This is a genomic window from Enterococcus dongliensis (assembly GCF_031927985.1).
Lineage (GTDB): Bacteria > Bacillota > Bacilli > Lactobacillales > Enterococcaceae > Enterococcus_A > Enterococcus_A dongliensis.
Window position 1 is genome coordinate 173,015 of record NZ_JARPZC010000002.1, and the last position, 57,671, is coordinate 230,685.

Here is a 57,671-nt window from a genome sequence, read left to right on the forward strand (position 1 = left end):
GAATGAAGCAAAAAGTAATGGTGTTGTGTGCCTTTTTGATTCAGCCTAGTTTGTATATCATCGACGAACCTTTTTTAGGATTGGACCCATTAGCCATCAATGCTTTATTGGAATTAATGGTAACTATGAAAAAACAAGGAGCTGCGATTTTGATGTCGACACATATTCTGGCAACTGCGGAGAAATATTGTGATCGTTTTGTTGTACTCCATGAAGGCATCGTGCGGGCCCAGGGAACGTTGCAAGAATTACAAGACGAATTTCATTTGCCGGGAGCCTCTTTAGATGAGATCTATATCGCATTGACAAAGGAGAAGGACCATGCTTGATTTTTTTCTATTAAGACGCCAACGTCATCAGAAAAAAATGATGAAGTACATGCGTTATGTGTTAAATGATCATTTTGTTTTAGTCTGTCTATTCTTAGCCGGCGGTCTGGCCTTTTATTATTCGAATCTGTTAAACCAGTTATCGCCGGATTTTCCTTGGAGTTTACCAATCGTAGGAATCATTTGGTGGGTAATTTTACCATTGGGGAAATTAGCGACACTAGTCGAACCAGCTGATATGGCCTTCTTGTTACCAAAGGAAAAAGAAATGGGCGGCTATTTATCTCGCGGATTGCGCCACTCATTAGCTTGGCCGTTTAGCATTGAATTGTTTGTCTGCGGTGCGTTGCTTCCATTGATCGTTTTGGCTAAACAAATAAGTTTTATGAATTTTTTCTTTTTCGTAGTGATGCTCTGGAGTTTGAAATTAGCAAATCTGCGTATTCAGCGTTTCGCTTGCTATCAGACTACGCAAAAGCAAACACAGCGTTTGATGATCCTATGGTTTATCATTAGTGGTGGAATTATTTTTTCTAGTTTGTATAGTTTTGCGTGGCTGGGGACAATTTTAGCATTCGTGACTGCTTTTGGGTTTGTTTTTCTGACACAAGAACAAGAGCGGTTATTAGATTGGAGCAAGATGATTGATCAAGAAAATACACGCTTGCATCGAATCTATCAATTCATCAATTTATTTACTGATGTTCCTGAGATTGAAGCCAAAGTCCATCGACGAAAATATTTAGATGGCCTATTAGCAAAAATCTCTTTTAGACAGGAAAATACATTTTTATATTTGTTTGCTCGAGGGGCTTTAAGAGGAGCAGTTTTTGGCGGCTTGTTTTTCCGTTTGTTGATTGTTGGGGCAATCTTAGTGCTTTCATTAACAGATAGCCGCTTTATTGCAGGTGTCAGTGCCTTGTTTATTTATTTGATCGGGTTTCAAATGATTCCTTTATATAGTCAATTTGATTACATTGGCGCGGCTCAGCTATATCCAGTGCTGAAAAAACATAAAAAAGCGGCATTGCAACGATTGATGACCCTTTTATTGTTTTCAGCGGCACTTATTTTCAGTTTGTGTAGTTTGCTTCATTTATCAATTTTTGAGAGTTTGGGTTTGTTTGGCTTGCTTCTAGTTGAAATTGGCTTGTTTGCATGGTTCTACCTCCCAGCTAGAATAAAGAAGATGGAGGATTAATAGATGAAAGTATTATGGAATGAACAAATAATCGATGAATCCAAAGTAAAAATAGACTTGGAAGATCGTGGTTATCAATTCGGGGATGGAATTTACGAGGTGATTCGCATTTATGATGGTTGTATGTATATGGAAAAGGAACACTTGGACCGCTTTTGGGAAAGTGCACAGAAGATTCGTATGACTTTGCCATTTACCCAAGTTGAACTGAGTCAACGTTTGCATCGCTTGGCAAATGAAGTAGGAATAGAAAATGGACGTATCTATTTTCAAGTGACACGTGGTGTAGCTAAACCGCGGCTGCATGATTTTCCTGATTCAGCAGTAGTCCAGCCAGTTTTATTGGCAGATATCCAACCAGTATCACGCCCAAGTGTTAAACAAAATCTTGGGATTCGTGCAGGATTTGTAGAAGATAGACGTTGGTTACATTGTGACATCAAGTCTATTAGTTTGTTAGGAAATCTCCTGGCTTTAGATGAGGCTAAACAAAAAGGGTTTGAAGAGGCTGTTCTATTACGTGAAGGTTTTGTGACCGAAGCATCTGCTTCTAATCTATGGATGGTAAAAGATGGCATTCTTTATACTCATCCAGATGGCCAGTTGATTTTACCAGGGATCACAAAGATGAAGATTCGGGAATTGACCAAGGCTCTAGGAATCGAAGTAAAAGAAGTCGCATTTACTAAAAAAGAATTGCTAGCTGCTGATGAATGTTTTAAGACTAGTTCAGTAGCTGAGATCGTCCCAATCATTGAAATCGATAAACAAAAAATTGGTGATGGGATGCCTGGTAAAGTAACAAAAAGAATTTTGAAAGCTTATATTGAAGCCATAAATCTATCTGTCCAAGCACATCGTAATGAAAAATAATCAAAGAAGAACATACATGCTCTTGACGAAGCCTCCTTGCGCGACTAAAATAGTAAATACGTTTAAAATGCTAGGGGAGGGCCTTGGGAATGGAATTTCAGTTGGATAGTGACTGGCGCGTGCAGCCGATTAAAGGCGATACGGGAAAAACATATATCGGCTATCGTGATGAAGATCGCGTGTTCATTAAACGAAATACCACCCCGATGTTGGCGGCTTTATCGCGTGAAGGGATCGCGCCAAAACTTGTTTGGATTAAGCGAACAGGAAATGGTGATACATTGACTGCACAAGAATGGCTAGATGGTCGTCTATTGGAGCCGGAAGAAATCTCGCGGCGTAATGATGTGATAGATGTATTGTATCATTTGCATCACTCGCCTTCGTTAAAAATGATGTTAAAAAAAATGGGTGGTCGTCACGTTTCACCGCAGCAGTTACTAGCTGACTACGAAGCGAATCTGCCGACAATGATTGAACAACCTGCTTTTATTAAATTAGTTTATGATTATTTGAAAAAGAATGTTCCAAATTATGCTAAAAAAAATTATACTGTAGTACACGGAGATGTAAATCATAGAAATTGGTTGGTGTCTTCAAATTATTTATATTTAGTTGACTGGGATTCAGTGATGTTTGCTGATCCGGCACTGGACATCGGAACAATCTTAGGCAGTTATGTACCCCTGTCGAGCTGGAGTAAGTGGCTTGTTCGTTATGGTATCCGCCCAACGGATGAAAACATGGAACGAATCTATTGGTATGGTTTAATGAGTTTATTATTAGAAATTGCTCGCCAATACAAACGTGATGAATTTGATCATATGAATCAAGCAATTTTACAATTAAAACGAATCTTTGCCGGAAGCTGAACATTTCGTTCAGCTTCTAGTTTTGTCAAGAAAGATAAGGAAATGTAGGAGGAAAACAATGCGAGTAAGAAATCGCCCGGGTGCTGCAGAGATGCTAGCCGCTCGACCAGAATATGTCGTACAAGAACCTGAAGCGTGGAAAGGACGTTGGTCTGAGCGTTTTGGTAATGACCATCCGATTCATATTGAGATTGGCATGGGAAAAGGCCAATTTATTATTGGAATGGCTGCAGCGCATCCTGAGATTAATTATATTGGGGTAGAGATGCAAGTTAGTGTAATTTCGATTGCTTTGGATAAATTAGTTGCAACTGAGCTGCCTAATTTACAACTATTGCATGTCGATGGCTCTGAATTGACTAATTATTTTGCGGATAGTGAAGTCGATCAAATTTATTTGAATTTCTCTGATCCATGGCCGAAGAAAAAACATACAAAACGTCGATTGACTTCTCCAAGTTTTTTAGCAGTGGATGAAGAGATTTTAAAGCCTGCAGGACAGATTCATTTTAAAACAGATAACCAAGGATTATTTGAATATTCATTAAGTAGTTTTTCAAAATATGGTATGACACTTGAACAAGTGTGGTTGGATTTACATGAAAGTTCCTATGAAGGAAATATCATGACTGAGTACGAAGAAAAATTTTCAAATAAAGGTCAACGAATCTATCGCGTCGAAGCCCGTTTTCAAGATAAAACAAAAAAATAAAGATGAGCCGATTTTTTTGGCTCATCTTTATTTTTTTACGTACCTTATCTATGAGGTGAAAAAATGGAGATTGAACAACTTTCAGACGAATTAATCCAATATGGTTTTGAACAACAAATGCAGGATTTATATTTCTTGCCTCAAAAAGAGAATTATCACTGTTTTTTTCGACGAGGTCCCTTTTATGAATCCCCCATGATCAATGGTTTATCTGCGACTATCGCTTCACAGTTGATCAATCGCTTCAAATACTTAGGCCAAATGGACGTGAGTGAAAAGCGCAAAGTTCAACTTGGTGCAATCTCTTATCCTTTGTCACACGGAGAACAACGGTTGCGTCTTTCTACAGTAGGAGATTATTTGCAACAAGAAAGTTTAGTTATTCGTTTTTTGCACCAGTTTGGGAATAGTCCAGAAGTCTATCATCTGCCTGAACAATTAGAATTACTTCAAAACAATAGTAAGAAACGTGGTCTTTATTTGTTTTGCGGCCCAGTCGGATCAGGAAAAACGACCTTGATGTATAAACTGGCAAGAGAAAATAAAGGTCAAGTCATTACAATCGAAGATCCTGTAGAAATCGAGGAGCCTGATTTTTTACAATTACAAGTAAATGAAAAGATTCAGCAAAGTTACGATGAATTGATTAAACTTTCATTGCGGCATCACCCAGATGTTTTAATCATCGGCGAAATTCGCGATCCAAAAACTATCCAAGGAGCGATTCGAGCAGCATTGACCGGTCATTGTGTCTATGCAACGCTCCATGCAGCTAGTTTAGAATCTGCTCAGGCCAGAATCTTTGAATTAGGCGGGGAAGCCGCGTTACTCAAAGAGTGTCTGAGAGGAATCATCTACCAAGAACTATTAGCAGTAAATGGAACAATCGGATTGTTGGCCAGTTATCGTTTTTATCAAGAAAAGCTGCATTTTACTTGGAAAGAAGGGTTGTCGTGTGTGGAACAAAAATAAATTGACGAGAAAACAGAAAATTGATTTTATTCAACTGCTTGGCGATCTACTGGTAAATGGTTTCAGTTTACAGCAAGCACTCGCATTTTTTATCAATGCAAATCTTTTTTCCCTCGTCATTTTAGAAGTTCTCCAGCAAGATCTTCAACAAGGAAAAAGTTTAGCAAAAAGTTTTAGCGTACTCCAGTATTCAAATGACCAGATTTTGCAAATCGAATTGGCCGAGTCACATGGAGACCTAGCCCAAACCTTATTAGGAATCGCACAACAAATGCGTTTGGTCCAACGGCAACAAGAAAATTTTATTAAAGCAATCTCTTATCCATTGTTGTTATTAGTTTTTTTGATTGTACTATTACTTGGTATGCGTTTCTTTTTATTGCCTCAGCTTTTAGCTAGCGGTATGCTCCAAGCTGATTCTTTTTCTGTTCAATTGATTCATGCCGTACCTGTAATTGGACTGATTCTGATTATTTTATTGCTTGTATTGATGATGGCTTGGCGTTCGTGGGGGAAAAGTCAAAATTATCTCATGCGTTTTAGTCTCCTTACTAGGATTCCTTTTGTTGGTCGGTTGTTTAGTAATTACTATTCTGCTTATTTTGCGTTGGAATGGGGAAAACTTTTTCAACAAGGATTAGAGTTGCAACAAATCATCGAGTGTCTTCTTGTCATTGAAGGCCGATCTTTAATGCAGGAATTAGCGGCCGATTTGAAAAATCGTTTGGCTCAAGGAAAGACTTTGGCAGAAGAGTTGAATCGTTATCCTTTTTTAACCAAAGAATTCAGTCGGATCGTGTTTCAAGGAGAAGCACGGGGAAACTTAGGCAAGGAATTACTGACTTATAGTCAATTTGTTTGGCAACGCTTTTTTAATCAATTGGAGTTTCTCTGTTCTTGGTTGCAGCCGTTGATTTTTTTATTGGTGGCACTTTTGATTGTCAGTTTATATTTAACGATGCTTCTGCCATTGACCAATTTGGAGGGAATCTTATGAAAAAGCAAAGCTCTGCATTCACTTTGCTGGAAATGCTCGTTGTACTATTCGTTATCAGTTTGCTTTTATTATTATTTGTACCTAAGTTAGTCAGTCAAAAAGAAAGCGCAAGCAAGCAAAGTGACACAGCTATTGCTAAAGTAGTCGAAACGCAGATTGAAGTTTTTGAGTTGGATAACGAAAGAAAGCCGAGTAAGCAGGAGTTGATCGAACAAGGCTATGTGAAGGAGTCGCAATATGAAGCATACGAACGCGTTCAAAAAGCTAAATAACGCTGGCTTTACTTTGATTGAGACATTGATCGTGTGGATGCTCGTCTGCAGTTTCGTCCTATTGCCGACAATTGCTTTTAAGCATTGGCAGACCAGTCTAGAAAAAGTATTTTTTTACTACCGGTTTGAAAAATCGATTCTACACTTGCAGCAAGTTGCAATTGCTGATCACCGAGGTACTCGGATTGATCTTTACAACAATTCGCAATTAATCATTTTTTTTACGAACCATACAACTTTACCATGGAAAAGTTTGAAAATTCCCCCAGCGATTAAATTAGAAAGTAGTCATGCCATTTTATTCAAAGCCGGGACTGGCAACAGTTCGACTACTCAACCTGGAAATGGAAGTATTCCAAAAATTGTTTTTACTGATGCAGGAAAAAGAATTACGTATCAATTTCAATTAGGAAGTGGTCGTTTTGAGAAAAAGTAATGGTTATATTTTGTTGGAAAGTTTGATCAGTCTGGCGATCTTATTAATAATCGTCTCAAGTTATTTAGAAGTGACAAATAAGATGCAGCAAGAAAGTCAGCAGCGACTGATGACATTGAAACATTATCGCGATCTTTATACTGAAACGCGTCGCTGTCGCTTGCATTCAGTAAAGTCCAGCTATTCGCAGATTGATATTTCACTCGAGGAAGGAAAAGCATTTAATCAGCAAGGAGTGATTACAATTGTTAAAAAATAATGGCTTTACTTTGATGGAATGCTTAGTTGCACTGCTGATGCTTAGTGGTCTTCTTTTGCTTTTATCTAGTTTGATTACGCATATCCATAAAATAGAACAAGGCTTGAGCGGCTATCATCAATTGGAGTGGGAGATTTTCTTGCTGCAGCTGGATAATGAAATGGCAACTCTTCAGTATGAACAAACGACTTCACGAGAAATTTGGACAAAAACAGCTGATAAAAAATCAGTGGTTATCAAGAAGCAGCAAGACAAAATAATCAAAAGCCAATCTAATGGCTATCAACCATTATTGACAGGAGTGAAACAATTTGTTTGTCAAGAGAACAATCATGGCGTGGATTTTAGCGTTACTTTTACTGACGGAAAACAAAAAAAGGGAACGTGGATTTTTGAATAGCCAAGGCGGAGTATTGCTTTCCGTCTTAATGGCTATTTTTTTATTTAGTTTTTTACTGTTAAATGCGACGACTAGTTATCATCAAACCGTTGACTTAGCGATACGTACCGAGCAATTGTATCAGGCAAAAATTGCGAAAGAACTTTTTTTAGCGGAATATCCTAAATTACATAAGAATAACGGCATCTGGAAGTTTAACAAAGGGGAATTGGCTTATGAAACCGAAGCGACACAGTTAAAGATAATTGTGAAAATTAAAAAGAAAACATATCATTTTTATGAAAAAACTAGCACATCAACTTCACTTGACTGATATAGCTTGGGGCTTGAGGGAATGAAGGGAAATAGATTGAAAAAAAGACTTTTTGGTTGAATTAGGAAAACAATGATAAAAAAAAGAAAGCGATTGATTAATTGGAATATGTTCGCTAAAATAGAACAGGTATCGTGAGTGTTATATTAGTTTGTGAGGTGCAAGATGAATCCAGAAAAAATTGAGACAGCGTTTTCTTTGATGAGAGAAGCAATCAGTACATTGCAACAATCATTAGGAACTTCTTTTTTTGATGCGTACATCGAAAATACAGAGAATTTAGTTGATAATGCGAAGGTGCGTGTGCTTGATCAACAGCCAGATGAAGCCACTGTCGCAAAAGTTGAAGCCATTTATCAAGAGTTATTATCTTTGGAATTAGGCAAAGAAGATTGGCGAAAATTAACACAATTGTTGTTGCTTAAAGGATCGAAAGATGAAAATTTACAACCCAATCATCAACTGACACCAGATAGTATCGGCTTTTTGTTTGTCTTTTTGATTGAGCAGCTGACGCTGAAAAAAGAACAACCTTTGGAAATTTTAGATATTACTGTTGGTATGGGAAATCTATTATTGACCATCTTGATTAATTTACAAGCAGCCAATTATTCGGTCAATGGAGTCGGTGTAGATAATGATGAAACCTTACTTGCGATTGCGGCGTCTGATAGTTTATTAATGGGCGAGATGGTCAAATTATTCCATCAAGATAGTTTACAAGATCTATTAGTAGATCCTGTTGATTATGTAATCGGTGATTTGCCGGTTGGTTATTATCCGAATGATCAGCAAGCCAAGAAATTTACGACACATTCTGAAAAGGAACACAGTTTTGCGCATCATTTATTGTTAGAGCAAGCTATGAATTATGTCAAACCAGCAGGATTTGGTTTATTTTTGGTTCCAAGTAATTTTCTTGAGACAGAGCAAGGTCCTTTATTACAGAAATGGTTGAAAAAGGATGTGCTATTGCAAGGAATCATTCAATTGCCAGATGAGTTATTCAAATCAGAACATTCACGAAAAAGTATTTTACTGTTGCAAAAAACAGGTGAAACAGCAGAGCAAGCGGAAAAAGTTTTACTGGTTCATTTACCTTCGTTAAAAGATCCAAGCCAAGTAACAGAATTTTTCAAAAAATTCGAAGACTGGAAGTCTTCTAATTTATAAGCCGCTCTAATGAGCGACCAGCAATTTAATTATAGAGGAGAGTTAACATGTCAAAAACAATTGCAATCAATGCCGGTAGTTCAAGTCTAAAATGGCAACTTTATCAAATGCCTGAAGAATCAGTCATCGCAAAGGGAATCGTTGAACGAATCGGTTTAAATGATTCGATCTTTACGATCAAATATGGAGATGGACAAAAATTTGAACAAATTTTAGATATAAAAGACCATGAAGTTGCGGTTCAAATGTTATTGGATCAATTGATCGATCTAAAAATCATTGCGTCATTTGATGAAATTACAGGTGTCGGTCACCGTGTAGTAGCTGGGGGCGAATACTTCAAAGATTCTGTTTTGATTGATGACGATGTATTAGCAAAAATCGAAGAACTAAGCGAATTCGCACCACTGCACAATCCAGCTAATGCAATGGGAATCAAAGCCTTCCGTCATATTTTACCGAATATCGTCAGCGTGGCAGTTTTTGATACTTCTTTCCATGCGTCAATGCCAGCAACGAATTATTTGTATAGTATTCCAAAAGAATATTACGACAAATATGCTGCTCGCAAATACGGTTTCCATGGAACAAGCCATCGCTATGTTTCAGAACGTGCAGCAGAACTATTAGGCAAACCTATCGAAGAAACAAAAATCATCACAGCCCACATCGGAAATGGTGGTTCAATCACCGCTGTTGAAGGCGGAAAATCTGTGGATACATCAATGGGCTTCACTCCATTAGCAGGACTTACTATGGGAACACGTTCAGGAGATATTGATGCATCGTTATTGCCATACTTGATGGAAAAAACAGGGATCACAAATATCAATGAAATGATTGATGTTTTAAATAAAAAATCAGGCGTTCTTGGTTTAACTGGAATCTCAAGTGATATGCGTGATATCGAAAGTGGTGCAGAAGAAGGCAATGAAGATGCTGCGCTAGCTTTAGATATTTATTGTGATCGAATCCGTAAATATATCGCTCAATACATTTCTGTAATGGATGGCGTCGATGCGATTGTCTTCACAGCTGGTGTTGGTGAAAACGCAGATCCTGTCCGTCAAATGGTCTTAGAACGCATGACTTGGTTTGGTATTGAAATTGATGAAGAAATCAATAAAAATACTCACGGAAAAGAAGCAGAGCTTTCCACTGAAAACTCACGGGTCAAAGTATATGTTATCCCAACAGATGAAGAAGTAATGATTGCTCGTGACGTAGAACGTTTGGGTAAATAAGTGAAATTTTGTTTGATTAATGAATTGATTTAGTATGGGAGTGTTGAACTTTAGATAAGTTTGACACTCTTTTTTTACTATAAATTTTATGTTTTAGAAAGATTATTAGTCTCATTTTTCTTGCTGGGTTCTTTAATTGTTAGTATTGTGATTGGCTGAGATTTCTAATGAAAAATGCAATGTTATCTTGTTCTTAGTTTGTTTGAAATCAAACTGACATCTAATTGCAATGATGTTGTGCTATTTTTAACAAAAAAGGGTAAGGGGAAGTTGAAATGACAACAACATTGATTATCGATCATCCGTGGAAGGAAAGCTTTAATCACGAGGTGTTGAATCGGTTGATTGCTGGTCTGGAACAGGATCAGAAAATTTATCAAGTGATTGACTTGAATAAAGATGGGTTCAATCCAGTTATGAAGGCAGAAGAATTAGCGGTTTATCAGCAAGGATCTGTTTTGGATCCGTTAGTTTTGCATTATATGAGTTTATTGCGGGAAACAACGCAATTGGTTTTGATTTTTCCTGTTTGGTGGTATAGTTCGCCGGCGAGTTTAAAAGGTTTTCTGGACAAAGTGTTGTTGAATGAATTTGCTTTTTTTGATGGCGGCAATGGGATCCAGCCGTTGTTGACGATTGATTCAGTTGTTATTTTTACTACATCAGATCAATCGACGGAAAGTCTTGAGCAACATTGTACGCGTAGTTATAAGCATCAGCTGATTACGACATTAACAGATATCGGGATGCGTAATATTTCTTGGCATCATTTAGGTTCAGTAAAGAAATTAAGTATAGAGGAACGTCAATCATATTTAGCAACAGTCTATGAAAAACTGTAATCGGTTGCATTGATGGTTTTACAATGGCTAAAGAATGCTTATTTCTAAGTGAATTAGTTGTTATCTATAAAAGTCATTTGGCAAAATATCAAAAGTTTCTTTAAATTTTCGGTGTATCGTCCTTAGTGGGTCTTGCGTCGACTTCTTTTTATCGGTACACTTGCTAAGATATAAAAGAAAGACGAGGATTATTTTTTATGGAAAACGAAAAAGTTACGCAGCCGAGTAGAAGCGACTGGATTTTACGTTTCGTCAAAGGAATGTTCATCGGCTCTGGGTTTATTTTACCAGGGGTCAGTGGAGGAGCTTTAGCTGCAGTATTTGGTATTTATGAGCGAATCATTTCATTTTTGGCTCATATTACGAAAAATTTCAAAGAAAATGTATTATTTTTTATTCCAGTAGGCTTGGGTGGATTGACCGGAGTTTTTGTTCTTTCGTTCGCTGTGAGTTTTTTACTAGGACAATTTGAAACGATTATTTTATGGTTCTTTGTTGGCTGTATTATCGGAACGGTACCTGCGTTATGGAAAGAAGCTGGGAAAAAAGGTCGAGAAACAAAAGACTTTGTTATTTTGCTCATCAGTTTTGTCGTAGGTTTTTGGTTCTTGTGGCAAGGTTCGAGTCTATTTGGTCACGTTGATCAAAACTTCTTTACTTGGATGATTGCCGGAGCGTTGATTGGGTTAGGATTGATTGTACCCGGTCTTAGTCCTTCGAATTTCTTAGTTTATATGGGAATGTACAAAGCGATGGCTGATGGATTTAAAACAATCGATATGGGAGTGATCATCCCAATCGGCATTGGCGGCTTGGTGACGGTCTTAAGTTTGTCAAAAGTAATGGACTGGGTCTTTGGTCGTTTTTATGCATCGATGTATCATTTTATTTTAGGAATTGTTTTTGCTTCAACAGTCATGATTATCCCAACTAATTACAGTGGTATCGGCTTTTTAGGATTTCTTGGCTGTGCGGTTTTATGTGTTTTAGGAGCGGCGCTAGGTTGGTGGATGAGCCGCTTAGAAGAACGCTATGTTCCAGAAGATTAGAAAAAATTGAAATTTACGCTTGCAATTTTGATGAGAAGTCTTTAATATGGTGATAAGCATTTGGAATAGTAATAAATTTTATTGGCAGCAGAGAGTTGATTCACCGGCTGAAAGATCAACATGCCCACTGAGATTTATGAACCTACCAAACAAGATTGTTGTGAAAACAACACGCGACTCTAGCGTTATTTGGAGCTGAAAGTTGGGTCAACAATGTTTGGCCAAGCAAGGTGGTACCGCGAAATTATCCGTTTCGTCCTTACAATTGTAGGGATGGAACGGTTTTTTTATTTTTATTTTTAGGAGGATGCATGAATGACAAACTTACAAAAAGAAGATTTTTCAAAATGGTATCTACAAACGATTCAAAAAGCTGACCTAATGGATTATTCCCCTGTTCGTGGCTGTATCATTTTTAAAGCAGATGGTTGGGAATTGTGGGAACACATCCAAGAAGACTTCAATAAATACCTAAAGACTCAAGATATCCGTAATGTCTACTTCCCAATGCTGATCCCTAAACATTTTCTAGAAAAAGAAGAAGAACACGTTGAAGGATTTGCACCAGAACTACCTTGGTTAACAAAAGTCGGCGATGAAGAATTAGAAGAACCATATGCATTGCGTCCAACTTCAGAAACATTGATTGGAGATGCATTTTCAAACTGGATCAATTCTTATCGAGATCTTCCTTATGAAATCAATCAATGGGCCAATGTTTTCCGTTGGGAGAAAAAAACCATGCCGTTCTTACGGACTTCTGAATTCTTATGGCAAGAAGGACATACTGCACATGAATCCGAAGAAAGTGCTCGCGAACGTACTATGTCAATCTTGGAAGCTTATGCTACTTTGATTGAAGATACATTAGCAATTCCCGTTTATCGTGGACAAAAAACCCCTTCTGAGCGATTTGCTGGTGCAGTTGATACCTATTCAGTCGAGGCAATGATGCGTGACGGAAAAGCCGTCCAAGCAGGAACGTCTCATTACCTTGGTCAAAATTTTGCAGAAGCTTTTGATATCAAATTCTTGAATCGGAACAATGAACATGAATATGCTTATACTACTTCTTGGGGAATCTCAACACGGTTGATTGGTTCATTAATCATGGTTCACGGAGACGAGCAAGGCTTGGTATTGCCGCCAAAAGTTGCACCGACTCAAGTTGTTTTAATCCCAGTTGGTCCTTGGCAAAAACAACCAGAAATCCTTGATAAACTTCATGAATTGAAAGCATCTTTAGCAGAACAAGGGTTGCGTGTTCGAATCGATGAAACGGATAACACACCTGGGTTCAAATTTAATGAATGGGAATTAAAAGGAGCACCATTGCGTGTTGAATTTGGTCCTCGTGATTTGAAAAATAATCAAGTGGTCATCAAAATGCGTGATTTAGAGGAGAAAGAATCTGTTTCACTAGAAGGTATTGAAGCATATATCACTGAACAATTAGCGGTTATGCAAAAACGTTTATTTGAAAGTGCACAAAAACGCTACGAAGAAAATGAACATACCGATATTGATACGCTAGATGAATTGAAAGCTCATATTGCTCAAGCGAAAGAATCTAGCGAAACACCAGGATTTGTCTTAATCGGTTGGGATGGTACTGAAGAAACAGAAGCTAAGATTAAAGAAGAAACTGGCTTCACAACAAGAAATATTCCATTTAACCCACCTGTCGAAAAAACAGTTGATATCGTCAGCGGAAAACCAGCGAAACACACTGTTTGGATTGCACGTGCTTATTAATTTGAGGAAGTCCGCCGCAGCATCGCCATTGTATTAAATATTTTTTTGCACTACTGTTAATCAATCAGCCACCAGTAAGCAGGATAGTTGGGAATTTGATTTCCCCAATGGTTGATCTGTGCGGTTATATTCTTAGAGTCTGAAACGATTGATCTTACTTGATTGATTGTTTCAGGCTTGTTTTTTGTTTGGATTCGAAACTGTTTCTCTCTTAAAAAAATTGGTAGAATAGTTTTTATAAGGGAAGGTGAATGACAATGAATATTGTTGTATTAGATGGTTATGCGTTGAATCCTGGAGATCTAAGCTGGGAAGGGTTGAGTGGGTTTGGAGAAGTAACAGTCTATGAACGGACTTCTTACACAAATAAACAAGAAATTATTGATCGAATCGGCCAAGCCGAAGTAATCTTGACGAATAAAACGCCGATCGATGAAGAAATCTTACAGGCAGTTCCACAATTAAAATATATCGGAGTGCTTGCTACTGGGTACAATGTGGTAGATATTGCAGCTGCTAGTAAAAGAAATATCCCAGTGACGAATATTCCAGCATATGGAACAGATGCTGTAGCTCAATTTACGTTTGCATTGTTACTAGAAATTGTTAATCAAGTGGGTGTGCACAACACCTCGGTTCATCAAGGCGAGTGGCAAAATAGCAAAGATTTTACTTATTGGAAAAAACCTTTGATGGAACTGCAAGGAAAAGTTCTCGGCTTGATTGGTTATGGAGCTATCGCACAAGCAGTTGCCAAGATTGCTCATGCATTCAATATGAAAGTCATCTACTGGAATCATCGACCAAAACAAGCACAGGCAAACTGGGCACAGCAAGTCAGCTTAAAAGAATTGTATCAACACGCGGATATCATCAGTCTGCATGTGCCTCAAACGGCTGAGACAACTAAAATGATTGCCCATGAAGCCATCTGCCAGATGAAAACAGGGGTGATAATCTTGAATACCGCTCGAGGCGGATTATTGGATGAAGCAGCTGTAGCAAAAGCTTTAAATGAAGGAAAGATTTATGCAGCAGGAGTTGACGTTGTTTCACAAGAGCCTATGAGTAAAGATAATCCGTTATTGAAGGCAAAAAATTGTTTTATTACACCTCATATCGCATGGGCATCTGTGGAAACAAGAGAACGATTAATGCAAATTGCTGTAGATAATCTTCAAGCATTTTTAGCAGGAGAAGATAAAAATAGGGTGAACAAGAAAAGTTAGTTAGGCAAATCTCACCTAATTGTTTATAAAAAAGCTGTGACTAGAAGAGGCTTCAAAGGTTTGTTTTCTTTCTAACTTTTGAAGAGAGGCATCTAGTCACAGTTTTTTCTTCTATTTAAATAGTTGATCGATTTTGCCAAAGTCCTCTACTGTTAATTGAAGATCAACAGCTTTAGCATTTGCTGCAACTTGATCTGGTCGTTTTGCGCCAGGAATCACCACATCGATTTGCGGGTGTTTCAAATACCAAGCTAAAACTAATTGTGTAATGGTAGCATTATAGTCTCTAGCAATGGGTTCTAATTGATTGACTTTGGTAATGATTGCTTTAAAACGCGCTCCTTTGAAATCAGGATTTTTGCTGCGAAGATCACTTGGAGCAAACTGAGTTTCTTTGTCATATTTTCCTGTCAACAACCCAGAATCTAATGGGTAGTATGGAACGAAGCTGATTTTATTTTCTTTTAGATAAGGAAATAAATCATTTTCATGTTCGCGATGGATTAAACTGAATCGATCCTCCACAATATCGACATAGCCGTCTTGATTGGCCTCTTTTAATTGTTCCAACGAAAAGTTCGAAACACCGATAGCACGGATTTTCCCGGCTTCTTTTAATTGCTGTAATGCAGCAACGGCTTCATTTTTCGGTGTCATTTCATCTGGAAAATGAATATAGAAAATATCAATATAATCTGTTTGGAGTCTTTGGAGAGCATGTTCTACTGCTTGTTGGAGAAACTTGGGAGAATTATTAAATTTTCCAGGTTGCTGGCTATCATGTGCAGCTTTGGTGGCGAGAATCACACGGGAACGATCAAACGCAGCTTCTTGCAAGACTTCACCAATTAATTCTTCAGAGCGGCCATTGCCATAAGAATAGGCAGTATCTAATAACGTGATTCCATTATTGAGGGCAGTACGAATGACCTCTTTTCCTACCTCTTCTGACAAATCTGGGTAAAGATTGTGCCCGCCTACAGCATTTGTTCCTAACCCCAAAGTACTTGCGTAAACTTGTGATTTTCCAATTCGAACATCTGTCATCTATCCGTCACTCCTTCATTTTTTTGTTTTCTAGCAAAAGTAGTTCTTCTATTTTAGTCTAAAAGAAAGTCTAAAAAAATGCGAATATTCTTTCTTGTTTTCATTTACAGTCGGGAAATCACTTGACTTTCTGACTTTTTTTTAGTAGCTTAGGAAGAGGTAAAAACATCAATGAAATATCTATGAAGGAACCAGTAAATTACAAGAAAAACGTACAGAAAAAATTGCCTTGGCTGAAAGCAATTTCGTGAAAAGTAATTGAACGACAGTCTGGAGATGAGCGCGTGCAAAGCCGCTCCGTTACGCAAGCGTTAATTGCTAGAGAAAAAGAGAGAGACTCTTTTAAAAAATAGGTGGTACCGCGAGAATTTTCGCCCTTGTTCAATCGAACAAGGGCTTTTTTTGTGATATCAAGAAGAGGAGACAAACCATGAGTTATCAGCGACCAAAAGGGACCAATGATATTTTACCAGGAGAAAGTGAAAAATGGCAGTTTGTTGAAGAAACAGCGCGGTTGGTGTTTAATGACTACCAATATCAAGAGATCCGTACGCCGATTTTTGAACATTACGAAGTGATAGCTCGTAGCGTAGGGGACACAACAGATATCGTATCAAAAGAAATGTACGATTTTCATGATAAAGGGGAACGTCATGTGACCCTTCGTCCAGAAGGCACTGCGCCAATCGTACGAGCTTATGTAGAAAATAAATTATTCGGACCAGAATTCAAAAAACCTTACAAAGTTTATTATACTGGACCGATGTTTCGTTATGAACGTCCGCAAAAAGGTCGGTTGCGTCAATTTCATCAAATCGGTGTAGAAGCATTTGGCAGTGAAAACCCAAGTCTTGATGTAGAAGTCATGGCAATGGCAATGGATTTCTTCAAACAGTTAGGGATCAATCAGCTGCGATTAGTAATCAATTCTTTAGGAGATAAAGAAACACGGACCAACTATCGTGCAGCGTTGATCACTTATCTTGAAGAACATGAAGAAGCACTAAGTGAAGATTCTCGCCGTCGGTTGCATGAAAATCCATTACGGGTTTTAGATAGCAAAGATCGCAAAGATCAACCAATCGTTGCAAAAGCACCAAGTATTTTGGATTATTTAAGTGAGTATGCCAAAGAATACTTTGAAGGTGTTACTAAAACATTGGAATATCTAGAAATCCCTTATGAAATTGATCACCGAATGGTGCGCGGTCTGGATTATTACAATCATACGATTTTTGAAATTATGAGTGATGCACCAGGGATGGGTGCTCAAACAACAATTTGCGGCGGCGGCCGTTATGATGGATTAGTTGAAGAACTTGGCGGACCAGAAACACCAGGTATCGGATTTGCGATGGGAATTGAACGCATTCTTTTGACATTAGAACAAGAAGAAGTCATGATTCCCAATGCAGCCAGCCTAGATGCGTATGTCGTTGGTCTTGGTGAGACTACGAATATGGAAACCTTGAAAGTAGTTCAAGCAATTCGCAGTTTCGGTTTTTCTGCTGATCGTGACTTTATGGGACGAAAAGCTAAGGCCCAATTTAAAACAGCAGATAAAGAAAATGCTAAACTCGTCCTGACCTTAGGTGAAGACGAATTAGCAAAAGGCGTAATCAATGTAAAAGATTCTGCAACACGGGAAGAAAAATCTTTCTCACTGGCAGAAGTATACGCTGATTTTGCTGCGATTTATGATGAGATGGTCACACCAAAATTTGACTAAAATCATAGTGCATTACTTTTTAGTTTATATATGTCTGTTTTCGATTGAATTTTCGTAAACAAATTAGTTATTATACGGGATGAACGTCATTCTATTTTCTAAAAGAAAAAGATGGATAGTTATAAAAAATGAAGGAGTGGAAGAAATGGCTAGACGTACTGTCTATTGCGGACGCGTGTCCGATAAATATTTGGATCAAAAAGTTACATTAAAAGGGTGGGTACAAAAACGTCGTGACCTAGGTGGATTGATTTTTATCGATTTACGGGACCGCGAAGGAGTTGTCCAAGTAGTTTTCAATCCAGCAGAATCAAAAGCTGCTTGGGAAATCGCTGATCAATGCCGTAGTGAATTTGTTGTTGAGATTACCGGAACGGTGATTCGTCGCGATGCCGGTTCTGTCAACAAAAAAATGACAACAGGTGATTTTGAAGTCAAAGGGGAAGAAATCACTATTTTAAATAGTGCAAAAACACCGCCTTTTTCAATTGAAGATGAACAAAATATCAGTGATGAAGTTCGTTTGAAATATCGTTACATGGATTTGCGTCGTCCAAAAATGACACAAAATCTAATGATGCGTCATCGCTTGACTCAATCAGTCCGTCGTTTCTTGGACAGCAATGACTTCTTAGACATCGAAACACCTTATTTGGCAAAATCTACGCCAGAAGGTGCCCGCGATTATCTAGTACCGTCACGTGTTCATGCAGGTCATTTTTATGCATTGCCACAATCACCACAAATTTTGAAACAATTATTGATGACAGCAGGATTTGACCGCTATTATCAAATCGTTCGTTGTTTCCGGGATGAAGATTTACGTGGTGATCGTCAACCAGAATTTACTCAAATCGACATTGAGACTAGCTTTTTAACAGCAGAAGAAATCCAAGAATATACCGAAGCGATGATCGCACAAGTGATGAAAGACGTTCGCGGTGTAGAAGTTACATTACCATTCCCACGAATCACTTGGGATGAAGCGATGGAACGTTATGGCTCAGATAAACCTGATACGCGTTTTGAAATGGAATTGATTGATGTAACGGAGATTGCTTCTGCAACTGATTTCAAAGTGTTCCGGATGGCTTCAGACAATGGCGGCGTGGTTAAAGCGTTGAATGCTAAAGGAGCTGCAGACAAATACTCACGTAAAGAATTAGATCGTTTAGGACAATTTGTCGGACAATTTGGTGCAAAAGGTTTGGCTTGGATCAAAGTAGATGAAAATGGTGAATTGACTGGACCAATCGCAAAATTCATGGGCGGCGTCAGCGAAGAGTTGAAGCAAGCGACCAATGCTGAGGCAGGCGATGTCTTAATGTTTGCGGCAGATCAATTCTTAACAGCTGTGACAGCACTAGGTGCAGTTCGCTCAAAAGTCGGAAAAGAACTTGGTTTAATCGATGAAAATCGTTTTGATTACCTATGGGTAGTGGACTGGCCACAATTTGAATTCGACCAAGAATTAGGTCGTTATGTTTCTGCACACCATCCATTCACGATGCCAATGGAAAAAGATATTGAAAACTTAAAAGATCATCCTGAAAAAGTTTATGCACAAGCTTATGATATTGTCTTGAATGGGTACGAACTAGGTGGTGGTTCATTACGTATCAATACACGTGAATTACAAGAACAAGTCTTTGAAACATTAGGCTTTACGCGTGAAAGTGCCAATGAACAATTCGGTTTCTTGTTAGAGGCTTTGGACTATGGCTTCCCTCCAATCGGCGGAATTGCTCTGGGATTGGATCGTTTTGCAATGTTGTTAGCTGGCGAAGACAATATTCGTGAAGTGATTGCCTTTCCTAAGAACGGAAAAGCAGCTGATCCAATGTCTGATGCACCAAGTACGGTCTCACCATTGCAGCTTTATGAATTGAGTATTGATGTGACAAAAGTAGAAGAATAAGAAAATACTAAGAGAAGCGCCTTCCATCATGGTAGGTGCTTTCTTTTTTTCATAGGAATACGTATAATGTGAGTGAAATTTTGAAATGAGGCGAGAATAACATGATGAAAAAGAAGATAGAAGGATGGCCGCACCATGATTATGCCACCCGATTATCTGTCGCAGTTGTTTATGCATTCTTAGCGGCGATTGCCGTGAACTTTTTTTACCAACCAGGACACATCTATTCTAGTGGAGCAACTGGCTTTGCCCAAATATTGACGACTTTGTCTCATCGAGTCATCGGTTTTACGGTCCCTGTATCAATCACACTTTTTTTGATCAATGTACCACTTTTTTTCCTAGCTTGGTTTAAGATTGGTCATAAGTTTACAATCTTCACTTTCATCACGGTTTTTTTAACATCTTTTTTCATTCACATCATTCCAGAAACGACATTGACGAGTGACCCAATTATCTGTGCGATTTTTGGTGGAGCGATTATGGGTGTTGGTATCGGATTTGCGTTAAAAAATGGATTATCTTCTGGCGGTCTAGATATTTTGAGTATCACGATCCGTAAGCGAACAGGAAAATCTGTTGGTTCGATCTCGATTATTTTCAATGTGATGATCATGTTTATGGCGGGAATTTTATTCAGCTGGCAGTATATGTTTTATTCGGCTTTGGCGATTTTTATGAGCGGAAAATTGACTGATGCACTGTATACCAAACAGCGAAAGATGCAAGTCATGATTGTCACCAAATGTCCGGATAAGGTGATTGCAGGGATTCAAGATCATATGCGGCGAGGTATCACTATCATCAATGAAGCCGAAGGTGCGTACAAACACGACAAACAAACGGTCTTATTTACTGTTGTGACTCGTTTTGAGTTGCCGTTATTAGAGACGATCATGCGGGAAAATGACCCGGCGGCCTTTGTCAGTATTTCAGAAAATGTGCGGATCATGGGCCGTTTTTATGAAGAGTCAATGGATTAAAGTTGGGGAGCTCTCCCAACTTTTTTCTTTCTAAGTCATTCAATGATCTTATCAAGCAAAAAGTTAAATTTTTAGGAAATCCTTTTTTTATTAAGAAATTGTTGCAGTTTATTGAATTTATACGTATAGTTAGTTTGATATTCTATAGTAAAGTTGGAAAAGAAAAATATGGGAAATAGATTGAAGCATAGCCGCTATATTACTGGGTTTGATGGGATTCGTTCCCTAGCAGTAATCGGCGTCATTTTATATCATTTAATGCCTACCCAAATGCGGGGCGGGTACTTAGGGGTTGCCGTCTTTTTTGTAGTCTCAGGTTATTTAATCACCGATTTGCTGTTGCAGGAATGGAATCAGACTGGACGTATCGATATTAAACAATTTTATTATCGTCGAATGAAACGTCTATATCCGGCACTGGTCACAATGTTGATTGGTGCATCAGCTTACATAACCTTGTTTCAACGAAATCTTTTGAATAATTTAAGAGGCAATGTCATCAGCAGTTTGCTTTACGTCAATAACTGGTGGCAAATCAACCACGGAATGTCGTATTTTGATCGATTTTCTGGAGAATCTCCTTTTACACATATCTGGTCGCTGGCGGTGGAAACACAAAACTACTTGTTGTGGCCGATTGTTTTTGTCTTACTGATTAAATTGGTAAAAAATAAAGGGAAAATCTTTCTTGGTATTGTTGGAGCAGCATTGTTTTCTGCTATTTTGATGGCTGTTCTATACGTTCCAGGACAAGACCCTACACGTGTTTATTATGGGACTGATACGCGATTGTTCTCTATTTTATTAGGTGGAGCACTAGCATTTATTTGGCCCAGCACACGGTTGAAAGGACAGATTCCTTTACAAGCTAAACGGATATTAAACGGTATCGGTTTAGGTGCGTTGCTGTTATTGCTCGTATCGTTGCTGTTTTTACGAAACGATTTATCTTTTGTTTATTATGGCGGCATATTTTTAGTGAGTTTATTGAGTGTCTTACTAGTCGCTATCACCGCTCATCCTGGGGCAAGTTTGAATCGTTGGCTGACAAATCCAGTCTTTGATTGGATTGGTAAGCGCAGTTATGGGATTTATTTGTATCAATTCCCAGTAATGATTTTTTATGAAGCGAAAATAAATGTTGCTAATCACACATGGCTGCATACAATGATGGAAATTATTTTGATCCTTTTTGTTACGGAGCTTTCTTATCGATATGTGGAGCGACCTTTACGTATTTTTGATTATCGGAAAACTTTTGCTACCTTGAAAACATCTTTCTGGGCACCAATCAAAAGCCGCAGAAAAATCGGTTTTATCTTTTCGAGTTTGATCACATTGATTGCCTTGATTGGGGTTATCATTGCCCCGACGAATAAAGCCGATGCTGATCAACAAGCCTTGCAACAACAAATTGAACAAAATAAACAGGCTGCGGAGAAAAAGACAACAGACAGTCAATCAGCAGAGACGGATCAATCTGGACAGATGACGGAAAGTTCTCAAAAACCGCTAAGCATTGGTGACAAATACAATCTAAATAATCGAGAAGTGACGAAAGCGAAAAAGATGAAAGTCACAGCTTTTGGTGATTCTGTTTTGTTAGCTGGATCTAAAGGACTGACAGAGATCTTCCCTAAAATGACAGTTGATGGTGAAGTTGGCCGACAGCTGAGCGATAGTCCGGCATTACTCCAAACCTTAAAAGACAAAGATGAATTGAATGAAACAATTTTATTGAGTCTTGGAACAAACGGACCATTTAGCCAAGATGATTTTGCTCAAATCATGAATGTTTTAGGAAGCAAACGTCAAGTTTTTGTTATCAATACACATGTACCTACTCGTCGTTGGCAAAACGATGTCAATGCCAATTTAGCAGCTGCAGCAAAACAATATAAAAATGTACATCTGATTGACTGGTACGATTTTAGTAATAATCACATTGATTGGTTCTACGATGACCAAGTCCATCCAAATGATGCTGGATCTATTCAATATTGCCATTTGATTGCAAAAGAACTGCTTAAGGGCCAATAATCAGGCTCGATAAGGTAAAATTAAAAGAAACCCAGTTACCTGTGAGAACAGGTAACTGGGTTTCTTTATTATCCATTTTAAAAATAGAAAAACATATTCACAAGAAAGTTTATCGATTACATTTATTGAAGAGATAGGATGATCATTCATTTTTTATACAGAAAGGACACTGTTTATTTGATTGGTTTGTAAATAAATTTCTTTTTGTTTGCGTGTCAGTTTTTTAAAGGCAGCTTCGGCTTTTAGTGCATCACTGCGTGTAGTAAAGCGTTCCGCGTGGATCATTTGAAGTGGCCGTCGACTTTGGGGATGAGTATATTTTGCGCCAGTACCTGCGTTATGCTGTGTCAGCCGTCGCGTTAAATCGGTAGTATAACCACCATAAAAACTATGGTCTTTGCAGAGTAAAACATAAAAAAAGTGTTCAGTCGCCATAAAGCATCTCCTGTAAGGCGGAAGAGTAGTTTCCTGATTGATCATAAGTATATAATGGAGGAAGAAAACGCAATCCTTCATTTTTTCCGTCTTTAATTCCTTCGATTAATAATACGTTCGCTTCTTTTCCTGGTTTAGGATAAACAAATTGAATTCGCTTTGGTGCGATGCGATGGGCGCGTAAGCAATCGATGATTTCTAAAAAGCGATCCGGCCGGTGGACCAAGGCAAAGCGTCCATTCATTTTCAATAATTTTGCTGCTACATTGACGACATCTTCCAATGTTGCATGGATCTCGTGTCGAGCGATGGCCAAATGCAGATTGGGATTTTTTTTACTAGTCGGCGATTCCTTGAAATAAGGTGGATTGCAAACGACTAGATCGGCTGAATCTGCTTTGAAGTGATCAAAGGTATCTTTTAAATCAAGCTCGTGCATGGTGAGCTGATTTTCTAAATGATTCAATTGGATACTGCGTTTACCCATATCAGCAAGACGCGGCTGCAATTCAATCTGATCGATTTTAGCGGAGGTCTTGCGACTTAAAAAAAGCCCGACAGCACCATTACCGGCACAAAGGTCGATGATTTGTCCGCGCTTTTGGATGTGTGGAAAGTTTGCTAATAAGACCGCATCAATGGAAAAGGAAAAGACTTCTGAGCTTTGGATGATCTGAATATCCTCGGCATAAAGTTGGTCGATTCGTTCACCTTTTCTTAACAATTTCTTTTGCCCCCTTAAAAAAATCATACCGTTGTATTATACTACGTTTAGTTAGGTAACTGAAAGGAAGAAAAAATGTTTTTTAAATTTATCCGAGCCATTGTTCGCATCCTTTTAGCGATCATTAATGGCAATGCACACTATCAAAACAAAGAAAAATTGCCCGAAGGAAATTATATTCTCGTCGCACCTCACCGAACTTGGTGGGATCCGGTCTATATCGCCTTGGCTGCAGCACCGAAACAATTCAGTTTTTTAGCTAAGGCTGAACTGTTTAAAAATCCGATTCTGCGGTTTATCTTAGTCCATTTGAACGCTTTTCCAGTGGATCGCGACAAACCAGGACCAAGTGTAGTAAAACGACCAGTCAAATTATTAAAAGAAACAGATAAAAGTTTGATCATGTTTCCAAGTGGGACTCGCCATTCGTCGGAATTAAAAGGCGGGATGACACTGATTTCACGGTTATCGAAAAAACCAATCGTTCCTTCGGTTTATCAAGGACCAACGAAGTTTTCACATTTGTTCAAACGAACACCGGTGATTGTTCGTTTTGGGGAGCCGATTGATATTTCTGATATCAAAAAAATGGACAAAGATGGTCTAGCAGAAGTTGAAAAACGGGTGCAACAGGCATTTGATCAATTGGACCATGAGATCAATCCTGATTATAACTATCGTTCAAAAGAAAAAAACGCTGATTGATTCAGCGTTTTTTTTCTTTTGAACTTTTGTGATTCAAAAGCAAGATTAGATTTAGCAAAAAAACATCCACCAAGTATATGTTTTTTGTTTATCGGATGAAATGCACGAATCAGCCTACTTTTTTGCTATATGACTCACTTGCTAGGCAGAAAAAAAGCGCAAATCATGGTATACTTTTGGGAAGAACTTAATTAGGAAAAGGGTGGATCGATGAAAGTTTTACATACTGCTGACTGGCATATCGGAAAAAAACTTCATGGCTATGATTTATTGTCAGATCAAGCATACATTCTTGACCAAATATTAAAAATTGCCAAAACAGAGGCGGTAGATGCGATCATGATCGCTGGAGATCTTTATGATCGTTCGGTGCCGTCAGAAGATAGTGTACGATTATTGAATCAAACAATTGCCAAATGGAACCTCACAGAAGGTTTTCCTTTACTAGTGATTTCAGGCAACCATGATAGTGCGACTCGTTTAGCTACGGGAGCGCCGTGGTTTAACCAAACCAATTTTTATCTTCGTACGCGTTTAGAAGATGCTTTTGTTCCAATAGAATTGGAAGATACACAATTTTTTTTATTACCATATTTTGAACCAGTAGATGCTCGTATCTATTTTGAAGATCCCGATTTGCGAACAATTCAAGCGGCTATGCCTAAAGTGATTAAAAAAATACAGGAAAATTTTGCCCCAAATAAAAATCACATTTTAATTAGTCATTTTTTTGTAGCTGGCAGCAGCAAGACTGAATCTGAAACAAAGATTGAAGTTGGTGGATTGGATGGAATCAATGGAGATCTATTGACTGATTTTGATTACGTAGCGTTGGGGCACCTTCATGGAAAAGATGCGTTGAAACTCGCAAATGCACGTTATAGCGGTTCCCCCTTAAAATATTCTTTATCAGAGAAAAATCAGGCAAAAGGGGTCTGGATTGTGGATACAGAGACACAGGATTTTTCTTTTTTTGAATTGACCCCGCTGCATGAGCTAACGGAATTGCAGGCTAGTTTTTCAGAGTTGTTAGATCCTGATTTTTACGAAACAATCAATCGAAAGGATTATTTATCGATTTTATTGGATGATCGTGCAATCATTCCTAATTTAATGAATCAACTGCGTCAAGTCTATCCGCGGATTATCCAAGTTGAACGGACAAATGGCTTTGAGGCAACGGTTGTGACTCGGTTGCAAGACGAGAATATCAAAGAAAAATCACCAATTGCTTTAACAGAAGATTTTTTTACAGCTGTTTCCCAAAGCAATCTGACTATGCAGCAAAAAAATTGGATCGAAACGGGGCTGCATGAGATCTTGCAAAAAGGAGGTGTTCGCTGATGCTTCCTAAAAAAATCATCATGGAAAATTTTGGTCCCTTTCTCCATGAAGAAGTTGATTTTGAAAAAATGTCAGAAGCACCATTGTTTTTGATTAGTGGAAAAACTGGAGCAGGAAAAACGACGATTTTTGATGCAATCACATTCGCTTTATATGGAGATGCATCTGGAGGTGTTCGCTCCTCAAGTGAAATCCGTTCATCTTTTGCTGAACCATCGGAAGAAACGCGGGTTCAATTTCTTTTTGAACATCAAGGAAGAAATTATGCTATTGAGCGTTGGCCGAAACAAACTTTAGCAAAGAAAAATGGGAAAGGTGAAACAACTAAGAATCAAAAAGTTCAGTTGAGCATTTTTGATGATACCGGTCAAGAAGCTGAGGCTTATACTAAAGTAGATGCAGTAAATGAAGTGATTTATCAACTATTACATTTGCAAAAAGATCAATTTCGTCAGATTGTGATGTTGCCGCAAGGGGAATTTCGTACTTTTTTAAATGCGAACAGTACGGAAAAAGAGACAGTTTTACGTAGTTTATTTGGAACCAGTGTCTATCGTAATTTCACGGAATATTTGAAGGATCAAAAAAATGAGCTAGAACAATCGGTCAGCGACTTAACAACGCGGATCGACCAACTATTTCAACAAGTAGTGACTGAAAAAGGTGCTACTTTTGAAGAGTCCTTAAAACATGCACAGACATATTTAGTCGCAGAAGAACAAGCTTTACAAGCAAGTAAAGCGATACTTTCGAAAAAACAACTGGATCAAAAAAATTTATACCAACAGCTGCAACAAGCACAAGCGCTTGCTAAACAGTTTCTTCAACTGAAAGAGACAAAACAGCAGCTTCGACAATTGGAAGAATGCTTGCCAGAACAAGAAAAAAAGAAAGAGCAGTTGGCTTGTGAAAAGAAAGTTGAACAGCTGCGACCGCTTTACGAACGCATACAAGAACTAAGTGTACGGCAAACACAACAACAAAAAGAAGCCGCAGAAAATCAACATCAGTTACTAAAACTAGCGCAGCAATATTCAGATTGTCAAAAACAAGAAGCTGAATTTGAGCAGAGTCGTTCCGATTGGCAGAAACAGGAAAAAGAATTGCAAAGTTTGCAGTCGCTATTGCCGTTAGTTAAGCAACAAGTAGAACTGGAGAAACAACAAACCAAATTACATGAGCAACAAATACACTATCAAACGAAGCTCACTCAAATCAATGCCCAGATAAAAGAGCAAGAGACAGTCCAACATAGATTGGCGACAAAACTAATAGCCGAACAGACGTGGCAAGATCGTCGTTATCAGGAATTACAGCTTCAACAAAAAGTTACCCAATTACACGAATTAGAAAAACAAATTTTTGATCAGCAAGAAGCTGAAGAAGATCAACAGATTAAATTAGCTCAGCAAGTTGAACAAATAAGTCGAATCAGTAATCAATTGACGAGTGAAACTGCTGAGTATAAAAAGCAAAAAAGTCAGTGGGCTTCTGCCGAGATTGCGCGTTTAAGTATGGATCTGTTACCAGGTGAGCCTTGTCCTGTCTGTGGATCAAAAGAACACCCTGAACCAGCACGACATGACCAATCATTAGCTGACGGTCGACAATTACAAACGGCGCTAGAAGCACAAGAAGCCCGTATTAAACAATTAGAGTTGATTCGTGAGCAGACGCAGACTCGCTATGAAGTCGCACTGAAAAACTTTGATCAAACACAAAACGAGCGACTAGTTGCTCAGCAGACATTTACGCAACAGCTGGTTCAACTGCAAGCTATGGTCAAACCAGCCTATCAGTTGGAAATTGCCGCTGAATTAGCGACAATCAGCGACTTTCTTGCAAGTTGCCAAAAAACTACGGCAGATGCCCTGGCTGAGATTGCCGATGCGAAACAAGCAATGGAATCATTGGAAGTAGAACTTGCCAAAGATCAAAACGAAAAAAAAGAGATTGAAACGAATTTGACGGTATTAAAGGATGAGCAGCAACTATTAATCGGTCGTCTGACTAGTATCAAAGAACAGACAGAAAATTGGCAATTAGCACAGTTAGAAAAGCGGATTCAAGAATTGACTCAGGCGTTGGAAGAATATCATGAATCTTTGCGGACACATCAGCTTCTTACAAAAGAAATTGAACAACAGAAAATTCGCCTGCAAGAACAGCAACGAGTTTTAGCAATTCAGCAGCAAGAAACAACTGAGCAGTTACAAAAACAACAGGATGTATTGACAAAAAAACTTACGGAAGCCAACTTAGAACTTGAACGATTAGAAGCTCCTTCCGTTGATCTTTTAGTAATAGAAGAAGAAATTGCAGAATTTGACCAGCAATTTTTGATTTTAACCGATCGTCATAACCAGTTGCAAACGAAGATAGAAAATCAGCAAGAACCAGAAGTGGAGCTTTTCCAACAGCAGTTAGCGGAATGTGAGGCAGCAGTTACTCAATTGCAGCAACAGTATTATGCACAAGAAAATCAACTGCAACAACAGTATAAATTGGTGGACACTATTACAGCGCTCCACGAACAAAGCCAAGAACAACTCGATAAATTAAGTCAGATGATTCAGTTATACCAGACGATGAATGGTGATAATCCACAAAAAATCAGTTTAGAACGTTATGTACTGCAATGGTATTTAGCTGAGGTTTTACAAAGTGCCAATCAGCAACTAAATCAGCTGACCAAAGGCCGTTATCGTTTTGAATTGAAACAAGAAACAGGTCGTTCTAAAGGCAATACCGGATTAGAAATCAATGTTTACGATGACAATGCTGGTGCAAGCCGTAGTTGTCATACGTTATCAGGTGGTGAAAGTTTTATCGCTGCGTTGTCTTTGGCCTTAGGTTTGGCAGAAGTAATCCAAAATCAGGCCGGTGGAGTGGCAATCGAGACACTGTTTATCGATGAAGGATTCGGTTCATTAGACGAAGAAGCATTGGAAATGGCGATGGAAGCTTTAGAAGGGATCGAGAATGCTGGACGCATGATTGGGATTATCAGTCATGTAAGGGAATTAAAAGAACGTATTCCGCAACAAATTATTGTGGAGACTAGCGGAACGGGTCGTAGTAGTATTCGTTATCAGCTAGAAGGATGGAGTGAAACGTAAATGAGATGGAGTATTCCAGAAAAAGTGATTGAACGCGGCAGAACCTATTTAAAAGAGGGCAGAGTTTTATCTGTTGAAGCAGATTTTGCACGCCGGGTTTGGCATGGTGAAGTTTTAGGCAGTGAACTTTATCTGGTTGATTTAGACGGCAGTGGAAAAGAAAATGATATTTGTGCTTGTCCTTATTGGGAAGAACACGGGTATTGCAAACATACAGTCGCAGTTGAGTTGTATCTGCGAGAAAAGGGATTATCACGGGTCATCAAGCCGGAGACAGTACTACCAAAAAAAATGGAGAGCAGTGTTTCTTTTGCAGATTTATTGAACCAAGGTTTTTCACGCTTAGAAAAAGAAGCCGAACCATTGCAAGCGCTATTTGTTGAGTTTGTGGTAGAAGCAATCCCGACAAATCCTTATCATCCCGAGTTGGATGTTTTAGCGGTATCTTTAAGAATAGGCAGTCATTTGAGCAAACGAAGCTATATTGTAAAAAATTTGTATGATTTTTTACATGCCTATCAAACAGATTCGGCCTATAGCGTCAATAAACAATACCGTTTTCAAATTGAGGCAGGAGCCTTTGATCCCAAATGTCGAGATTTGATCGAAGATTTGGTTGGTATCAGTGAGACTTACCAGTTGTTGGGAAAAGCAGGTCTGCAAGTCAAAGGGAAATTAGATAAGCGCTACTTGTTGCTGCCTGTTCATCGAATGCAAGAATTGTTAGAAGCGATGGAAAAAACAGGACAACTGAGTGTCAAATTAGGTGAAAAAACCTATTCCAAGGTTCATGAGGGTCAGGAATTGCCTGTTTCTTTCACCTTAGCCAAACGTGGGGAAAATGATTTTGCTCTTACAATTGAAGATGGCTTCACCAATTATTACAGTAATTATTTCTTAGGATTTGTGGGAAATTCCTATTATTTAATGACACATGAACAACAAGAGACATATATTACATTGAAACAATTGATGAAGCGCTTGAAAGAACCAGTGATTGCTTATGAACAGCGACAACTTTCGCATTTATTTACAGAAGTCTTTCCTTATCTAAGAAAAATCGGTCGAGTCATCATCACAGAAGATGTTGCAGAAATCATGAAAGAAGAACCGTTGCGAGCGATCGTGATTTTTCGTAAAATCAAAGGCATGATCAAAGCAGAAGCAGAATTTCATTATGGAAATGCCTATTTTTCAACCAATGAATCTCATCAACCCAAGCTTCCAAATAATGTTGAGATTTTACGTGATCGAAAAAAAGAAAAAGACATTTTAGATCTTTTCGCAACGTATCGCTATCAAAAAATTGATACTGGATTTGAGAAAAAAATACCGGTCAAAGATAATCTCTACTATTTCTTCAAAGTAGAAGTGGAAGAGTTTAGAAAATATGCTGAGGTTCGTATGGGGAAAAAATTGCGTCAATTATTCTTAGATGGCGACGAATTTCAACCAACGATTGAAGTCGATCAAGAAGGCTCTTGGCTTGATATCAAATTTGATGTCACAGGAATCAATGACAACGAAATAGACCAAGTTTTAAACAGTCTATTACGCAAAGATCGCTTTTATACTTTAGAAAATGGTGAAGTATTGTCGTTTGATTCAGAAGCTTTTCAACAAACGAGTGAGATGATTGGCCAGTTGCGGGAAAAAATCAGTGCAAAAGATGGGCTAATCCGTTTGCCAAAAAGTCAAGGAATCGCATTAGAACAGCGCTTAAAAGAGAATCCTCAAGCACAATTTAGTGAAAGTTTCACTGCGATGGTACAAGATTTGACGCATCCAGAAGAGTATCAAGTGACTTTACCAGATAATCTTCAGGCTACACTGCGCCCTTATCAAGCAGCAGGATTCCGTTGGTTGAAAATGTTAAGCGATTATGGTTTTGGTGGAATCTTGGCTGATGAGATGGGACTTGGTAAAACAATCCAAGTCATCACATTCCTTTTGGCCGAAAAAGCTCAACGTCCAATCAAAGCATTGATTGTGACACCTGCAAGTCTGGTTTATAACTGGCAAGCAGAAATCAAAAAATTTGCGCCAAGTTTGAATTCAATCGTTATTTCTGGCAATCGTGGTGAGCGAGAGCAGCTTCTTCAGGCGGCTGATGAAATCGTGATTACTTCTTATGCAAGTTTACGACAAGATATCTCGCTGCATGAAAGTATGGGATATCAGCATATGATTCTCGATGAAGCACAGATGGTAAAAAATGCTTCGACAAAAACATCGAGTGCTTTACGTAATTTATCGATTCCTCATCGTTTTGCATTAAGCGGTACCCCGATTGAGAATAACTTAGAAGAATTATGGTCATTGTTCCAAACGGTCATGCCAGGATTTTTCCCGCCAATCGGCCGATTTCGTCAATTAGCCGTTTCAGAGATTGCAAAAATGATCCAGCCTTTTGTTTTACGGCGAGATAAAAATACAGTTTTACAAGAATTGCCAGAACGAATCGAATCAAATGTGTTGAGTAGTTTGACAGATGAACAAAAAACGGTGTACTTGGCTTATCTTAAACGCATGCGCCAAGAAGTCGATCAAATGGATTCGGCTACGTTCCGAAAACAACGGGTAAGTATTTTGGCTGGACTTACTCGATTGCGCCAAATCTGTGATGATCCACGCCTATTCATAGAAGGTTATGAAGGCGGATCTGGAAAGTTAGATCAAGTAAAAGATTTGGTTCAAGCAGCAAAAGAAAATGGCCGTCGAGTATTATTGTTCTCGCAATTTACTAGTATGCTTTCACTGATTGAAGAAGAATTTGCAGAAGATGGCATCTCGAGTTTTTATTTGCGAGGAAGCACAAAAGTTTCTGATCGTTTGAAAATGGTCGATGCGTTCAATGTTGGCGAAAAAGATGTTTTCTTGATTTCATTAAAAGCCGGTGGAACTGGGTTGAATTTAACGGGAGCAGATACTGTGATTCTTTATGACCTATGGTGGAACCCCGCAGTGGAAGAACAAGCAGCTGGTCGGGCACACCGAATCGGACAGAAAAAAGTCGTTGAAGTATGGCGAATGATTGCCGAAGGAACGATTGAAGAACGAATGAACCAATTGCAACAAGAAAAACGTGAATTATTCCAAAAAGTTATCCAAGGCAACGAAGAACAAACGAATAAACTGACTGAAGAAGATATCCGAATGATCTTGAGTTTAGGCGAATAAAAAAGTTTGCAGTGCTTAGCGCTGCAAACTTTTTTCATTGGTCAATGCTTTACCCAGGTCTTCAAAACTAGTGATCTCTTCATCATAGATGGCTGTTTGAGCAGTTGAGCGCGCACGTTTTTGGTGATTGAACCACCAAACAGACCAACCAGCAGCTTTTGCGCCTTGTACATCATTGTCAAAACTGTCACCTACGTATAAAAGTGAATCGGCAGTTAAGTTCAATTTATTTTCCATTAAATGAAAAATAGCCGGATCAGGTTTTTGAATTTGTACACCATCAGAGATGATAATATTTTCTTGCTCGATCCAATCGGTTAAGCCTAAGGCATTGATTTTATCTGTTTGCCGATTTACAGGACCGTTGGTAATAATTCCAAGTTTGCCTTTTTGTTTCAAAAACTTTAAGGAAGTCACGATCTCTGCTGGCAATGTGATTGATTGTAATGCATGATCATAAGCTGTTTGAAAGGTATTCAATTCAGAAACGGCTGGAAGAAAATCAAAATCAGCTAATGCCAGCCGAATTCTTTCATACCGCATCTTAGCTAAAGACCATTCACCAGTGATAGATTTTGTGTAATGCAGATCACTGTAATAACGGAAGCTGATAAACAATTCCTTTAGTTTCTCTTGTGGGAAGGATGGAAATAAGGTAGTAATTGCCGCTGTGAAAGGTGCTTGCTGTTCATACAAAGTATCATCTAGATCGAATACAACTCCTTGAATCAATGGACTCACTCCTAATTTTTGAATAGATTTATTATAGCAAAAAAACTTGCTTGCAACGATATCAAAAGAAAAAATCGAAAATCATTATAGCTCGTGTTATGTTATTCAGAGATCAAATGAATGAAAAAAACATGACAACTAACCAATCAAAAATATTCTTATAGAAAAAAATAATGATTGAAACAAGGGAGAGTACGTAAAAAAGTTTGATTCAATTTTTTCTATAACACCCTAGTTTTTTTAGTTTTTTTGGTGATTTGAAAACTGTATCTATTTCTAATAAAAAAATTTGTCAAAAAATTTAGTACAGAAAAATATCTAGGAATATAAAATAAAATAACTTTTTAATCCAAATTATGATATTTTAGGTATTATTTCATTTTAAAATGATTCTAAAGAGAGCTGATTATACAAAGTTTTTAGCGAGCTATTTTTAGTTTTTATAAAATATTAGTGTTTATTTTTGATGGGATAAAAAAATTTTTTTAAAAAAAAAATGAGTAATTTATTGAAAATAAAATAAAAAATGCTACAGTTTCCAACTGTGTTATATTACATCTTTAAATGAGAGTCGAATCACTGTTTTCTCATCTAGATAAATTAGGAGTGTCGTGACAGCATATCTTCGGTTTCTAAAAATTAAATAACGTTAATATTTGTAAAAAAAAAGCGAGCCAACTCTTTTTTTTGTTACCTTTTTTTTGTATAATAGAAACAGATAGCAGGAAGTCGTCATCACCTGTTACAAAAATTGAGAGTCAAGAAAAGGAGTGATATGTATGTTAACGCTATATACTTCCCCTAGTTGTACATCATGTCGGAAAGCACGTGCTTGGCTACAGGAACATGAGATTCCTTATGTTGAACGTAATATCTTTTCTGAGCCATTAAATATTGATGAGTTGAAAGCCATTTTACAAATGACTGAAGATGGAACAGAAGAAATCATTTCAACACGTTCAAAGGTTTTCCAAAAGTTGAACATGGATTTAGATGATTTGTCACTAAAAGAATTATTGGATTTAGTTAAAGAAAATCCTGGATTGTTGCGTCGTCCGATTATGATAGATGAGAAACGTTTGCAAGTTGGTTTCAATGAAGATGAAATTCGTCGATTCTTACCACGTGACGTTCGTCAATATGAATTACGTCAGGCCCAATTGATGGCTGGATTATAAAAAGGCAATGCCCCGACTTCACGGGGCATTTTTTTGTTCCTGTATTTTAAGAAAATGATTCGGATAGTTTTGAAGTTATCCATGAAAAAATCAAGGAGTAGAAAAACTGTCCAAAAGAGGATTTAAAGGATTTATAGCACTTATTGTATTCGATGGATGTTTTTGTTTATAGATTTTAATAAAATCCAACGGCTTTCTTTACTTTTAAACGGAATCAGTTACAATGAACATATAATCTATCTTTAAAGTGAGGTGTGCCAAAATGGAGATGGAACACATCAATGAGAATACGATCCGAGTGATTATTGAAAATGAAGATCTAGCTGAACGCGGAATTACTTTCTTAGACTTACTAGGAAATCATCGTGAGATCGAATCTTTCTTTTATAGTATCTTAGAAGAAGTCGATATTGAAGATGAATTCAAAAGCAGCGAGGCAGTTACTTTCCAAGTACTTCCTAAAAATGATGGGTTGGAACTGTTTATCAGTAAAAATCTGACACCTGAAGATCTCAACAAGATGAATGATTCTACCGAGTTTGAATCAAGTGATTTTGATCAATTGATTCGCCAGCAAATTTTAGCTAACTCTGAAAGTCTGGAAGAAGACGGAAAAAACAACCGTTTGCGAGTTTTTCAGTTAGGGAGTTTTGAGGATATGATCGAATTAGCAAGCTATCACTTTTTAGATGAAGCCTGGTGTGATTTATATCTGCTAAATGAGACATATTATTTACAAGTCTATTTTGATCCTGAAACTTTTGGAGATCATGCACTTTCTGATGTTACGGCAGAAATCTTAGAATATGCGCAAGATTCTACCGTATCGACGGAGATGTTGGAAGAGTATGGGAAACTTTTGATGAAACAAGATGCGATCGAAACGACTCGTTCTTATTTCAATTAAAGACTGTTGATTAAAATAAGTAGAAATTAGTTTCTGGTTTGTGTTCAAGGATTGTGGCTATTTAGTCACAATCTTTTTTTTTTGGCAAATAATTGCGTATCTTTTTTTGAGGTGAAGAAGATGTTGTTTGCTTATACAGAAGAAAAGAAGATGGTCTCCGCTGCTGAAACTACAAATAAAAGCTGTTTTTGTCCTGATTGCGGAAGCTTAGTAATCCGTAAAGCTGGAAAAATAAAGATCCCGCATTTTGCTCATGCGACTAGCACTAAGTGTCTTGGATTAAGTGAAGGAGAGACATTTGAGCATTTGCAATTGAAACAACTTTTCTTTAAATGGGGCAATCATTTTGAAACCGGTTGGAAAATGGAAGCCCCTTTGATTGACTTAAATCAGCGACCGGATTTGCTTTTTGGAAAATTAGCTGTAGAAATTCAATGTTCAGCGATAAATGGACGGCGTTTAGCTCAACGAATGACAGGTTATCGTCAAAAAGAGTATCAAAATTGGTGGTTACTAGGAGAACAATTATGGACAACGGGCAGATTTACTCAGTTACAGCGACAATTTTGTGCCTTTGATCAAGCAAAGGGGATTCATTTGTGGTTGTTAGAAAAAAATCAAATTCGTCTGCGCTATCATATTTGTGAAGAGCCTCAGCTCATTTACCGTGAGATTTGTTGGCCTAGCTACACGCAATCGTTGCAGGAAATTTTTCAATCTACCGTTTTTGAACGGCCGCTCCCACTTTTTCCTACTATCGAAAATAGAAATAAGTGGAAACAGACTTTGAGTATGAAATTAGTTCAAAATCATCCACAGATTCGTCGCTTGCAACAATACTTTTACCAAGAGCGATGGCATCTTTTGTATTTACCCGATTGGCTGTATTTTCCTAGTCGGTATTATTTTTTTTATCAAGAAGATCTTTTAGTATTTCGTTACTTGTTTCAAAAAGAAGCCAAGAATGCTCCGCTCATTTTTCGAAAATTTTTGAACTATCGTACTGAAAACCAAAGAGAATGGATCTTCCATCAAATCGATCAGCAGGAAATTTTAGAAAGACTATATCTTGAGGCAATTTTTTTGTCAAAGAAAGGCTAAAGTTTCAACGAACCGATAAGCTTTTAAAAATACTTTTTGCCAAATTGTGGTAAGATTGGAATTAATAATAGGGTACGGATAATTATATGTAGTTATGTGAGAAAGTATCCGTATCAAAGTGATGTGTTCGAGCATCTTGAAAAACGAATTAGGAGTGTTTTTATGAGTGAAGCAAAACAATTACCCAAACGCCAGGAAGTACCGGTTGAACTTACTTGGGATTTAACTAAAATCTTTGCAGATGATGCTGCATTTGAAGCAAAATTCCAAGACTTGTCAAAAGAATTAGAAGAAGTTGCTACGGTCAAAGGCAGTTTGAATAAAGGCGCTGGAGAATTTTTAACAGCGATCGAATATATCTTGGATATTTATCGTAAGGCAGAAGTTATTTATGTTTATGCCCATTTAAAAAATGATGAAGATACTGCTGATACAGTCAATCAGGCACTTTATGCGCGGGCATCCAGTTTGATTGCGCAAGTCAGTGAAGCAGTCAGTTGGTTCGAGCCAGAGATGCTGCAGCTTTCTGATCAAAAGATCAAAGAATTCTTTGAAACAGAACCTAAATTAGAAATATATCGTCATTTTGTTGAACAGATTATTGCGGAAAGAGCACATATTTTACCCGCAGAACAAGAAGCTTTACTAGCAGGAGCTAGCGAGATTTTTGGAAGTTCAGCAGATACATTTTCTGTCATGAACAATGCCGATCTAATATTTCCAATCGTGAAAAATGAAGCAGGCGAAGAGGTTCAGTTGACCCACGGTGTTTATGGTCAATTATTAGAAAGTACGGATCGAACTGTTCGTAAACAAGCATTTAGTGCTTTATATAAGGTCTATCATCAATTTCGTCATACATTTGCTTCAACATTAAGTACGCACATCAAAGGACACAATTACAAGGCGAAGGTGCGAGGCTACAAATCAGCTCGTGAAGCTGCGTTAAGCAGCAATCATATCCCAGAAGATGTCTACGAGACATTGACGTTAGTGGTCAATCAATATCTACCGCTGCTACATCGTTATGTTGAGTTGCGCAAAGAATTGCTCGGGGTGGAAGAACTTCATATGTATGATCTATATACACCGCTTCTAGCAGAAGCACCAATGAAATTTACTTACGAGGAAGCACAAGAAAAAGTTCTAGCCGCTTTGAAACCACTTGGTGAGGAATACTTGGAAGTCGTGAAAAAAGCTTTTGATGAACGTTGGATCGATGTTGTTGAAAATCAAGGAAAGCGCAGTGGTGCGTATTCTTCTGGTGCCTATGACACGCAACCGTATATTTTATTGAATTGGCATGATCGTTTGGATGAACTTTACACCTTAGTTCACGAGATGGGCCACAGCGTCCACAGTTATTTCACTCGGCATACCCAACCATATGTCTATGGGGATTATTCGATTTTCTTAGCTGAGATCGCCTCTACTACAAATGAGAATCTTTTGACGAGTTATTTACTAGAAACAGAAAAAGATCCTAAAGTCCAAGTGTATATCATCAATCATTATTTGGATGGCTTTAAAGGAACGATTTTCCGTCAAACACAATTTGCAGAATTTGAACATTTTATTCATACAGAAGATGCTGCTGGTAAGCCATTGACAAGTGAACACTTGAGTGAGTTCTACAGTGAATTAAATGCAAAATATTATGGTCCGATCGTAATAAATGATGAAGAGATCAAAGACGAGTGGTCAAGGATCCCGCATTTTTATTATAATTATTATGTCTATCAATATGCGACGGGATTTTCAGCAGCGAGCGCGTTGGCTAAAAAAATCGTTGAAGGCGAACCAGATGCCTTAGAAAAATACTTAGACTACTTAAAATCAGGTAGTAGTGATTATCCAATCGAAGTGATGAAAAAAGCTGGTGTTGATATGACACAGCCAACTTATATTGAAGATGCAATGGAAATTTTTGCTCGTCGCTTAGATGAATTAGAGGAATTAGTAGAGACATTAAAAAATTAAAAGATTAAAAGATTAAAGAGCAGAAGGAATTCCTTCTGCTCTTTTTGTAAACTATATCGCTTGATAAGTATATACCTAGCATTTTTATTAAATAAGTGATAAAGGATGATCAAACTCAGAATGACAGATTGCGGCATTTTGAGTTTGTGATTCTAAAAAAGCAATCAAGGCTTCTTTAGTATTGTATGTATCTAAAATATGGTGAATTGTATCGCATCCTTCAATGAGAATCCCTGAATGACATCCTTCACTGTAATTGTAGATGACTGTCGATGGATGAGAGGTGATTTTCATTTCATGAGCGATTTGCTGGTCTGTTAAGAAAGCCTCTTGGACAAAGTCTGAGTGGCGATCTTCTAAGAACATCTCTAAGTCGCCGCCAACTTTAGTGAAAAGTTGGATCGCTAGTTTTTTTGAATAGGGCTGTTTTTGTTCGCCAACTGCTTTTTGCAGTTCGATTAAAAAGTCGCGGCCACGTTTTTTTCCTTGAAGATGTGCAGCTTTGACATCTAATGCAGCTGAATGAATCTCTTGTGATAATGCCGTGCGCAAGTGAATATCTTTTTCAGAGGCACCAAGCCGGGTCATAAATTCTGAAATTGTTTGTAGATTCATAATCGGGATTAAACGTAGTTGGATCTTCATATCATAGGTCTTAATCAAATCGATAATTCTTCGCTCGATCGACAAACATTTTTTTCCAATTGGATTAACAAATAAATAAATCTCAATCATTGGAATCCCTCCGTTTTTTATCCCGACTCTGTCGTGCAGCTACAGCACGGACAATTTTATTTTGTGTTTTACGATAAGGCAGATGCATTTTTTTCAAAAATTCTTTGAAGTTTACTTCAACATAAGCAGCATCAGAAACTTCTAATTCTAGTTCAAAATCATGGTGATCACCATACCAGCTTTTATCCAAGGCAAGTTTTCCTTCAGCAATCGAAAATTCAGACCTTTTTGTGGTTAGTTCTCCAATCAAATGTAATTCATGCAAGGAAATGCCTAAATCTTGAAGTTTTGTGTGAATCTCTGTTGCCTCAGAAGGGAATTGCTCTTTTTGCAATGCTCGCTGGGCATCAGTGAGGGTAAGCGTATCGGTGATTTCTAACAGCCCAATAGTTTGAGGCACCTTTAAAGTTGCCTCGGCTTTGGTAGAAAAACGGCGAATTCTCAATCCCATTCCGTGCTGTTTTAGTTGAAAATCTCCAGTATCAAAATAGAGATTTGTTTGGACCACAAACGAATCATCAGTGATTGCGTAATGATGCAACAATTGTTGATACTCATCGTTTGTCAGCATACTTTTAAATTCGATTTCAATCTCTTTACTCAAACTTATTTTACTCCTGATCTCTAAAAACTTCTAATATTAGGTATCCTCACATAAAACTAGGGAGACAGTCAAACAATTAGAATTGAATCGATAAAAATGTTAGCGTTTTGTAATATTTGTTAAGAGACAAAAATATGACATTTTTTTCTATTGAAATGAAAGTTTATGATAAGATAAGTAAGGAATGGAAATAGAAGCGGGGGATATATAATGGAGAGAGACTGGGATACATTTCTTGCGCCTTATGAATTGGCAGTAGCTGAATTAAAAATAAAATTACGCGGATTACGCAAACAATACCGTACGAGTGGCGGCCATGTCCCGATTGAATTTGTGACTGGTCGTGTCAAACCAGTAGAAAGTATTATCAATAAGGCTGGTCTGCGCGGGATTCCATTGAACCGTTTGGAAGATGAGATGTCTGATATGGCAGGGATGCGGATCATGTGTCAATTTGTAGAGGATATTCCCTTAGTCGTGGAAATCTTACGGCGACGAAACGATATGAAAATTATTCAAGAACGTGATTACATCACGAATCGAAAGGCCAGCGGGTATCGTTCATATCATTTGGTGATCGAATACCCCGTTCAAATGTTAGAAGGAGAGAAAAAACTTTTAGCAGAAATCCAAATTCGAACATTGTCGATGAACTTTTGGGCAACGATCGAGCATTCAATGAATTATAAATATAAGGGACAAATTCCTGAAGACATCCAAAGACGTTTATTTCGAGCCGCTGAAGCAGCGTATCAATTAGATGAAGAAATGTCTAGTATCCGTGATGAGATTCAAGAAGCACAACATATGTTCAATCGTAAGGAACCAAAGAAAGAAGTGGGGCAGCATGAGTCTAAGGATCGGAATCATCCATAATCAAGAAGAAAAATCAATTCGGGTGTTACAACGTTTACGAAAATTACTAGCAGAAAAAGATGATTTAACAATTGTTGACCGCGATCCAGAACTAATAATCACGATCGGTGGAGATGGAACATTGCTGTCAGCATTTCACCGATACAATCACCGATTGAATGAGGTTCGTTTTTTAGGAGTTCATACGGGCCACTTAGGATTTTATACTGATTGGCGGGATTATGAGTTATCTGAACTAGTCAATAGCTTGAGTGAGGAGCAAGGAAAAAGTGTCAGCTATCCACTTTTAGATGTTGTCTTGACTACAAGAGATGGAGAAAAGAGACATTTTTTAGCATTGAATGAATCGACTATCCGTAAAGGCAGTCGTACAATGGTAGCAGATGTTTATATTAAAGAAGAATTGTTCGAACGTTTTCGTGGAGATGGTCTAGCGATTTCCACACCAACAGGGTCAACCGCGTATAATAAAAGTGTTGGTGGTGCGGTAGTACATCCAAGCATCAATGCGATGCAGTTAGCAGAGATTGCTTCTTTGAATAATCGTGTTTTCCGAACATTGGGTTCACCAAGTATTATTGGTCCTCATGAATGGATTGATGTTCGCTTAAAAAGTAATGAGGAACATTTGATTACGATCGATCAACTTGATATTATTCGAAAAGATATTACATCGATCAAATATAAAATTGCCGACGAACGGATTCATTTTGCGTCATATCGGCATATGCATTTTTGGTATCGGGTAAAAGATGCCTTTATTCGAGAGGATTAACTTTTGTGGAATTCAAATGGACTTATCAAGAGCAGGATCAGCTGCTCGTACGAACCTTTTTAAAACGTCAAGGCATCTCAAAAAAATTACTCGCTAAAATTAAATTTCATGGTGGGAAGATTTTAGTAAATGGGACGGAACAAAACGTCTTGTTTTCTTTAAATGCCCATGATATTGTAACTGTTGTGATTCCAGACGAAGAGGCGCATGAAACATTGTTAGCAGATAATGTTCCTATCGAAATCGTGTTTGAAGATAAACATGTATTAGTGATTAATAAACCAGCGGGAATTGCCTCTATCCCGGCACAATATCATCCGCGTGGAACGATGGCTAACCGTGTCAAAGCCTATTATGTAGCACAAGAGTATCCGAATCAAGTTGTCCATGTCGTGACCCGTTTGGATCGCGATACTTCTGGTCTGATGCTGTTTGCTAAACATGGTTTTGCTCATGCGAAGCTAGATCAAAGCTTGCAAAAAAAGCAATTTATCAAAAAATATCAAGCACTCGTAGCTGGTGATGTCGAAACGTTGCAGCAGCACGGGAATATTTCCCTGCCGATTGGTCGAGACTTATCTTCTTTACTGAAACGCCAAATAGTTGAAACTGGTCAACAAGCTGAGACTGAATATTGGTTAGAAAAACGTAATCTGATTTGTGCTTTAGTCGATGTCCAATTACACACGGGTCGCACTCATCAGATTCGGGTACATTTTTCAGCAATCGGTTGTCCTTTGTTAGGTGATGATCTTTATGACGGCGCGATGAATCTAGGAATCGAACGCCAAGCGTTGCATTGCTATTCGCTGACATTCCCACATCCTTTCACTGGAGAAGAGTTGTCATTTAAACTACCCTTGGCTGCGGATATGAAAGAAATTGCAGATACATTATAAAAAAATTTATTTTAAAAACTTTGTAAAACAAAGTGTTTTGTACGCAAAATAATTGATTAAAACGAGTGAGGTGAGATTGATGGATGAGAACCAAGAAGAGCTAGAAAGACATTTCCAACAATTACGGGAGGAACTAGATCAGAACGAACTGCAGTCATTTCGTGATCATTTTTTGGAAATGCATTTTTATGATCAAGGACAATTTTATCAATCTCTAAATCAAAAAGAACGACAACTGATGTATTCGTATTTATCGCCTAAAGAATTGGCGGACATGTTTGATGTGATTGAAGAAGACGACGACTATGTGGATGAATATTTAAATGAGATGCGCCCACAATATGCCGCGGACATGTTGTCTGAGATGTATACGGATAATGCAGTGGATTTGTTAAATGAACTAGATAAAAAACCAGTGGCAAAATATTTGAGTTTGATGGATTCTGAGCATGCCAATGAAATCCGTGATTTGCTTCATTATGAAGACGATACGGCGGGCTCTTTGATGACAACAGAGTTTGTCTCGATTGTTGCCAATCAAACCGTCCGCTCTGCCATGTACGTCTTAAAAAAAGAAGCTCAAATTGCGGAAACTATTTATTATACGTATGTAGTAAATGATGACAATCAATTAGTCGGGGTCATCTCTTTGCGTGATTTGATCATCAATGAAGATGATGCGATGGTCTCGGAAATAATGAGTGAACGGGTCATTTCAGTTCATGTTGGAGATGATCAAGAAGATGTTGCACAAACATTTCGTGATTATGATTTCCTTGCCTTGCCGGTAACAGACTATGAAGATCATTTATTGGGAATCGTAACTGTCGATGATATCATTGACGTAATTGATGATGAAGCAGCAAGTGACTACTCTGGTTTGGCCGGTGTCAATGTGGATGAAGTTGATGAGAATCCTGTCAAGGCAGCTTCAAGAAGATTGCCTTGGCTGATTACTTTGCTGTTTTTAGGGATGACCACAGCGACGTTAATCAACCATTATGAAGCGCTTGTCAGTAAAGCAAGTATTTTAGCCGTTTTTATTTCACTGATTACAGGGACTGCCGGAAATGCAGGAACCCAATCTTTGGCGGTCGCAGTGCGGCGTTTAGCGATTTCAGATGACAATGAAAAAAATTTTGGCAAGTTGGTTCTAGGAGAAATCTTAACAGGATTAGTCACTGGTTTAGTGACAGGAATAACAATCTTTGTCATTGTCGGTATTTGGAAACATAATTTTGTTTTAGGTTTCGTCATCGGAGCAGCGATGATGGCCGCTATTACGGTGGCAACTTTAGCCGGCAGCTGGATTCCGATGGTGATGGAACGTTTGGGCTTTGATCCAGCAGTTGCCAGCGGGCCGTTTATCACCACCTTGAGTGATCTTACCAGTGTATTGATTTATTTCAATATCGCTAGTCTCTTTATGGAACGTTTTATTGGACATTAATTGATGAATGAAAAAGACATATGCTGAAAGTAGTGAAAAATTTTGAAAAAAGCTTATGCCATTATTATCCGTAATGGGTTGATCTTATTAGTTCGGCGACCAGGAATGCCTATTTGGGATTTACCTGGAGGCGACCTTCTTTCAAATGAAAAAGAACGTGATGGAATGCGGCGTTTAATCAAAGAAATGCTTTCTTTTGAGAGTACAGTCGAGGATTTAATCGGTATTTATACAAAAGAGTATCACGAAGAGATCACGTATGTTTATAAAGTACAAGAAACAGTCTCGCAAAGCCCGATGGAATCGCAAGATTATGCGGCATTTAATTTTTTTGATATCCATAATCTACCGTTGAATATTTTTCCTGATCGACATCGTCAAATCAGGGATTATTTAACAGGACGCTATCCAGTACGGTGGCGATTTAAAAGAAATACTTGGCTTGTTCGGATTGAAAAATTTATCAATAAACGAAAAAAATAAGGGTCGTGACACAATAGTCACGACCCTTTCACTGTAGCTTAATCAAGCTTGTTATTCAGCAACAATTTTTGTGCCGTGAAGTTCATTTACTCCTAAAATTGCTGCGATTTCCTCCGCGTTGTTTGCGGTGATTCCTCCACCAGGTAAGATGATGATTCGGCCGGCTGCATAGTCCACCAATTCTTTTAGATGAGGAAGATTTTCATCGATTGTAGTCGATGCTGGTCCGCCATGGGTTAAGATACGATCAATCCCGAGTTGAGCAAACCAATCAATGGTTTTGAACTGTTCTTTTTTAGTAAGTTTATCAAAGGCCATATGGAAAGTCGTCATCAAGCCTGCGCTATTGCCTAGTAACATTTCTAGCGCTTCTTCATCAACTTCATTTTCTTTGGTCAAACAACCAAAAACAACGCCGTCAGTCCCAGCATTTTTAGCATGAATCAAATCATTTTCCATGATTTTTAATTCCATGTCATTGTAGACAAAATCACCGCTACGTGGCCGGATCATAGTCATAACAGGGATATGTTTCTCACCTGCCAAAGCCAACGTTTCTTCGATTACGCCTAAACTAGGTGTTGTTCCACCAACGGCTAAGTTATCACACAATTCAATCCGACCAGCACCAGCTTGGATTGCTTTTGAAATATCTGTATAGTTTTCAGCACAAAATTCTTTAATCAAGGGTTCGTCCTCCAGTTTATGAAAAGATGCTCAAAATAGTTTTGATCAAATAACTTATAAGGCCACTGCCAACAAAAATACTAATTGAAGAAAAGAGGTTTTTGTTAGAAAAAAGCCAACTTTGACAAAAACCGTTTCTGCTAGATTTTAAGTAGTACCTTATCTTTAGTTTAGCATATCTCAGTGATAGTAGGAATAGCAGAACTATGCTATGATAGTCAGCAAAAAGGAAGTGAAAAAATGCTTAAAAAAATTGAGCGGAGTGCGTTGTTTTTAGCAAAACAGCATGAGCTGTTTATCTGCCCCAAATGTCATCGCGAAATGATGCAACGAGAAAAAAGTTTAGTCTGTATGAACGGTCATCGCTTTGATTTGGCCCAAAAAGGCACACTATATTTTTTGGATCATCAAATCAAGACCGAATATGACAATCATATGTTTGCCCCCCGTGGACGAATGATCCGTTCAGGGATGTATCGACCAGTCATCGAAAAAATTTCTCAATTAATCCAAACAGGGAACGTATTAGATGTAGGCTGTGGTGAAGGTAGTTTCTTGCAACAAATTACTCAGTTCATACAAAATCCTGTAACGATTGGTTTTGACATCGCTAAAGAAGGAATCTACTTAGCCAGCAATCAGCCGATTGAAGCTTTTTGGTGTGTTGCTGACTTGACCAATCTGCCGTTTGCTGACCACTCTTTTGATACAATCTTAAATATTTTTTCACCGTCACATTATCGTGAATTCAAACGAGTAATGAAACCAGAAGGGTGTGTAATCAAAGTCGTCCCACAATCTGGGTACTTAAAGGAGTTACGCGCAGTGTATCATCCAGATGGTGAAACATATTCTAATGAGGCGGTCATCCAACGATTTGAAGAAGAACTTACGATTGATCAGCGGGAACGAGTGACTTATGAATTTGACATCCCAGTGGAAAATCGCTTGGATCTTTTAGAGATGTCACCGCTAGAATGGCAAGTATCACCTGAGATAAAAGCACGTTTAGCTGAAGATCCTTTGAAGAAAATAACAATTGATATAGAAATATTAAAAGGACATTAGAGTAATCGCTTTCATTGAAATTCATGAAAACAGAAGGTTGCATTTGTTACTTCGTGATGTTATAGTACTATCAAGTTGTTTTTCATTGGTTTTTATCAGGTTCCTGTTCTGATAAAAGTTAGTGAAAAGTGCTTCACTAACGTAGTGACTCGCCGTGCTGGACACCGAGTTGGTACGTTTTTTTTTGTTCAAAATCAGTTTTTATGAAAATAAATCTTAAATAAAATCGAGGGAACTACCATGACAAACCATATCGTATTATTTGAACCACAAATCCCTGCCAATACGGGCAATATCGCCCGAACATGCGCAGCTACCAACTCGCCGTTGCATTTGATCGAACCTCTAGGTTTTTCTACAGACGATAAACATTTGAAACGAGCAGGTCTTGATTATTGGAACGACGTAGATATCACTTATCATAAAGATCTCGCTGCGTTTTTAGACTATCTGGGTGATCGTCCATTACATTTAATCACAAAATTTGCCAATGGGACCTATACAGAAATAGATTATACAATGGGAGATCATTTCTTTATGTTTGGGAAAGAAACGACTGGATTGCCTGAAGAATTTATGCGTAAAAATACGGAAAAATGTCTGCGCATTCCGATGAATGATGAGCATGTTCGTTCACTGAATCTTTCCAACACCGTCGCTTTAGTAGTTTATGAAGCTTTACGGCAGCAATCGTTTCCCAATTTAGAATTGACGCATCATTACGAACACGATAAGTTAGACTAAATCAAAGGATTTGGAGAGAAATTTTATGAAACTTTATTTTACTCGTCATGGCAAGACGCGCTGGAATCAAGAAAAACGTTTCCAAGGTATGATGGGAGATTCCCCATTACTGCCGGAAAGTAAAGCAGCAATCAAAGCTTTAGGCACAGAGTTAAAAGAAATTCCTTTTGAAAAAATCTATACGAGCAGTTTAAAGCGAGCATATCTAACAGCAGAAGGTATTAACAAACAATTAACCCGACCAACTGAAATCGTTCGTTCAGAAGATTTACGAGAACTTGGGTTAGGAAAATTAGAAGGACAGTTAATCCCAGCAATCATGGAACGTTACCCTGAAGACATGGTGAATTTACGCCATCATTTAGATCTATACGATCCCACTCCTTTCGATGGTGAAAAAATCGAAGACATGTTGAAACGGATTAATGACCTAGTAGAAAAAGCAGTTGAGGAATCTCAAGAAGGTCCGTTACTTTTTGTTGGCCATGGTGCAGCGTTGACGGCGGCTGTTCAAGCATTAATTGGAAAACCACTGAGTGAATTACGAGCTATGGGCGGTTTATTTAATAATAGTCTAACGATTTTAGAAGCAACGAGCAGCAAGCCGCCGTATGAACTAATCCGTTGGAACGATGTCAGCTTTTTAGAAGGAATCGGTTCAAAACCTGATTCGTTATTGTGATAATAGTAAATCGTCAATCACTAAATGTTCGAATTTTTAGAAGGGAGGAGCAAAATGTCAGAGGAACAGTTATATATTGTGGGGACCTTAAAAGCGATCTTTTTTCAAAATCCTAGTAATTTTTATAAAGTCATGCTGATCAAAGTCAGCGAGACCAATAGTGATTATCTTGAACAGGAGATCGTGGTCACTGGTAGTTTTGGTGACATGCAAGAAGACGAAGATTATCGTTTTTTTGGACATTTTGTAGAACACCCTCGCTACGGCAAACAATTTTTAGTGGAAAGTTATGAACAAGCGCATCCGACTTCAGCAAATGGTTTGATCAATTATCTAGCTAGCGAGAAATTTCCTGGTATCGGTAAAAAAACGGCTGAAAAAATCATCGAAGTCTTAGGTGAAGAAGCTATCGATCAAATTATGGAAAATCCAGCTGTACTAGCCAAAGTTCCCAATTTGAATAGCAAAAAACAAAAAGTTATCGTGGATACTATTCGTCAAAATCATGGGATGGAACAAATCATCGTTGGCTTGAGCCGCTATGGTTTTGGTAGTCAACTTTCTTTTGCAATATTTCAAACATATCGAAATGAAGCGTTAGAAGTCATTGCAGAAAATCCTTATCAATTAGTAGAAGACATTGAAGGAATCGGGTTTAAAAAGGCAGATAGTTTAGCTGAACAATTAGGTATCGCAGCAGATAGTCCGCAACGTATCCGAGCAGCAATTTTTCATCAAGTGAATGAAGATGCCAATCAAAGTGGGGATACGTATGTCGAAGCCCAACAGTTGTTGACTGAAGTCTTGCAATTGCTAGAGACGACTCGTCCGGTTGAGATTGCTCCGGATCAGATTGCGAGTATGATCATTCAATTGGTTGAAGAAGAAAAAATCCAACAAGAAGCAACGAAAATTTATGAAAATACTTTATTTTATAGTGAGTGGGGTATTGCTTCTTCGATTGAACGTTTGTTGGCTCGGAAAAAAGAGATAGACTATCCTCAGAAGACAATCGATAAAAAATTACGCATGATTGAAAAGCAACTACAGATTACTTATGGCGATTCGCAAGACCAAGCAATCAAAGAAGCAATCCGTTCACCGCTATTTATTTTAACCGGTGGTCCGGGAACAGGAAAAACTACGGTGATCAATGGAATCGTCAAAATGTTTGCTGAGTTAAATGGACTGTCTTTAGATCCAAAAGATTATACGAATGCAATCTTTCCAATTTTGCTAGCAGCACCGACAGGACGGGCTGCAAAGCGAATGAATGAAACAACAGGATTACCAGCTAGTACGATCCATCGCTTGTTAGGATTAAATGCTAATGATGATACGCCAGACATTGAAGCTAAAGAATTAGATGGCGGTCTACTGATTGTCGACGAGATGTCAATGGTAGACACGTGGCTAGCCAATACTTTGTTAAAAGCAATCCCTGATAATATGCAAGTCATTTTTGTTGGGGACAAAGATCAGCTGCCTTCTGTTGGCCCAGGTCAAGTTTTTCACGATTTATTGCAGATCGATGACATCCCTAAAATGGAACTAACGGATATTTATCGACAAGGTGACGGCTCTTCGATTATTCCACTAGCTCATGATATTAAAGAAGGTAAATTGCCAAATGATTTTCGCAAAAATCAACAGGATCGTTCTTTTATTTCATGTCATGCATTTCAAATGGAAGAAGTTGTCAAGCAGATTGTTGAACGTGCCAAGAAAAAAGGGTATACAGCACAAGATGTCCAAGTATTGGCGCCCATGTATCGTGGGCCAGCGGGAATTGACGCAATCAATAAGATGATGCAAGAGATTTTTAATCCTAATGATGGGCAAAAAAAAGAAGTTCAGTGGAACGATGTTGTCTATCGCATTGGCGACAAAGTCTTGCAATTAGTTAATAATCCAGAATTAAATGTTTTTAATGGAGACATGGGAATGATTGTCGGCATTATACCTGCAAAAGAATCAGAAGACAAAGTAGACGAACTGGTTATCCAATTTGATAGCAATGAGGTTAGTTATAAGCGTTCTGAATGGAACAAGATCAAACTCTCTTATTGCTGTTCAATCCATAAATCCCAAGGTAGCGAGTTTAAAATGGTCTTACTGCCGATGGTCAAACAATATTCACGGATGCTTCAGCGTAACTTGCTTTACACTGCAGTGACCAGAAGCAAAGACCTGTTGATCTTACTAGGTGAAGAAGAAGCCTTTCAAGCATGCGTGAGCCGAAAATCAGCGGTTCGAAAGACGACTTTGATCGAACGTATCACATCAAAAGAAACAGCAGATGCTCCAGTTCCGCCAAAAAAAGAACCATTTAAGTCATCAAAAGAAGAGCAGCAATCAAAAATAAATGAACCGACTATTTTGACTCCAAAATTAATCGCATCACAAACAGTAGATCCTATGATTGGGATGGAAAATGTGACGCCGATGATGTTTATGTAATAAGTGAATCGAGTCATCTAAAGTAATAAAGTGCTAGTTGTTTGGAAAAATTGACTAGACAATCAAAAAGGACTGAAAATAAATCAAACGATCTATTTTTCAGTCCTTTTATCAGCATACCAGATATATTGTGTTGCGGTGGAAAAGTTCATATCAAAAGAGCGTTCTCCCATCGCTTCGCCGTCTGCTTGACCATGTTGAGGGACAACCGAAACGATCCGAATCCGAGAGCTAGTGTAGTGTTTGTAGTGTTTATTTTGCGTATGTTTTTTTCGTACTAGTTGGAGCAAGAAACGTAAGATTGCCAGTAAATTGGGCTTTTCTACAACTACTAGATCAATCATGTCTTTTTTAGGATCTGCCATTGGTGCGATTGCTATCCCGCCACCGAAATAAGGGATATTTGTGGTAGTACATAAAAACGTCCGTTCAAAACTTAATGATTGACCATTCAACTCAACGAGAATCGGAAATGTTTTTTGTGTAAAGATTGCTTTTATCAAGTACAAAGCATAAGAAGCCGATCCTAGATGATACTTGTTTAAAAGTTTTTTTGACGTAGAGGCATTGGTAGTCGCAACAATTAACGCATCCAAGCCAATACCGACATTGTTTAAAATAATTCCTTGTTCTTCTTGAATCTTTTCTTCGTAATGAAATGTATTAATCGGTTGAGGTCTTACCGCCGAAGTGATTTGTTCGAAAGCTTTCTCTGGTTCACGAGATAGACCGATTCCGCGAGCAAAATCATTTCCTGAACCAGCTGGGATATAACTGACAGGCAGTTGCCGATCCAGAGTGTAAAACTGGTTGACGACTTCATGCAAAGTGCCGTCACCACCAATGACTACTAGTAAATGGAAGGAACGATCAAGATGTTCTTCTTCGCTAGTTTCTGACCAAGAACTCAATAAATCAACGATCCGTTCAACAATCGCGCGTTCATCACCTGGTCTTTTCGTGTAATAAGGTGTATATGTATAATCACCGTCATCCAATAATTGGATAATCTTTTCTGCTGTTTTCGCCGCATTGCCGCTGCCGGCTGCGGGATTAATTAAAATATGATAATGAAACTTCATGTCCTCGATCCTTTCAAAAAATGATTATAACAGAGTAGGGAGAGGAACTGTAGAAGAATGAACCATTTTTTTACGATAGGATTAAATCAAGATCACAACTAGTCCTCTTTTGACTTATAGGCTCATATAAAATTTACCGTTTAAGCAAGACCATCAACTGCGGTTTGGATGAACCAGTTAATGATTTTTTTCTCGTAGTTGGTTGCTTCAAATTCCTTATTGAGGATTGGAGCCTGCTTTTTACGATCTATTTGTACCACTAAGTTGCCCCATAAATAAAGTGCCGTATGGGCATCATTACTTGTGATTTTATATTTTTCGACTAAAGGAGCTCGAGTGCTGCAACAACCGTAATTTCCAGCAGTCCATTGCCCCTTAATGACTGCCTCACCATCTTGTTGTGCATGTTGATAGAGTTGTTCTAATTCATTGTCGATACCTAGCATAGCCATCGCCTGTCCTTCCTTAAAGTAAAGCAATTGTAGCATTTAATGTTGGCGCATTTCAATTTTGCTACACTTAAAAACATAATCAAGGAGTTGACTTGATTCTTAAAACAACGTATGCTGTAAAAGATTTCCAGCGGTTCATCAACCATCCCGCTTTAAAAAAACTCGGAGAAAGAAGGAATAATTATGAATATGGTGGAGAGAAATCGAGTTACTCTCGTAGTGACAAATGGAATTATCATGGCACTTTATTTAGCTTTGACAATCCTAGTATCGCCGGTAGCTTCTGGAGCAATCCAATTTCGTATTTCAGAAAGTTTGAATCATTTAGTCGTTTTTAATCGAAGATACCTATGGGGAATCTTTGGTGGTGTTGTTGTCTATAATGCAATCTTTGGTATGGGATGGCTGGATGTCGTCTTTGGCGGTGGCCAAACGCTTGTAGCCTTATCTTTGACGGCGTTGTTACAAACTATCGTGAAAAATACCAAAATTCGTTTAGTCTTGAATGTCGTATTTTTTAGCGCAAGTATGTTTTTGATCGCGTGGATGTTGAATCTAACTGCTCAATTGCCATTTTGGCCAACGTATGGTTGGACAGCATTAAGTGAAGCAATCATTATGACAATCTCAGCGCCGATCATGTATTATTTAAATACGCGCTTACATTTTGCAAAACAAATATAAAAAATGGCGATCCTAATTTTAGGATTGCCATTTTAAGATTAATCATGCATTGTCAAAGATTCTACTTCTTGAATCTCAAAGTGTTTCCGTTCAAGATAATCGATGATTTGATTCAATTTATTTTCATCTACACCTGCAGGTAAGGTGAATAATGTCCGTCGTCCTTTAAAATCTTGGCCGACATCTAAAGTAATACAACTTGCGATAGGCGTGAATTTAGAGATAATCTTGGCCATTGCCGCCAAGTCGCCGCGTTTTCCAGCTGATACGATTGTCAATACATAGCTACCAGTTTGGATATTCCAAGATTGTGACAGCATACTTAGTAAAGTGCTGTGGGTCAGAATGCCATAAAAGTGATGATCTTCATCTAGAACAGTAATATATGGCAACTCTTTGATCGTGAAAAAAATCTTGAAAAAAGAAGTATCCAATGAAATAAATTTTGTTGCATTTTTAAGTAAATGAGTGACAGGCAGATTCATGTCGCCGCCATTTGCTTTGTGCCGATAAATATGCATCTTGTAAATATTGCCTCGGAAAATTTGATCGCTTTCATCCAGGATTGGGACACAACGAAAGCCAGTGCCTTCTAAAATGTCCAGCGCCTCTTGTAATGTTGTTGATTCATTGATCGTTGTCAAATTCTCTTTGGGGTAAACGAGACTTTTTAGTAACATCCAATAACCCTCCAATAAAGCTATTCATTCTTTCATCATACTATCATATTCTACCTGAGAAAGAAATTTATTTTGGCAATAAGTCTAATCTGTTATCTATTCCATCGAATAAAGAATGGTTAATCGATGATTGACAGAAAAAAGGATAGATGATACTGTTAGTCTGTAACTTTGTGGGGACAATGACTGTGCTTTTTTAAGCATCGGAACTGTTAGCATTGTACTATGCAGTAACAAAGGATAATACACCACAAAAATGTCAGATAACTTGATAAAAAATTATTAATAAGAATTAGGAGTAGATCGCTATGGCAGCAAAAAAAGCGGCTCTGGCCTGTACAGTCTGTGGTTCGAGAAATTATACGAAATCAGTGAGTGAAGGCAAACGCGGGGAGCGTTTAGAGATCAATAAGTTTTGTAAACATTGTAATCAGTATACGATACATAAAGAAACAAAATAATTAATAAACTAGGGGGAGAATCGATTGAGTTTTTTACGCAGTGTAAAAGAAGAAATGAAACTTGTTACATGGCCTTCAAAAAAACAATTGCGCCATGATTCGCTAGTTGTAATCGAAACATCGATTATTTTCGCTTTGATGTTTTTCATCATGGATACAGCGATCCAAGCACTGATCAATTTGATCATTCGCTAGTAGCCAATTCTAAAAAAGCATGTTATACTATTTGAGAGAAAAAACCTTGGGAATGCTGAGGTTTTTTTATTTTAGGACGAGGAGCCGATGGCGAAAATGGAATCTTTTGAAAAACAATGGTATGTATTACATACTTATTCCGGCTATGAAAACAAAGTAAAAGCAAACTTAGAATCACGTGCACAAAGTATGCGTATGGAAGATTATATCTTTCGAGTAGTTGTCCCTGAAGAAACAGAAACAGAAGTTAAGGGTGGCAAAGAAAAAGAGATCGTTCATAAAACATTTCCTGGGTATGTGTTAGTAGAAATGGTCATGACAGATGATTCTTGGTATGTGGTTCGTAATACACCAGGAGTAACTGGGTTCGTTGGTTCTCATGGAGCCGGAAGCAAACCAGCGCCATTGATGCCAGAAGAAATCAATCATATCTTGCGTTCATTAGGTATGAGCACGCGTCAGCATGAACTTGAAGTAGAAGTTGGCGAGACTGTGAAAATCATTGAAGGTGCTTTTGCAGGACTCGAAGGTGTGATCACCGAGATTGATGAAGAACGTGATAAAATTAAAGCCAATATCGATATGTTTGGCCGTGAAACAAGTACAGAACTGGATTTTGATCAAGTCGATAAAATTTAAAGCAAAAAGGTTGTGACTGTTGTCGCAGCCTTTTTTTGATGAGAGCAAGCCAAATAACTAAGTTTTTTAAAAATAATAAATTTAAGATTGATTTGCTGATTTCTTTGAGCTTATAGTAGGAGAAAAATTGGATTGAGAAACGGGGAGAAAGTGTTGAAAAAAGGATTCATCGGATTGTTTATGCTAACAACTCTTTTGGTATTTGTTGGTTGCAGTGTTGGACAAAGTCAGGAGGTTGGAAAAACAGAGAAGCTGCAAGCTTCAGCTGCTGCAAAGACAAGTGAAAACGTGGAGAAAAGTACAGTGCCGACAGTTTTCATCCACGGGTATGGCGGTACCTCCAATTCATTCGGCGGGATGATTCAACGCTTAACAAATGCAGGTAAAACACAAAGAGAGATGGTCATTACTGTTCAAACAGATGGCAGTTTACAAGTTGATGGTCAGTTGAGCAAGAAAAAAAATAATCCAAGTATCCAAGTATTGTTTTTAGCTAATAAAGATAATGAATGGAATCAAACGAAATGGATCTATGAAGTATTGAAATATGTCAAACAACAAGGGGCAGATCAAATAAATCTAGTTGGACATTCGATGGGTGGGGTTAGTTCATTACGCTATTTGACAACCTATGGTCAACCAGAAGATGCACCAATGATCAAAAAATTTATTTCTATCGGTGCCCCATTCAATGATTTCGATGATACTTCTGGAGAGCAATCAATCGATAATTTATTACAAAATGGACCTAGTCAAGAAGCTAGCCGTTACGTCGATTATACAAATGGAATCGGTAATATCCCTGATCAATTGCCGATTTTATTATTAGCGGGAAAATTAGCTGAAGATTCCACAACGGATGGGACTGTTCCATTGACGAGTGCATTAGCGACTTATCCGCTGCTAAAAGCTCATGGTAATCCGATCACGTATCAAGTATTTACCGGACCACATGCACAACATAGTCAATTACATGAAAACCTTGAAGTCGATCAAGCAGTCGCTGACTTCTTGTGGTAAAAATGTTCAACAAACAGCTGAAATAAAGAAAAAGGAGTTGTGACAAAATTTTGTCACAACTCCTTTTTTGATTCAAAAAATTAAACGGTCGCTTTTTCTGGATTACCAAAAACTTGACGTTGCAAACGTAAGCCAGTTGGTGTAGTTGCGACACCGCCTTCAGCTGTTTCTTTGAAGACTTGCGGCATTGCCCGTCCAACTTTATACATGGCTTCAACAACTTCATCAGGTGGAATCACACTACGAATACCAGCCAGTGCCATATCTGCTGAGATAAAGGCTTGAGAAGCACCCATTGCATTACGTTTGACACAAGGGACTTCTACCAATCCTGCTACCGGATCACAAATCAGGCCCATCACATTTTTTAAAGTAATCGCTAGTGCATGAGAAGCCATCTCTGGTGTTCCGCCATTTGCAGCAACTAAAGCGGCTGCTGACATCGCGCTAGCCGAACCGACTTCAGCTTGGCAACCACCTTCAGCTCCAGAAATAGAAGCATTATTTGCCATAACTAAACCAAAAGCGCCTGCAGTAAATAGAAAATCAAGTTGTTCTTCGTGACTTAGATTTAGTTTTTCGCGTGCGGCCATTAAAACCCCTGGTAAAACACCAGCACTACCAGCAGTTGGAGTGGCACAGACCAATCCCATTTTCGCATTGACTTCATTGACAGCAATCCCGTTACGAACAGCTGTCAAAATTGTTTCGCCGCTCATGAATTTTCCGCTTTCAATGTAATCATTCATTCGTTTTGCATCGCCACCAGTGATTTTTGTTACTGAAGTCACACCTTGGATGCCTTCTTCAATAGAGTTTTCCATTACTTCTAAATTGCGTTCCATCAACGCAATGATTTCTTCGCGTGTACGATCTGTTAATTCCATTTCAGTTGTGATCATCAATTCACCAACTGAAGGATAATCCTTTGCTTGTTCGACAAGTTCTTGGATTGAGTAAAACATGACAATTCCTCCTCATTCGTGTTAATGTAAACAGCCTTTGTTGAAAATAGGCTGCAGCGAGCGATTTTTTAAAGAATCCGTGAGTCTAAAAGAGAAAACGCTGCCTATTTGAAATAGGTCACACTTAAAATGTCGCTTTCTTGTTTGATTTCTTTTCTTAAAGCTTCTGGATCTTCAGGTGTATCATCAATCTCTAAAAGAACAATTCCATTTTCACCTTTTGTTTGGCGAGTCATCGTTACTTTTCCGATGTTTAATCCATGTTTCATGAAGATTGCAGAAACGCGTGATAACAAACCAGGTACATCTTTATTGATAATGATATAAGTCGGGTTCCCCATGGCAAGTGAGATGCTGTAGCCATTTAATTCAGTGATCTGAATGTTACCGCCGCCGATAGAAACACCTGTGATAGACATTTCTAAATCACCTTTGATCATTCGGAGAGTAACCGTGTTTGGATGATCAGCGATCTCTTTTTTGGGTACGAATAAAACTTCCATTCCTTGTTCGTGAGCGATTTTCAAAGAATCGGATAAACGAGGATCATCTGGCTCCATCCCCAAGATACCGCCAACCAACGCGATGTCTGTACCGTGTCCGCGATAAGTCTTGGCAAATGATTCATATAAATCAAATTCGACTGAATCAGGACGTTCTCCAAAGATCATTCGGCACACTTTTCCAATTCTTGCTGCGCCAGCAGTATGTGAGCTACTTGGTCCCACCATCACTGGACCAATAATGTCAAAAACACTTCGATATTTTAAAACTTCCATTATTTTAACCCTCCTTAATTTATCCGATGAAAAGCCTCATCAATTCGACCATAGTGTAACATATCCGCTTTCTGAAAATAGCTAGATTAATAATTTATTTTGTTATTCTCATAGTAGTTAAAGAGATTGTGAAGCGTTTTATTATTGTCAAAAAATTTCAACAGTAAGAAATCTATCTTGCGTTTTGATACATAATCTGCTATGATATCAAAGTGTGTCTTTGTACACACTGTTTTAAGTGGGAGGAGAAATTTTGATCTCCAATTAACCACATCACGGACTCAAGGAGGTTTGTCTCGTGGCAAAAAAAGTAGAAAAATTAGTTAAATTGCAAATTCCTGCAGGGAAAGCAACACCAGCTCCCCCAGTAGGTCCTGCACTAGGTCAAGCGGGTATCAACATCATGGGGTTCACAAAAGAATTCAATGCTCGTACAGCTGATCAAGCAGGTTTGATCATTCCAGTTGTGATTTCTGTATATGAAGACCGTTCATTTACATTCATCACAAAAACACCGCCAGCTGCAGTATTATTGAAAAAAGCAGCTAAAATTGAAAAAGGTTCAGGCGAACCAAACAAAACTAAAGTTGCAAAAGTTACTAGCGACCAAGTAAAAGAAATCGCTGAGTTGAAAATGCAAGACCTAAACGCTGCTAACGTTGAGTCAGCAATGCGCATGGTTGAAGGAACTGCACGAAGCATGGGAATCACCGTCGAATAATCATCGACGACCCAAGAAAGTAGCTTCTCAGTTGGCTCCCTATCTAAAGATACGGAACACGTGGGAGGTTCTACCGTTATAACCACATCAAGGAGGAAACAAAATGGCTAAAAAGAGCAAAAAAATGCAAGATGCATTAAAAAAAGTTGATACTACTAAAGCTTACCCAGTTGGAGAAGCAGTAGCACTAGCAAAAGAAATTAACTTCGCAAAATTTGACGCAACGGTTGAAGTTGCTTACAAATTGAACGTAGACCCTAAAAAAGCAGACCAACAAATCCGTGGAGCAGTTGTGCTTCCAAACGGAACTGGTAAAACACAAACTGTTTTAGTATTCGCTAAAGGCGAAAAAGCAAAAGAAGCTGAAGCTGCTGGCGCTGATTTCGTTGGCGACGACGACATGGTTGCAAAAATCCAAGGTGGATGGTTCGACTTTGACGTTGTTGTAGCAACACCTGATATGATGGCTACAGTCGGTAA

General features: G+C 38.2%; 58 protein-coding genes and 1 other annotated feature (2 of these 59 running past the window's edge). Of the genes, 46 read left to right on the top strand and 12 right to left on the bottom strand.

Annotated elements, in window-relative coordinates:
* From P7D84_RS02440 to P7D84_RS02525, 18 genes are all read left to right on the top strand, one after another.
* Window positions 1-329 carry the final stretch of an ABC transporter ATP-binding protein gene (locus P7D84_RS02440; protein ID WP_311804880.1) on the top strand. Its footprint begins 409 nt before the window's first position, so 329 of the gene's 738 nt are visible here — the last part of the coding sequence; the start codon falls outside the window, past its left edge; the stop codon is at window positions 327-329.
* On the top strand, window positions 322-1,530 hold the full coding sequence (locus P7D84_RS02445) for an ABC transporter permease (RefSeq protein WP_311804881.1): 1,209 nt from the start codon (window positions 322-324) through the stop codon (window positions 1,528-1,530). Before P7D84_RS02440 ends, P7D84_RS02445 begins: the two co-directional genes overlap by 8 nt.
* Before the next feature lie 3 nt (window positions 1,531-1,533).
* Window positions 1,534-2,403 (top strand): D-amino-acid transaminase, encoded by an 870-nt coding sequence (gene dat, locus P7D84_RS02450; RefSeq protein ID WP_311804882.1) that lies wholly within the window; start codon window positions 1,534-1,536, stop codon window positions 2,401-2,403.
* An 89-nt stretch (window positions 2,404-2,492) separates the two neighbouring features.
* Window positions 2,493-3,275 carry a phosphotransferase family protein gene (locus P7D84_RS02455; RefSeq protein WP_137603855.1) on the top strand — a complete coding sequence of 261 codons (783 nt, stop codon included), beginning with the start codon at window positions 2,493-2,495 and terminating at the stop codon, window positions 3,273-3,275.
* 34 nt (window positions 3,276-3,309) lie between these two features.
* Window positions 3,310-3,987 carry a tRNA (guanosine(46)-N7)-methyltransferase TrmB gene (gene trmB, locus P7D84_RS02460; protein WP_311804937.1) on the top strand — a complete coding sequence of 226 codons (678 nt, stop codon included), beginning with the start codon at window positions 3,310-3,312 and terminating at the stop codon, window positions 3,985-3,987.
* 63 nt (window positions 3,988-4,050) lie between these two features.
* A complete protein-coding gene (comGA, locus tag P7D84_RS02465) occupies window positions 4,051-4,959 on the top strand; it encodes a competence type IV pilus ATPase ComGA (protein ID WP_311804883.1) in 909 nt (302 codons plus the stop codon).
* The gene (gene comGB / locus P7D84_RS02470) at window positions 4,943-5,956 is read left to right on the top strand and encodes a competence type IV pilus assembly protein ComGB (RefSeq protein ID WP_311804884.1); all 1,014 of its coding nucleotides are present in this window, start codon (window positions 4,943-4,945) and stop codon (window positions 5,954-5,956) included. Before comGA ends, comGB begins: the two co-directional genes overlap by 17 nt.
* The gene (gene comGC, locus P7D84_RS02475) at window positions 5,953-6,228 is read left to right on the top strand and encodes a competence type IV pilus major pilin ComGC (protein ID WP_311804885.1); all 276 of its coding nucleotides are present in this window, start codon (window positions 5,953-5,955) and stop codon (window positions 6,226-6,228) included. The genes comGB and comGC overlap by 4 nt, the downstream gene beginning before the upstream one ends.
* Window positions 6,194-6,664, top strand: a complete 471-nt coding sequence (gene comGD / locus P7D84_RS02480; protein WP_137603850.1) for a competence type IV pilus minor pilin ComGD — start codon at window positions 6,194-6,196, stop codon at window positions 6,662-6,664. Before comGC ends, comGD begins: the two co-directional genes overlap by 35 nt.
* Window positions 6,642-6,923, top strand: a complete 282-nt coding sequence (comGE, locus tag P7D84_RS02485; protein ID WP_311804886.1) for a competence type IV pilus minor pilin ComGE — start codon at window positions 6,642-6,644, stop codon at window positions 6,921-6,923. Before comGD ends, comGE begins: the two co-directional genes overlap by 23 nt.
* Window positions 6,910-7,323, top strand: a complete 414-nt coding sequence (gene comGF / locus P7D84_RS02490; protein WP_311804887.1) for a competence type IV pilus minor pilin ComGF — start codon at window positions 6,910-6,912, stop codon at window positions 7,321-7,323. The genes comGE and comGF overlap by 14 nt, the downstream gene beginning before the upstream one ends.
* Window positions 7,316-7,636 (top strand): competence type IV pilus minor pilin ComGG, encoded by a 321-nt coding sequence (comGG, locus tag P7D84_RS02495; protein WP_311804888.1) that lies wholly within the window; start codon window positions 7,316-7,318, stop codon window positions 7,634-7,636. The genes comGF and comGG overlap by 8 nt, the downstream gene beginning before the upstream one ends.
* 165 nt (window positions 7,637-7,801) lie before the next feature.
* A complete protein-coding gene (locus tag P7D84_RS02500; RefSeq protein ID WP_311804889.1) occupies window positions 7,802-8,809 on the top strand; it encodes a class I SAM-dependent methyltransferase in 1,008 nt (335 codons plus the stop codon).
* A gap of 47 nt (window positions 8,810-8,856) precedes the next feature.
* Window positions 8,857-10,053 (top strand): acetate kinase, encoded by a 1,197-nt coding sequence (locus P7D84_RS02505; protein WP_311804890.1) that lies wholly within the window; start codon window positions 8,857-8,859, stop codon window positions 10,051-10,053.
* A gap of 275 nt (window positions 10,054-10,328) precedes the next feature.
* Window positions 10,329-10,895: an NAD(P)H-dependent oxidoreductase gene (locus tag P7D84_RS02510; RefSeq protein WP_311804891.1), complete on the top strand. Its 567-nt coding sequence runs from the start codon at window positions 10,329-10,331 to the stop codon at window positions 10,893-10,895.
* Window positions 10,896-11,092: 197 nt separating this feature from the next.
* Complete coding sequence (locus P7D84_RS02515; protein ID WP_137603844.1) at window positions 11,093-11,944, top strand: DUF368 domain-containing protein; 852 nt, start codon at window positions 11,093-11,095, stop codon at window positions 11,942-11,944.
* A 315-nt stretch (window positions 11,945-12,259) separates the two neighbouring features.
* Window positions 12,260-13,699, top strand: a complete 1,440-nt coding sequence (gene proS / locus P7D84_RS02520; protein WP_311804892.1) for a proline--tRNA ligase — start codon at window positions 12,260-12,262, stop codon at window positions 13,697-13,699.
* Between the two features lie 257 nt (window positions 13,700-13,956).
* Entirely contained in the window at window positions 13,957-14,928 is a 972-nt protein-coding gene (locus P7D84_RS02525) for a D-2-hydroxyacid dehydrogenase (protein ID WP_311804893.1), read from the top strand.
* Window positions 14,929-15,039: 111 nt separating this feature from the next.
* Here the strand turns inward: P7D84_RS02525 and P7D84_RS02530 are convergent, their stop codons facing one another.
* Window positions 15,040-15,975 carry an aldo/keto reductase gene (locus P7D84_RS02530; RefSeq protein WP_311804894.1) on the bottom strand — a complete coding sequence of 312 codons (936 nt, stop codon included), beginning with the start codon at window positions 15,973-15,975 and terminating at the stop codon, window positions 15,040-15,042.
* A gap of 173 nt (window positions 15,976-16,148) precedes the next feature.
* Window positions 16,149-16,357 (top strand) — a binding site (T-box leader).
* A 48-nt stretch (window positions 16,358-16,405) separates the two neighbouring features.
* Here P7D84_RS02530 and hisS point away from each other — a divergent pair.
* From hisS to P7D84_RS02550, 4 genes are all read left to right on the top strand, one after another.
* Window positions 16,406-17,704 (top strand): histidine--tRNA ligase, encoded by a 1,299-nt coding sequence (gene hisS / locus P7D84_RS02535; protein WP_137603841.1) that lies wholly within the window; start codon window positions 16,406-16,408, stop codon window positions 17,702-17,704.
* 145 nt (window positions 17,705-17,849) lie between these two features.
* Window positions 17,850-19,622 carry an aspartate--tRNA ligase gene (aspS, locus tag P7D84_RS02540; protein WP_137603840.1) on the top strand — a complete coding sequence of 591 codons (1,773 nt, stop codon included), beginning with the start codon at window positions 17,850-17,852 and terminating at the stop codon, window positions 19,620-19,622.
* A gap of 104 nt (window positions 19,623-19,726) precedes the next feature.
* Complete coding sequence (locus P7D84_RS02545; protein WP_170999785.1) at window positions 19,727-20,605, top strand: YitT family protein; 879 nt, start codon at window positions 19,727-19,729, stop codon at window positions 20,603-20,605.
* 168 nt (window positions 20,606-20,773) lie between these two features.
* Window positions 20,774-22,645: an acyltransferase family protein gene (locus P7D84_RS02550; protein WP_311804895.1), complete on the top strand. Its 1,872-nt coding sequence runs from the start codon at window positions 20,774-20,776 to the stop codon at window positions 22,643-22,645.
* 153 nt (window positions 22,646-22,798) lie between these two features.
* Here the strand turns inward: P7D84_RS02550 and P7D84_RS02555 are convergent, their stop codons facing one another.
* Together P7D84_RS02555 and P7D84_RS02560 are read right to left on the bottom strand one after the other, a co-directional pair.
* Complete coding sequence (locus tag P7D84_RS02555; RefSeq protein ID WP_137603837.1) at window positions 22,799-23,080, bottom strand: GIY-YIG nuclease family protein; 282 nt, start codon at window positions 23,078-23,080, stop codon at window positions 22,799-22,801.
* Window positions 23,070-23,804: a tRNA1(Val) (adenine(37)-N6)-methyltransferase gene (locus P7D84_RS02560; protein ID WP_311804896.1), complete on the bottom strand. Its 735-nt coding sequence runs from the start codon at window positions 23,802-23,804 to the stop codon at window positions 23,070-23,072. Before P7D84_RS02560 ends, P7D84_RS02555 begins: the two co-directional genes overlap by 11 nt.
* Window positions 23,805-23,879: 75 nt before the next feature.
* On the opposite strand from P7D84_RS02560, the gene P7D84_RS02565 reads away from it, so the two are divergent.
* The 4 genes from P7D84_RS02565 to P7D84_RS02580 all read left to right on the top strand — a co-directional run bounded on the left by P7D84_RS02565 (window position 23,880) and on the right by P7D84_RS02580 (window position 32,152).
* Entirely contained in the window at window positions 23,880-24,509 is a 630-nt protein-coding gene (locus P7D84_RS02565; RefSeq protein ID WP_311804897.1) for a lysophospholipid acyltransferase family protein, read from the top strand.
* 210 nt (window positions 24,510-24,719) lie between these two features.
* Window positions 24,720-25,853, top strand: coding sequence for an exonuclease SbcCD subunit D (locus P7D84_RS02570; RefSeq protein ID WP_311804898.1), 1,134 nt, complete (start codon window positions 24,720-24,722; stop codon window positions 25,851-25,853).
* The gene (locus P7D84_RS02575; protein WP_311804899.1) at window positions 25,853-28,972 is read left to right on the top strand and encodes an AAA family ATPase; all 3,120 of its coding nucleotides are present in this window, start codon (window positions 25,853-25,855) and stop codon (window positions 28,970-28,972) included. The genes P7D84_RS02570 and P7D84_RS02575 overlap by 1 nt, the downstream gene beginning before the upstream one ends.
* The gene (locus tag P7D84_RS02580; protein WP_311804900.1) at window positions 28,973-32,152 is read left to right on the top strand and encodes an SNF2 helicase associated domain-containing protein; all 3,180 of its coding nucleotides are present in this window, start codon (window positions 28,973-28,975) and stop codon (window positions 32,150-32,152) included.
* 15 nt (window positions 32,153-32,167) lie between these two features.
* On the opposite strand, the gene P7D84_RS02585 is transcribed toward P7D84_RS02580, so the two are convergent.
* Entirely contained in the window at window positions 32,168-32,884 is a 717-nt protein-coding gene (locus tag P7D84_RS02585; protein WP_137603831.1) for an HAD family hydrolase, read from the bottom strand.
* A gap of 779 nt (window positions 32,885-33,663) precedes the next feature.
* On the opposite strand from P7D84_RS02585, the gene spxA reads away from it, so the two are divergent.
* The 4 genes from spxA (at window position 33,664) to pepF (ending at window position 38,050) form a co-directional block, all read left to right on the top strand.
* Window positions 33,664-34,062: a transcriptional regulator SpxA gene (gene spxA, locus P7D84_RS02590; protein WP_137603830.1), complete on the top strand. Its 399-nt coding sequence runs from the start codon at window positions 33,664-33,666 to the stop codon at window positions 34,060-34,062.
* Window positions 34,063-34,324: 262 nt separating this feature from the next.
* Window positions 34,325-34,969 (top strand): adaptor protein MecA, encoded by a 645-nt coding sequence (locus P7D84_RS02595; RefSeq protein WP_137603829.1) that lies wholly within the window; start codon window positions 34,325-34,327, stop codon window positions 34,967-34,969.
* Between the two features lie 120 nt (window positions 34,970-35,089).
* Window positions 35,090-36,070: a competence protein CoiA gene (locus P7D84_RS02600; protein ID WP_311804901.1), complete on the top strand. Its 981-nt coding sequence runs from the start codon at window positions 35,090-35,092 to the stop codon at window positions 36,068-36,070.
* 162 nt (window positions 36,071-36,232) lie between these two features.
* Window positions 36,233-38,050, top strand: a complete 1,818-nt coding sequence (gene pepF, locus P7D84_RS02605; protein ID WP_137603828.1) for an oligoendopeptidase F — start codon at window positions 36,233-36,235, stop codon at window positions 38,048-38,050.
* Window positions 38,051-38,137: 87 nt separating this feature from the next.
* On the opposite strand, the gene P7D84_RS02610 is transcribed toward pepF, so the two are convergent.
* Complete coding sequence (locus tag P7D84_RS02610; protein WP_311804902.1) at window positions 38,138-38,785, bottom strand: DsbA family protein; 648 nt, start codon at window positions 38,783-38,785, stop codon at window positions 38,138-38,140.
* Window positions 38,778-39,389 carry a CYTH domain-containing protein gene (locus P7D84_RS02615; protein ID WP_311804903.1) on the bottom strand — a complete coding sequence of 204 codons (612 nt, stop codon included), beginning with the start codon at window positions 39,387-39,389 and terminating at the stop codon, window positions 38,778-38,780. Before P7D84_RS02615 ends, P7D84_RS02610 begins: the two co-directional genes overlap by 8 nt.
* Before the next feature lie 210 nt (window positions 39,390-39,599).
* On the opposite strand from P7D84_RS02615, the gene yjbM reads away from it, so the two are divergent.
* The 5 genes from yjbM (at window position 39,600) to P7D84_RS02640 (ending at window position 43,872) form a co-directional block, all read left to right on the top strand.
* On the top strand, window positions 39,600-40,265 hold the full coding sequence (gene yjbM, locus P7D84_RS02620; RefSeq protein ID WP_137603825.1) for a GTP diphosphokinase: 666 nt from the start codon (window positions 39,600-39,602) through the stop codon (window positions 40,263-40,265).
* Entirely contained in the window at window positions 40,237-41,040 is an 804-nt protein-coding gene (locus P7D84_RS02625; protein ID WP_311804904.1) for an NAD kinase, read from the top strand. Before yjbM ends, P7D84_RS02625 begins: the two co-directional genes overlap by 29 nt.
* A 5-nt stretch (window positions 41,041-41,045) precedes the next feature.
* A complete protein-coding gene (locus tag P7D84_RS02630) occupies window positions 41,046-41,939 on the top strand; it encodes an RluA family pseudouridine synthase (RefSeq protein ID WP_311804905.1) in 894 nt (297 codons plus the stop codon).
* 79 nt (window positions 41,940-42,018) lie between these two features.
* Window positions 42,019-43,389, top strand: coding sequence for a magnesium transporter (mgtE, locus tag P7D84_RS02635; protein WP_137603822.1), 1,371 nt, complete (start codon window positions 42,019-42,021; stop codon window positions 43,387-43,389).
* Window positions 43,390-43,431: 42 nt separating this feature from the next.
* Window positions 43,432-43,872 carry an NUDIX hydrolase gene (locus P7D84_RS02640; RefSeq protein ID WP_137603821.1) on the top strand — a complete coding sequence of 147 codons (441 nt, stop codon included), beginning with the start codon at window positions 43,432-43,434 and terminating at the stop codon, window positions 43,870-43,872.
* Window positions 43,873-43,923: 51 nt separating this feature from the next.
* Here the strand turns inward: P7D84_RS02640 and P7D84_RS02645 are convergent, their stop codons facing one another.
* Window positions 43,924-44,559: a copper homeostasis protein CutC gene (locus P7D84_RS02645; RefSeq protein ID WP_311804906.1), complete on the bottom strand. Its 636-nt coding sequence runs from the start codon at window positions 44,557-44,559 to the stop codon at window positions 43,924-43,926.
* A 240-nt stretch (window positions 44,560-44,799) separates the two neighbouring features.
* Here P7D84_RS02645 and P7D84_RS02650 point away from each other — a divergent pair, with 240 nt between their 5' ends.
* The 4 genes from P7D84_RS02650 to recD2 all read left to right on the top strand — a co-directional run bounded on the left by P7D84_RS02650 (window position 44,800) and on the right by recD2 (window position 49,513).
* The gene (locus tag P7D84_RS02650) at window positions 44,800-45,627 is read left to right on the top strand and encodes a methyltransferase domain-containing protein (RefSeq protein WP_311804907.1); all 828 of its coding nucleotides are present in this window, start codon (window positions 44,800-44,802) and stop codon (window positions 45,625-45,627) included.
* Window positions 45,628-45,867: 240 nt separating this feature from the next.
* Window positions 45,868-46,371: a tRNA (uridine(34)/cytosine(34)/5-carboxymethylaminomethyluridine(34)-2'-O)-methyltransferase TrmL gene (gene trmL, locus P7D84_RS02655; protein ID WP_311804908.1), complete on the top strand. Its 504-nt coding sequence runs from the start codon at window positions 45,868-45,870 to the stop codon at window positions 46,369-46,371.
* 25 nt (window positions 46,372-46,396) lie between these two features.
* Entirely contained in the window at window positions 46,397-47,053 is a 657-nt protein-coding gene (locus P7D84_RS02660; RefSeq protein WP_137603817.1) for a histidine phosphatase family protein, read from the top strand.
* 54 nt (window positions 47,054-47,107) lie between these two features.
* A complete protein-coding gene (gene recD2 / locus P7D84_RS02665) occupies window positions 47,108-49,513 on the top strand; it encodes an SF1B family DNA helicase RecD2 (protein ID WP_311804909.1) in 2,406 nt (801 codons plus the stop codon).
* A 92-nt stretch (window positions 49,514-49,605) separates the two neighbouring features.
* Here the strand turns inward: recD2 and P7D84_RS02670 are convergent, their stop codons facing one another.
* Together P7D84_RS02670 and P7D84_RS02675 are read right to left on the bottom strand one after the other, a co-directional pair.
* The gene (locus P7D84_RS02670; RefSeq protein ID WP_311804910.1) at window positions 49,606-50,595 is read right to left on the bottom strand and encodes a diacylglycerol/lipid kinase family protein; all 990 of its coding nucleotides are present in this window, start codon (window positions 50,593-50,595) and stop codon (window positions 49,606-49,608) included.
* A 140-nt stretch (window positions 50,596-50,735) separates the two neighbouring features.
* Window positions 50,736-51,047, bottom strand: a complete 312-nt coding sequence (locus tag P7D84_RS02675) for a hypothetical protein (RefSeq protein WP_311804911.1) — start codon at window positions 51,045-51,047, stop codon at window positions 50,736-50,738.
* A gap of 180 nt (window positions 51,048-51,227) precedes the next feature.
* Here P7D84_RS02675 and P7D84_RS02680 point away from each other — a divergent pair, with 180 nt between their 5' ends.
* Window positions 51,228-51,731, top strand: a complete 504-nt coding sequence (locus tag P7D84_RS02680) for a QueT transporter family protein (RefSeq protein ID WP_376716907.1) — start codon at window positions 51,228-51,230, stop codon at window positions 51,729-51,731.
* Between the two features lie 38 nt (window positions 51,732-51,769).
* On the opposite strand, the gene cbpA is transcribed toward P7D84_RS02680, so the two are convergent.
* Complete coding sequence (gene cbpA, locus P7D84_RS02685; RefSeq protein WP_137603813.1) at window positions 51,770-52,411, bottom strand: cyclic di-AMP binding protein CbpA; 642 nt, start codon at window positions 52,409-52,411, stop codon at window positions 51,770-51,772.
* Between the two features lie 308 nt (window positions 52,412-52,719).
* Here cbpA and rpmG point away from each other — a divergent pair, with 308 nt between their 5' ends.
* The 4 genes from rpmG to P7D84_RS02705 all read left to right on the top strand — a co-directional run bounded on the left by rpmG (window position 52,720) and on the right by P7D84_RS02705 (window position 54,726).
* A complete protein-coding gene (rpmG, locus tag P7D84_RS02690; RefSeq protein WP_137603812.1) occupies window positions 52,720-52,872 on the top strand; it encodes a 50S ribosomal protein L33 in 153 nt (50 codons plus the stop codon).
* 24 nt (window positions 52,873-52,896) lie between these two features.
* Window positions 52,897-53,067 carry a preprotein translocase subunit SecE gene (gene secE, locus P7D84_RS02695; RefSeq protein ID WP_137603811.1) on the top strand — a complete coding sequence of 57 codons (171 nt, stop codon included), beginning with the start codon at window positions 52,897-52,899 and terminating at the stop codon, window positions 53,065-53,067.
* Window positions 53,068-53,163: 96 nt separating this feature from the next.
* Window positions 53,164-53,706 (top strand): transcription termination/antitermination protein NusG, encoded by a 543-nt coding sequence (gene nusG, locus P7D84_RS02700; RefSeq protein ID WP_137603902.1) that lies wholly within the window; start codon window positions 53,164-53,166, stop codon window positions 53,704-53,706.
* A gap of 180 nt (window positions 53,707-53,886) precedes the next feature.
* On the top strand, window positions 53,887-54,726 hold the full coding sequence (locus P7D84_RS02705) for an alpha/beta fold hydrolase (RefSeq protein WP_446493932.1): 840 nt from the start codon (window positions 53,887-53,889) through the stop codon (window positions 54,724-54,726).
* 80 nt (window positions 54,727-54,806) lie between these two features.
* On the opposite strand, the gene sdaAA is transcribed toward P7D84_RS02705, so the two are convergent.
* Both sdaAA and sdaAB read right to left on the bottom strand, forming a co-directional pair.
* Entirely contained in the window at window positions 54,807-55,691 is an 885-nt protein-coding gene (gene sdaAA, locus P7D84_RS02710; RefSeq protein ID WP_311804914.1) for an L-serine ammonia-lyase, iron-sulfur-dependent, subunit alpha, read from the bottom strand.
* Between the two features lie 104 nt (window positions 55,692-55,795).
* Entirely contained in the window at window positions 55,796-56,470 is a 675-nt protein-coding gene (gene sdaAB / locus P7D84_RS02715; protein WP_137603809.1) for an L-serine ammonia-lyase, iron-sulfur-dependent subunit beta, read from the bottom strand.
* Window positions 56,471-56,768: 298 nt separating this feature from the next.
* On the opposite strand from sdaAB, the gene rplK reads away from it, so the two are divergent.
* Together rplK and rplA are read left to right on the top strand one after the other, a co-directional pair.
* Window positions 56,769-57,191 carry a 50S ribosomal protein L11 gene (gene rplK / locus P7D84_RS02720; protein ID WP_137603808.1) on the top strand — a complete coding sequence of 141 codons (423 nt, stop codon included), beginning with the start codon at window positions 56,769-56,771 and terminating at the stop codon, window positions 57,189-57,191.
* Window positions 57,192-57,294: 103 nt separating this feature from the next.
* A protein-coding gene (gene rplA, locus P7D84_RS02725; RefSeq protein WP_137603807.1) for a 50S ribosomal protein L1 crosses the window boundary here: on the top strand, window positions 57,295-57,671 show its 5' portion. The gene runs 313 nt beyond the window's last position; 377 of the gene's 690 nt are visible here — the first part of the coding sequence; it begins with the start codon at window positions 57,295-57,297; its stop codon lies beyond the right edge, outside the window.

Excerpts from the sequence above, each read along its gene's own strand:
- cbpA (WP_137603813.1), bottom strand. The coding sequence starts at position 52,411 with ATGTTACTAAAAAGTCTCGTTTACCCCAAAGAGAATTTGACAACGATC.
- P7D84_RS02515 (WP_137603844.1), top strand. The coding sequence starts at position 11,093 with ATGGAAAACGAAAAAGTTACGCAGCCGAGTAGAAGCGACTGGATTTTA.
- aspS (WP_137603840.1), top strand. The coding sequence starts at position 17,850 with ATGGCTAGACGTACTGTCTATTGCGGACGCGTGTCCGATAAATATTTG.
- P7D84_RS02705 (WP_446493932.1), top strand. The coding sequence starts at position 53,887 with ATGCTAACAACTCTTTTGGTATTTGTTGGTTGCAGTGTTGGACAAAGT.
- P7D84_RS02455 (WP_137603855.1), top strand. The coding sequence starts at position 2,493 with ATGGAATTTCAGTTGGATAGTGACTGGCGCGTGCAGCCGATTAAAGGC.
- P7D84_RS02670 (WP_311804910.1), bottom strand. The coding sequence starts at position 50,595 with ATGAAGTTTCATTATCATATTTTAATTAATCCCGCAGCCGGCAGCGGC.
- recD2 (WP_311804909.1), top strand. The coding sequence starts at position 47,108 with ATGTCAGAGGAACAGTTATATATTGTGGGGACCTTAAAAGCGATCTTT.
- P7D84_RS02660 (WP_137603817.1), top strand. The coding sequence starts at position 46,397 with ATGAAACTTTATTTTACTCGTCATGGCAAGACGCGCTGGAATCAAGAA.
- yjbM (WP_137603825.1), top strand. The coding sequence starts at position 39,600 with ATGGAGAGAGACTGGGATACATTTCTTGCGCCTTATGAATTGGCAGTA.
- P7D84_RS02610 (WP_311804902.1), bottom strand. The coding sequence starts at position 38,785 with ATGATTGAGATTTATTTATTTGTTAATCCAATTGGAAAAAAATGTTTG.
- P7D84_RS02525 (WP_311804893.1), top strand. The coding sequence starts at position 13,957 with ATGAATATTGTTGTATTAGATGGTTATGCGTTGAATCCTGGAGATCTA.
- P7D84_RS02530 (WP_311804894.1), bottom strand. The coding sequence starts at position 15,975 with ATGACAGATGTTCGAATTGGAAAATCACAAGTTTACGCAAGTACTTTG.
- P7D84_RS02565 (WP_311804897.1), top strand. The coding sequence starts at position 23,880 with ATGTTTTTTAAATTTATCCGAGCCATTGTTCGCATCCTTTTAGCGATC.
- comGD (WP_137603850.1), top strand. The coding sequence starts at position 6,194 with ATGAAGCATACGAACGCGTTCAAAAAGCTAAATAACGCTGGCTTTACT.
- dat (WP_311804882.1), top strand. The coding sequence starts at position 1,534 with ATGAAAGTATTATGGAATGAACAAATAATCGATGAATCCAAAGTAAAA.
- P7D84_RS02675 (WP_311804911.1), bottom strand. The coding sequence starts at position 51,047 with ATGGCTATGCTAGGTATCGACAATGAATTAGAACAACTCTATCAACAT.
- P7D84_RS02510 (WP_311804891.1), top strand. The coding sequence starts at position 10,329 with ATGACAACAACATTGATTATCGATCATCCGTGGAAGGAAAGCTTTAAT.
- P7D84_RS02505 (WP_311804890.1), top strand. The coding sequence starts at position 8,857 with ATGTCAAAAACAATTGCAATCAATGCCGGTAGTTCAAGTCTAAAATGG.
- proS (WP_311804892.1), top strand. The coding sequence starts at position 12,260 with ATGACAAACTTACAAAAAGAAGATTTTTCAAAATGGTATCTACAAACG.
- hisS (WP_137603841.1), top strand. The coding sequence starts at position 16,406 with ATGAGTTATCAGCGACCAAAAGGGACCAATGATATTTTACCAGGAGAA.
- P7D84_RS02625 (WP_311804904.1), top strand. The coding sequence starts at position 40,237 with ATGAGTCTAAGGATCGGAATCATCCATAATCAAGAAGAAAAATCAATT.
- P7D84_RS02575 (WP_311804899.1), top strand. The coding sequence starts at position 25,853 with ATGCTTCCTAAAAAAATCATCATGGAAAATTTTGGTCCCTTTCTCCAT.
- nusG (WP_137603902.1), top strand. The coding sequence starts at position 53,164 with ATGGAATCTTTTGAAAAACAATGGTATGTATTACATACTTATTCCGGC.
- P7D84_RS02600 (WP_311804901.1), top strand. The coding sequence starts at position 35,090 with ATGTTGTTTGCTTATACAGAAGAAAAGAAGATGGTCTCCGCTGCTGAA.
- P7D84_RS02580 (WP_311804900.1), top strand. The coding sequence starts at position 28,973 with ATGAGATGGAGTATTCCAGAAAAAGTGATTGAACGCGGCAGAACCTAT.
- P7D84_RS02650 (WP_311804907.1), top strand. The coding sequence starts at position 44,800 with ATGCTTAAAAAAATTGAGCGGAGTGCGTTGTTTTTAGCAAAACAGCAT.
- comGC (WP_311804885.1), top strand. The coding sequence starts at position 5,953 with ATGAAAAAGCAAAGCTCTGCATTCACTTTGCTGGAAATGCTCGTTGTA.
- P7D84_RS02545 (WP_170999785.1), top strand. The coding sequence starts at position 19,727 with ATGAAAAAGAAGATAGAAGGATGGCCGCACCATGATTATGCCACCCGA.
- sdaAA (WP_311804914.1), bottom strand. The coding sequence starts at position 55,691 with ATGTTTTACTCAATCCAAGAACTTGTCGAACAAGCAAAGGATTATCCT.
- pepF (WP_137603828.1), top strand. The coding sequence starts at position 36,233 with ATGAGTGAAGCAAAACAATTACCCAAACGCCAGGAAGTACCGGTTGAA.
- P7D84_RS02445 (WP_311804881.1), top strand. The coding sequence starts at position 322 with ATGCTTGATTTTTTTCTATTAAGACGCCAACGTCATCAGAAAAAAATG.
- P7D84_RS02570 (WP_311804898.1), top strand. The coding sequence starts at position 24,720 with ATGAAAGTTTTACATACTGCTGACTGGCATATCGGAAAAAAACTTCAT.
- mgtE (WP_137603822.1), top strand. The coding sequence starts at position 42,019 with ATGGATGAGAACCAAGAAGAGCTAGAAAGACATTTCCAACAATTACGG.
- comGA (WP_311804883.1), top strand. The coding sequence starts at position 4,051 with ATGGAGATTGAACAACTTTCAGACGAATTAATCCAATATGGTTTTGAA.
- sdaAB (WP_137603809.1), bottom strand. The coding sequence starts at position 56,470 with ATGGAAGTTTTAAAATATCGAAGTGTTTTTGACATTATTGGTCCAGTG.
- P7D84_RS02500 (WP_311804889.1), top strand. The coding sequence starts at position 7,802 with ATGAATCCAGAAAAAATTGAGACAGCGTTTTCTTTGATGAGAGAAGCA.
- rpmG (WP_137603812.1), top strand. The coding sequence starts at position 52,720 with ATGGCAGCAAAAAAAGCGGCTCTGGCCTGTACAGTCTGTGGTTCGAGA.
- trmL (WP_311804908.1), top strand. The coding sequence starts at position 45,868 with ATGACAAACCATATCGTATTATTTGAACCACAAATCCCTGCCAATACG.
- P7D84_RS02595 (WP_137603829.1), top strand. The coding sequence starts at position 34,325 with ATGGAGATGGAACACATCAATGAGAATACGATCCGAGTGATTATTGAA.
- P7D84_RS02555 (WP_137603837.1), bottom strand. The coding sequence starts at position 23,080 with ATGGCGACTGAACACTTTTTTTATGTTTTACTCTGCAAAGACCATAGT.
- P7D84_RS02550 (WP_311804895.1), top strand. The coding sequence starts at position 20,774 with ATGGGAAATAGATTGAAGCATAGCCGCTATATTACTGGGTTTGATGGG.
- spxA (WP_137603830.1), top strand. The coding sequence starts at position 33,664 with ATGTTAACGCTATATACTTCCCCTAGTTGTACATCATGTCGGAAAGCA.